Here is a 56,556-nt window from a genome sequence, read left to right as displayed (position 1 = left end):
ACACGCCGACCTATGCAGGTGTCTCGGCCACGCTGGCGCGCTCGCTGTCCGAAGCCCAGGGCGGCGGCAACGTGGGTGCGCGCATCGGCTACGCCAACGGCCCGCTGGCCACCTCGCTGGTCTGGCAGAACGTGAAGAAAGACCCGCAGACCTTTGCCGACGGCACGACCGCCAACGACACCACGGCCTGGCAGCTGGCGGCCTCGTACGACTTCGACGCCGTGAAGCTGTTTGCCCACGTCGGCCACATCCAGAACAAGGGCACCAACATCGCGCCGCAGAACGTCGGCTACCGCGTCTGGGACCTGAGCGCCAGCCTGCCGGTGGGTGCCGGGCGGGTCCTGGCCGGCTACGCCGTACGCAAGACCAGCGACACCGCTGCGCCCGTGCCCGCCACTGTGGCCGGCGGCAATGTGGAGCGCAGGATCTTCAGCCTGGGCTACGACCACAACCTGTCCAAGCGCACCGATGTCTACACCATGCTGATGCATGACAGCACCCAAACCCGCACCCTGCCTGTGCCGCTGCGCGTCATCGAAGCCAGTGGCAACAGCTACGGCATCGGCATCCGCCACCGGTTTTGAGGACCTACCACCATGCTCAACGAAACCCATGACCCCTCGCTGCACAGCTGGGTGGCCTCGGCCCAGGTGCCGGGCTGCGACTTCCCGCTGCAAAACCTGCCGCACGGCGTGTTCCGCCGCCAGGGCAGCAGCGAGCCCTGGCGCGGCGGCGTGGCAATTGGCGACGCCATCCTGGACCTGGCGGCGGCCCATGCGCAAGGTGTGTTCAGCGCTGCTGCCGACAGCGCGGCCCAGGCGGCCAGCGCCGCCAGCCTGAACCGCCTGATGGCGCTGGGCCCGGCTGCCTGGTCGGCCTTGCGGCTGGATCTGTCGCGCCTGCTGCGCGAGGGTGCGCCCCAGGCCCTGCAGCTGCGCGCCTGCCTGTTTCCGCAGGCCCAGGCCGAATACGCGGTGCCGGCGCGCATCGGCGACTACACCGACTTCTTCACCTCGCAGTACCACGCGCTGAATGCCGGCCGCATCTTCCAGCCGCAGAATGCGCTGCTGCCCAACTTCAAATGGCTACCCATCGGCTACCACGGTCGGGCCTCCAGCGTAGCCATCAGCGGCAGCGCGGTACGGCGGCCGCAGGGCCAGACCCGTGCGCCAGACGCGGCCACACCCCAGTTTGGTCCCACGCAGAAGCTGGACTACGAGCTGGAGCTCGGCGTCTTCGTCGGCCCCGGCAACCCGCGCGGCACGGCCATTGACATCGACGCTGCGGAGCAGCACGCGTTCGGCCTGTGCCTGCTGAACGACTGGTCGGCGCGCGATGTGCAGGCCTGGGAATCCATGCCGCTGGGCCCGTTCATGGCCAAGAACTTCACCACCAGCATCTCGCCCTGGATCATCACGCTGGAGGCGCTGGCGCCGTTCCGTGTGCCGCTGCCGCGCGAGGCCGGCGACCCTGCAGCCCTGCCCTACCTGCAGTCGACCCAGGTGCAGGCACTGGACATCCAGCTCGAAGCCTGGCTAACCCCGCCCGGCGCCGGCCAGGCCACGCGTTTGTCGCGCACCAGCTACCGCCACGCCCACTGGACGGTGGCCCATATGCTGGCCCACCACGCCAGCAATGGCTGCAATCTGCAGCCCGGCGACCTGCTGGGCACCGGCACCCAGTCGGGCCCGACGAACGGCGAGCAAGGCTGTTTGTTGGAGCTGAGCCAGGACGGCAGGACGCCAATCATCCTGGCCGACGGCAGCCAGCGCAGCTATCTGCAGGACGGCGACACGCTGACCCTGCACGGCTGGTGCGAGCGGCCCGGCCAGGCGCGCATCGGCTTTGGCAGTTGCGTGGGCAGCGTGCTGGCCGCGGCGTAAATTTATGAAAGAAGTGGCTCTGGCGCTGATCTAACCTGCGCCAGCAGCTATTGAACTTATAGCAATCAGGCAGCCGGCTTGGCGGGCGCCTCGCGCAAGGTGTTCTCGGCCGCCCAGGTCCAGGCCTGGCCCGACAGCTCCTGCACCCGCGCCGCGCTGCCAAAGCCGTCGGCCTCGGCGCTGGCGTCGCTGGCGGTCTGGCTTTCAACCTGCTGGGCGGTGCGCAGGTACAGGTACCAAGGGCCGGTCTGCTCCAGCAAGGCCTGGCTGGCCTCGGGCGGCAGGCTCAGGGTGGCGGCCACTTCGGCCGGCTCCATCTTCAGGATCAGGCCCAGCATTGAGGCCAGGCCCAGGGTGAAAAAGCGGCCGGGCTCCTTTTCGCCGCGTTCTATGGCCAGCAGCTCCAGCAGGCGCGAACGCCACAGGGCGACCTCCTGCAGCGCCGACGACAGCTTGCGGCTGCCGGCGAACTGGGTCAGCATCAGCGACAGCCAACGCTGCAAGTCGTTGCGGCCCAGCATCAGCACTGCCTGGTCGATGCTGGCCACGCCGCCCAGGTGGGCAAAACTGGCGCTGTTCATGCGCTGCAGCAGCCGCACCGAGACGCTGATGTCGCCCTTGATGGCACTGACGATCAGGGCGGTATCGGCCCCGGCCGACAGCTGGCCGAGCAGTTGGGAGAGCCGCCCCACCTCGGGCAGCAGCGGCGCCACCCGCTTCACCGGCGTCGCCAGCACCGGCGTCGCCAGGCTGCCACTGGCCAGGCGCACGCCGCCTTGCAAGGCTTGCTCCAGGTCTTCCACGCTGGCCAGGTCGGTGGCGATCACCGGAATGTCTTTGTCCGCGTCGGGCCGGGCGCTGAGTACCTCCATCAGCCCGGCCACGGTCTGCTGGGCCGCAGGCCGCACCAGCGCGTAGTCGGGCTTGGCGCCCAGGTCGTAGGCCGGGTCCCAGGCCAGCTTGGCCCCCACCGCCCGGAACTGCGCGGCCACCGCGGCCACGGCATCCAGGGCTTCGGGGGACAGCGGCTGGGCCGGGTCGAAGTCCAGGCCGATCAGCGTGCCGGTTTCGTTCTTCGGCACCGCGGCATGCGCCAACCAGGCGGCTGGCACGCGGGCAAAACCTATGCGTCCACCCAGCGCCACCAGCCGGGCCGAGACCAGCACCGCCGCCACGTGGGCGGCCTGGCCCGCGCTGTCGCCGCTGCGCGCCAGACTGGCCAGCGCCTTGTCGCCGATACGGAACTCGAAGCCCGCCACTTCGCCGCTGGACGCCATCAGCGGGCGCCGCGCCCCCAGCACCGTGGGCGCGGGCCGGATCGCCGGCATCACGACGGCGGGCTTCTCTTTCTCTATTTCTGCAGCCGGCGGCGCGGCATCCGGTGCCGGAGCCGATCCCAGGACTTTGGAAAGCGCGCGTTTGAAGAGGGAAGTCATGGCGTAGTAGGTGCAAATGGCATGAGGCCCACTTTATCGCTTCTACCCGCGCTTGTTGAAAATTGTTACTTTCCCTGTGCCATGACCGCCGTCCGCTGTGCCACGGCAATGGCCGCACCGTCGTCGCCTAGGTCCCAGAACAGGCCGGCCATCAGCTGCAGCGACTCGCGGGCCACGCTGCCCAGCAGGTGTTCGTTGGGCGCGTGCTGGGCGCATGCCGGGTAGGAATGCGGCACCCACAGCGTGGGCTGGCCCAACACGTCGGCAAACACGTCGTTGGGCAGAGTGCCGCCCAGGTTCGGCAGCAGGGCCGGCGGCTTGCCGGTGCTGCGGGCGATGGAGGCCAGCGCCCAGTGCACCCAGGGGTTGTCCGGATCCAGCCGCGTGGCCTCCATCAGTTCACCGCTCTGCATGACCTCCACATCGCCGAAGCCCTGCGCGTCCAGGTGCGTGCGCAAATGCTGCAGAAAGCGGCTGCTGTCGCTGCCCACCACGTAGCGGATCTGGCAGTGGGCAAAAGCCTGGCCGGGGATGGCGTTGACCGGGGCATCGGGGTTGCCGGTCTTGAAGGCCAGCACCTCCAGGCAGTTCCAGCCGAAGACGCGCTCAGTGGGCGTCAGGCCGGGCTCGCCCCAGCCGGCATCCACCGCCGGGTCGCCCGGACCGCCGCCGACGGCGATGGACTGCAAGGCCTGGCGCACGTTGTCGGGCAGGCTGTCGGGCAGCAGCGCCGGCACCAGGATGCGGCCCTGGGCGTCGACCAGCGAGGCAATCGCATGGGCCAGGCGGATGCCGGGGTTGCACAGCAGCCCGCCCCAGTTGCCCGAATGGTGGCCTGCGGGGCGCAGCGCGATGCGCAGGTCGAAATTGAAGCCGCCGCGCGAACCCAGGAACAGCGTGGGCCGCTGGGCCGCCACGCGCGGGCCGTCGGAGGCCAGGAACAGATCGGCCGCCAAGGCCTCGCGGTGCAGCTCGCAGACCTGGCGCAGGCCGGGCGAGCCGGTTTCCTCGCCCATCTCCAGCAACAGCTTCAGGCTGTAGCCCAGGCGGCCCTGGCGCGCGGCCAGCACCTGGGCCAGGGCGGCGATGTTCACCGTGTGCTGGCCCTTGTTGTCGGCCGTGCCGCGGCCATACCAGTGGTCGCCCTCCACCGTCAGCTGCCAGGGGTCCAGGCCGGCGCGCCACTGGCTGGCGTGGCCGCGCACCACGTCGCCGTGGCCGTAGCTGAGCACGCTGCAGCCGGCATCCGGCTCGGCCCGCTCGGCAAACAAGAACGGGTTGCCGCCAGCCACCGGGTTCGGCCAGACCACGCAGACAAAGCCCAGGGCCTGCAGGTCGGGCACGATCTGCTCTTGCAGATAGGCGTTCAGCTCGGGCGCGCGCGCGGCTTCCTGGCTTTCGGTGGCGTAGGCGACGCGGCGCGCCAGCACTTCGCGGAAGCGGCCATCGTCAAAAAAATCGGCGGCCAGCGCCAGGGCGCGTTCTCGGGTCATGCGGGGTCTTTCACGGATGGGGATTAAGTCTGAGCGTAGGCGCCGTCACCACATCGCACAATTATTTTATTTTCAACATACCATTGCCAATTTGGCAAATCACACGCATAAGGAACCGCCATGCACGCCCACCAATTGCAGGACACCGCGCTGCGCTACTTTCTGGAAGTGGTGCGCGGCGGCTCGCTGACCGAGGCCTCGGCGCGGCTGCATGTGGCGGCCTCGGCCATCAGCCGGCAGATTGCCGGACTGGAGCAGTCGCTGGGCACGGTGCTGTTCGAGCGCCAGCCGCGCGGCATGGTGCCGACTGCGGCCGGCGAGATCCTGGCCGCCCACGCGCGGCGCAGCAGCCTGGATGCCGAGCACGCGCTGGAAGAAATCCAGGCGCTGCAAGGCCTGCGCTCGGGCAAGGTGCGGATGGCGATCACCGAGGGCTTTGCCAGCGCGTTCCTGCCGCCGCTGATCATCGAATTCCGCCAGCGCTATGCGCGCATCCAGTTCCAGGTGGACGTGACCGCGCCCGCCGAGGTGCCGGTGCGGGTGCGCGACGGCGATGCCGATATCGGCCTGACCTTCAGCCGCGCGCCCGAGCGCGACATCAAGGTCGAGCACCGCCAGTCGGCGCCCATCCTGGCGCTGATGCACCCCGACCATCCGCTGGCCGGCAGCAAGGCCCTGACCCTGCGCAGCCTCAGCGCCTACCCGCTGGCCCTGCCCATGGCCGACACCACCTTGCGGCAGATGATAGACATCGCCTGCAGCCGCCAGCAGCTGCTGCTGGAGCCGGTGCTCAACACCAACTACCTGGCCACCTTGCTGGGCTTTGTGCTGCAGGGCGGCGGCATATCCGTGGCGGGCGAGGTGTCGGTGCGGCAGCTGGTGGCCGCGGGCCAGCTGGTGGCGGTGCCGATCCGCGACCATGGCATGGAGCTGCGCGACATCGAGCTGCAAACCCTGGCCGGCCGCACCCTGCCGCATGCGGCGCAGAGCTTTCTGGACCACATCAAGCTGCACCTGCCCTCTGACACCAGCGCCTGATTTGCCGATACAGCAAAGATAGCTTTCAAATTCTCTTATTGTTGCAAAGCTTGCTTATTCCTACGATGGCAGCACTCCCCACTTTGCACGCCCCACCATGTCCTACCCCGCCCGCATCCTGAGCACCGTTTTACTGGCGGCGGCTGCGCTCACGCCTTTTGCCGCCCAGGCCCAGGCCTACCCGAGCCGGCCGATCAAGCTGGTCGTGCCCTTCGGCCCCGGCGGCGCCACCGACATCGTGGCCCGCACTATCGGCGAGCGCTTGCAGGCACGCCTGGGCCAGCCGGTGATCGTGGACAACAAGCCCGGCGGCAGCTCATTGATCGGTGCCGACCTGGTGGCCAAGGCCGCGCCCGACGGCTACACCTTGCTGGTGTCGGGCTCGTCCACCTACAGCGTGGCGCCGGCGCTGAAGGACCACATGCCGTATGACGTGAAGAAGGGCTTGACGCTGCTGGCCCTGGTGGCCAAAACCTCGCTGGTGCTGGTGGCCGGCCCGGCCAACCACGCCAAGAACCTGGCGGAGCTGATCGCCCAGGCCAAGGCCAAGCCCGACAGCGTGACCTACGCCACCTTTGGCGCGGGCTCGGCGCCGCACCTGGCGGGCGAGATGTTCGCCCACGAAGCCGGCATACAGCTGCTGGCCGTGCCCTACAAGGGCAGCAGCCAGGCCGCCATGGCCTTGCTGGGCGGTGAAATCAGCGTGGCGTTTGACACCATTGCCTCGGTGGGCCCGCACATCAAGTCGGGCAAGCTGCGCGCCCTGGCGGTGACCGATTCGCCGCGCTCCAGCGCCCTGCCCGATGTGCCGACTCTGGCCGAACTGCAGCTGCCCAAGGCCAGCTTCGGCGGCTGGTACGGCGTGGCCGCGCCCGGCGGCACACCGGCGCCCATACTGCAGGTACTGGCGCGCGAACTGGCCGCCGTGATGGCCTCGCCCGAAGTCATAGAGAAGTTCAAAGCCAACAGCCTGGAGCCGGTCTACCTGGACGCAGCGGCCTTCAACGCCAAGGTACAGTCGGAGATCGCCACCTACACCGCCGTCGGCAAGCGGGCGAACATCACGCTCGACTGACCCCGGCCTTTGTCCATGCCGCGGCTGGCGTGCCGGTCATGTGCAAATGGCCGGTGGACGTGTGCATCCTGGTCGCCGCGCTGGTGATGGCCGACCCGGCGCGGGTGGCCTATTCGGTGCTGGGCGCGCTGGTGCTGAATGCGGTGCTGGCGGTCAACCACCGGCCTGGCCGCTACATGGGAAATTGAATGCCAAATCAGCCTCTGGCGCATATGAAATAAGCGGCAGCCGCTACTTAATCAATAGCAAACCCATCATCCAAGCAACTGGTGCAAGGCCAAGGTATCCGGGCTCGGCCCGGGCAGCACCGAGAAGCCTGCCTTCCGGGCCAGGCCGGCCATGGCCAGGTTCTGCACCAGGCACTGGCCCACCACCTCGCGCGTGCCGCGGGCCCGCAGGTAGCCGAGCATCTTGTCCAGCAACAGGCGGCCCAGGCCTTTGCATTGCCAGGCGGAGGCCACTTGCAGCGCGAACTCGGCCCTCTGGTTGTCGGGGTCGCAGACCACACGGACCTCGGCCACCATGGCCTGGTTGGCGGGGTCGCCCGGACTGAGCGCGATGAAGGTCATCTCCCGGTCGTAGTCGATCTGGCTGTAGCGCGCCAGCTCGGAATGCGGCACCTCGCGGCGGGTCAGAAAGAAGCGCAAACGCATGTCCGCCGAGCTGGCCTGGGCGTAGAAAGCCTGCAGCCGCTCGCCATCTTCGGGCTGGATCGGCCGCAGCAGCAGCGTGCTGCCGGCCAGCGCCACGGTCTGCTCCAGCTCTTGCGGGTACGGGCGGATGGCCGGCGCCACCGGCTGGCCGCGCCCCGGGCCATGCAGGCGGATGCGCACGTCCAGGGCCAGCACGCCCTGGGCATCGGCCAGCAGCGGATTGATGTCCAGCTCGGCCAGCTGCGGCAGGTCGCAAGCCAGCTGCGCCACCTGGCGCAGGGTCTCCAGCAAGGCCGCCTCGGGCACAGCCGGACGCTCACGGTAGCCGGCCAGCAGCCGGGCCAGGCCGCTGCGCTGGACCAGATCGCGGGCCAAGGCGGTATTCAGCGGCGGCAGCGCCACCGCGTGGTTCTGGCTGAGCTCCACCGCGGTGCCGCCCTGGCCGAACAGCAGCACCGGGCCGAACACCGGGTCGGTGCTGATGCCGACGATCAGCTCATGCGCCTGGGGCCGGGCCACCATGGTTTGCACCGTAAAGCCCGTCACCTCGGCCTGCGGCCGCAGCCGGGCCACGCGCTCCAGCATGGCCTGCACGGCCTGGCGCAGATCGTCCGCCGAGGCCAGGCCCAGCGCCACGCCGCCGATATCCGACTTGTGGACGATTTGCGGCGAGACGATTTTCAGCGCCACCGGATAACCGATGTCGGCGGCGCAGGCCAGCGCCTCGTCCACGCTATGGACCAGTGCGCTGCGCTGGGTGGGGATGCCGTACATCTGCAGCAGGCTATGCACCTGGGTCGGGTCCAGCCATTCCTGCCCGGCCTGGGCGGCCTGCGCCACCACGGCCTGGGCTTGCGCGCGCAGCGGCAAAAAGGCCGGCGCCGTGCTGGCCGGCAGCTCGCGCAGTGCGGCCTGGTTGCGCGCATGCAGCACCAGCTGCAGCCAGGCGGCCACCGCGCGCTCGGGCGTGTCGTAGCACGGCAGGCCAGCTTGGGTGGTAGCGCTGCGCGCTGCAGCGACGGCAGCGCCGCCCAGCCAGCAGGTCAGCACCGGCTTGCTGGCCTGGGCCAGCAGGGGCAGGCAGCCGGCCGCGATATCGGCTGCCGGCACCAGGGCGGTAGGCGCATGCATGAACAGCACCGCATCCACCTCGGGCGCCGCCAGCAGCACACGCAGCCCGTCCAGGTAGCGCTGCAGCGGCGCGTCGCCCACGATGTCCACCGGGTTGCCGTGCGACCAGGTGCTGGGCAGGCAGGCGTTCAGGGCGGCCAGGGTGGCCGGGCTCAGCGCGGCCAGTTGGCCACCCTGCAGGTCCAGCGCGTCGGCGGCCAGCACGCCCAGGCCGCCGCCGTTGGTGAGTATGGCCAGGCGCTCGCCTACCAAGGGCCGCGCATGGGCCAGGGTTTCGGCGGCGTCGAACAAGGCCTCCAGCGTGTCTACCCGCAGCATGCCGGCGCGCCGGAAGGCGGCGTCGAACACCACGTCGGCACCGGCCAGTGCTCCGGTGTGCGAGGCCGCAGCCCGCGCGCCATCGGCGCCGCGCCCGGCCTTGACCACGATCACCGGCTTGTTGCGGGATGCGGCCCGCGCCGCCGACATGAACTTGCGCGCGGCCTTGACCGACTCCATGTAGACCAGGATGGCCCGGGTGGCGCCGTCGCTGGCCAGGTAGTCGAGCACATCGCCGAAATCCACGTCGGCGCTGTCACCCAGCGAGATGAAGTGCGAGAAGCCGATGCCACGGGCTTGCGCCCAGTCCAGCATGGCGGTGGCCAGCGCGCCCGACTGGGTGACGAACGCCAACTGACCGGGCATGGCGTTGCCGGGTGCGAAGCTGGCGTTCAGGCCGACGTCGGGCACCAGCGCGCCGATGCAGTTGGGCCCCAGGACGCGCAGCAGCGTGGGCCGGGCCGCGTCCAGCATGGCCTGCTCCAGCGTGCCGGGGCCGTCGGGGTTGGCTTGCTTCAGGCCGGCAGTCATCACAATCGCCGCGCGCGTACCCTTGCGTCCTAGCTCGGCGATCAGGCCCGGCACGGTATGCGCGGGCGTGCAGATCACCGCCAGATCCGGCACCTGCGGCAGTGCCGCCACGTCGCGCCAGGCCGGCTGGCCCGCTACCTGGCTGTGGCGCCGATTCACCAGCCACAGCGGCCCCTGGAAGCCGCCTTGCTGCAGGTTGTGCAGCACCACGGAGCCCAGGCTGCCGGGGCTCTCCGAGGCGCCTATCAAGGCCACCGAAGTGGGTTGGAACAGGGCTTCCAGGTGGCGTACGCTCATGGTGTCCTTATGGCGGTTCAAGCGCCGATAGCACCAAGCTTAAAGACAAACACCTCGCCCGCATTTGCGCCAGATCAAGGAGATTGTTGCGGGTGTTTTACACAATGGGGTATCAGGCTGGGCGCAATTGCACTAGGCTGACGTATGCGCCGCAGCATCCGCTGCAGCCCTGTTGAACCGAAAGGAATGCCATGACAGTCAAGACCCGCTCTTCCGCTACCGCCCCGGCTACGCCGCTCAGCGCGGCGCCATGGAACTACTGGACCGAAGTCAGCCGATGGCAAATGGCCATGGCCACCAAAAACGCGTGTGCGCTGTTTCGCGGCATGGAAGCTGTGCGCACGGTGCAGCAGCAGATGGCCCATCAGACGCTGACCCAGCACGAAGCCGCGGCGGAGCAGCTGCAAGCCAGCTGTGCGCCCGCCGACCTGCTGTCCATCCAGTCGGCCCTGCTGCGCTCGGACTTGCAAGGCGCCCTGCACTACTGGCAACAGCTGGGCGGCGCGGTACTGCAGGCCCAGCTGGCGATGCTGGACGGCAGCAAGAACGTCCTGGGCCCCACGGTCGAGGACCCGTTCAAGCCCATCCTGCAAGCCTGGCAGAACGCCATCCCGCATCCATTCGACGACCCGGCGCATCCGACCAGCATCCATTGAGGCTGTGGCCGGATTGGTCTAAAAATTCAAGCCAAATCGGCCGCTGGCGCAATCAGATATTGCGCCAGCAGCTATCAAAAGCAGAGCAAACTAGATGGCTACCAGATTGCGCACACCGTTGACTTCCATGTCCTTGCCCAGGCCGCGGGCGATGAACTCGCCGCGCTCCATCACCAGGTAGTCGTCGGCCAGTTCCTGCGCGAAGTCGTAGTACTGCTCGACCAGCAGGATCGCCATGTCGCCGCGGTCGGCCAGCATGCGGATGACGCGGCCTATGTCCTTGATGATCGAAGGTTGTATGCCTTCGGTGGGCTCGTCCAGGATCAAGAGCTTGGGGCCGGCCGCCAGCGCGCGGGCAATCGCCAGCTGCTGCTGCTGCCCGCCCGACAGGTCGCCGCCGCGGCGGTTGATCATCTGCTTGAGCACCGGGAACAGCGTGAACAGCTCGGCCGGAATCGGCGTGCTGGCACTCTTGTAGGCCAAGCCCATGCGCAGGTTTTCTTCCACCGTGAGCCGGGCAAAAATCTCGCGGCCCTGCGGCACAAAGCCGACGCCGGCGCGCGCGCGCTCATACGGTGTGTAGCCCTGGATGGCCTTGCCATCCAGCTCGATGCTGCCGGTCTTGATGGGCACCAGGCCCATCAGCGATTTCAGCAAGGTAGTCTTGCCCACGCCGTTGCGGCCCAGCAGCACGGTGACCTTGCCCTTGGTGCATTGCAGACTGACGTCGCGCAGGATGTGCGAGCCGCCGTAGTACTGGTTGATGTTTTTGACATTGAGCATGTTGGTCACTTTCCGCTTTTGACGTAAGCCTTGACTGAACGAAGTAGGTCGTCAACTGGCATGCCGGGCTCGCGCCCTAGGCGCGATGTGGCGCACAGCGCCACCGCTCCCGATCCCCGGGGTCCCCCTCTGTATGCGCCGAGGAGCGCAGCTTCAAGTGGATCAGGGCCCGCGACTGTCTGAGCGCAGCGAGTTCGAGCGGGACCCCACTTGGAGCGAGCACCGCAGGTTTCCCAGTGCGATAGCGCTGGGACGCAGGCAGTGGGGGTGGCCTTTCTTTTGGTTACTTTTCTTTGGCCACGCAAAGAAAAGTAACTCGCCCGCCGGGGCGACATCCCGGCCGACAGCGCCAATAAACCAGAGCGATCAGCGACCAAGATAAACCTCAATCACGCGTTCATCGGATTGAACCTGGTCCAGCGTCCCCTGCGCCAAAACCGAGCCATCGCACAGCACCGTGACGATCTCCGAGATGGTCTTGATGAAGCTCATGTCGTGCTCCACCACCATCAGCGAATGCTTGCCTTTCAGCGTCAAAAACAGCTCGGCGGTGCGTGCGGTTTCCTCGTCGGTCATACCGGCCACCGGCTCGTCGAGCAACAGCAGCTTCGGGTCTTGCATTAGCAGCATGCCGATCTCCAGCCACTGCTTCTGGCCGTGGCTCAGGTTGCCGGCCTGGCGCGTCACGCTGTCGGCCAGGTGGATGGTGGTCAGCATCTCGGCCAGCTTGTCGCTCTGGGCGGAATCCAGCTTGAACAGCATCGACGACTTGACGCTCTTGTTCATCTTCAGCGCCAGCTCCAGGTTCTCGAACACGCTGAGCTTTTCAAACACCGTGGGCTTCTGGAACTTGCGGCCTATGCCCAGCTGGGCGATCTCGGGCTCGTTGTGGCGCAACAGGTCGATGGTGCTACCGAAGAACACCTTGCCGGTATTGGGACGGGTCTTGCCGGTGATGATGTCCATCATCGTGGTCTTGCCGGCACCGTTCGGGCCGATGATGCAGCGCAGCTCGCCAGGAGCGATGTCCAGCGACAAGCCGTTGATGGCCTTGAAGCCGTCGAAGCTGACGTGCACATCTTCCAGGTACAGGATGCGGCCGTGGGTGACGTCCACCTCGCCCGGCGTATGGATGCGCGAGAAGCCGGCTTGGCGGCCACCGGACTCGGTATTGCCAGTCTTGGGTGCAGCCGCTTTGGCCGCCAAGCGCCGCGCGCCCTCTTCCATCAATTCGGGCGTCATGCCTTGGCTCCCTTCAACTTCTTCACCAAGCCGACCACGCCATCGGGCAAGAACAGCGTGACCGCAATAAACAAGGCACCGAGAAAATACAGCCAGAACTCGGGATAGGCCACCGTCAGCCAGCTCTTGGCGCCGTTGACGATAAAGGCGCCAAGGATGGGGCCGATCAAGGTGGCACGGCCACCGACCGCCGCCCAGACCGCGATCTCGATCGAGTTCGCCGGGCTCATTTCGCTCGGGTTGATGATGCCGACCTGCGTGACATACAAGGCCCCCGCGACACCGCACATCACGGCCGAGATCACCCAGATGCTGAGCTTGTAGCCGAGCGGCGAATAGCCGGAAAACATGACCCGGGTTTCCGCATCACGGATGGCCTGCAACACCCGGCCGTACTTGCTGCCGACCAGCCATTTGGCGAACAGGAAGAAGCCCAGCAGCACCAAGCCGGTGATGACAAACAGCGTCATGCGCATCGAGGTGGTGGCCATGGGCATTCCCAGAATCCGCTTGAAGTCGGTAAAGCCGTTGTTGCCGCCAAAGCCGGTTTCATTGCGGAAGAACAACAGCATGGTGGCGAAGGTCATGGCCTGGGTGATGATGGAAAAGTACACCCCCTTGATGCGCGAACGGAAGGCGAAGAAGCCGAAGATACCGGCCACCAGCGCCGGCGCAAACAGCACCAAAAACAAGGTGGCGCCGAAGCTGCCGCTCAACGCCCAGTGCCAGGGCATTTCCTTCCAGTCGAGGAACACCATGAAGTCCGGCAGATCGCTTTTGTAGTTGCCATCGCGGCCGATCTGGCGCATCAAATACATGCCCATGGCATAGCCACCGAGTGCGAAGAACAGGCCGTGGCCCAGGCTCAGGATGCCGGTATAACCCCAGATCAAATCCATGGCCAGCGCGCAGATGGCATAGCACATGATCTTGCCGACCAGCGCAATCGCGTAGTCGCTCATATGCCAGATGCTGCCCTGCGGAATCACCAGGTTCAGCAACGGTGCCACGGCGCAGACCAGGATCAGCGCAACGATGAAGCTGCTCCAGCCGGAGCGGGTCAGCAGCGGGCCTTTAGTGGGTAGAACAACGTTACTCATGCTTCTGCACTCCGGCCCTTCATGGCGAAGATGCCCTGTGGTCGTTTTTGGATGAAGATGATGATCAGCACCAGCACCGCGATCTTGGCCAGCACGGCGCCGGTCCAGCCCTCCAGAAACTTGTTCAAGATGCCCAGGCCCATGGCCGCGTAGACGGTGCCCGCCAGCTGGCCCACGCCGCCCAGCACCACCACCATGAACGCGTCGACGATGTAGCCCTGGCCCAGGTCGGGGCCGACATTGCCCACCTGGCTCAGCGCGCAACCGGCCAGGCCAGCGATGCCGGAACCGAGGGCGAAAGCGTAGGTGTCGATGCGCGCAGTATTCACGCCCATGCAGGAGGCAATGGGCCGGTTCTGCGTGACGCCGCGCACGAACAAGCCGAGCCGGGTCTTGCCGATCAGCCAGCCCACGCCCAGCAGCACGGCGACGGCAAACGCGATGATGACCAGGCGGTTATAGGGCAGCGACAGATTGGCCAGCACCTGCACGCCACCGCTCATCCACACCGGATTTTCCACGCCGACATTTTGCGCGCCGAAGATGCTGCGCACACCCTGCTGCAGCATCAGGCTGATACCCCAGGTGGCGAGCAAGGTCTCCAGCGGCCGGCCGTACAGAAAGCGCAGCACGCTGCGCTCCAGCGCCGCGCCCACCAGCGCGGCGGCCAGAAAGGACACCGGCACGGCAGCCAGCAGATACCAGTCGAAGGCGCCGGGCAGGTATTTCTGGAACAGGGTCTGCACCACATAGGTGGCGTAGGCGCCGATCATCATCAGCTCGCCATGTGCCATGTTGATCACGCCCATCAGCCCGTAGGTGATGGCCAGGCCGAGTGCTACCAGCAGCAGGATGGAGCCTAGGCTGATGCCGCTGAAGATCGCGCCCAGCTTGTCGCCCCAAGCCAGCGCGGCGTCGACCTTGGCCAGCGCGGCCGCCAGGGCGATCTTCACGTCGCTGTCGGTCTCGGTCTTCAGGCGTGCAAGCAGCACGGTCTTGGTGGCGGGGTTGCTGCTGTCGGCCAGGGTTTTGACGGCATCCAGCCTTGATGCCTTGTCATCGCTGTTCAGCAGCAAGGCGCCGCGCAGCAAGCCCAGCTGGGATTTGATGGTGGCGTTGCTCTCGGCCGCAAAGGCTTTTTCGACCAGGGCCAGCTTGCTTTCGTCGGGCTCGGCCAGCAGGGTCTTGACGGACTCGGCGCGCACCTTGTCGTCTTTGGAAAACAGCTTCAGGGCGGCCAGCGCATTGTCCAGCTCGCCGCGCATCTGGTTGTTGTTGATCACGTCTTCGGCGTCTTCCGGAAGCGCCACATCGGCTCCGGTCGCCGGGTCCACGGTCTTCTCGCCCTGGACCCAAAATACTTTATCGCCCAGGGTCTTGATCTGGTCGTCCGACAGCGCCTGGATAAAGGCCACCGTCTTCTCGTCGGCATCCACAACGGCTTTGTTCAGCGCTTCAATGCGCGTCTCGGCTTCGCCGGTTGCCAAGGCTTTTACCTCGTCTGCGCTTAATGCATAAGCGTGACCAGCTATCAAAAAAGTAGCAGCAAAGAGTATTTGTCGAATCAACATGGAGGAACCTGTTGGTTGGGCATGGTGGCAATGAAGTCCCATCCGCTGGGCTCAAAGAAAGATGGAGAGGGCAAGCACGCCCCTCTCCCGCGAAAGCGTGCCTCCCCTTCCAGAGATACCGCGGAACCGGCTATGCCGGGCCGCTGGTATCGCCCCCTGCGTGTCGTATCGGTTTTTCAAACCGATACGAGGGGGGTTGGCGAAGACACGCAGTGCGTAGCCTGGGGGTGTTACTTCTTGACGGGCTCGTCAGGCTTGCCCGCGTTGCCTTCGATGTACGGGCTCCATGGCACGGCCTTGACCGGGCCAGGTGTCTTCCACACCACATTGAACTGGCCGTCGGCCTTGATTTCGCCGATAAACACCGACTTGTGCAGGTGGTGGTTCTTCTCGTCCATCTTGGACACGATGCCCGACGGTGCCTTGAAGGTCTGGCCGGCCATGGCGGCAATCACCTTGTCGGTATCGGTGGACTTGGCCTTCTCTACGGCCTGCTTCCACATGTTGATGCCGATGTAGGTGGCTTCCATCGGGTCATTGGTCAAAGGCTTGTCGGAACCGGGCAGGTTCTTGGCCTTGGCGTAGGCCGACCACTTCTTGATGAACTCGGCATTGGCAGGGCCCTTGATCGACTGGAAGTAGTTCCAGGCGGCCAGGTGGCCCACCAGCGGCTTGGTGTCCACGCCGCGCAGCTCTTCTTCACCCACGGAGAAAGCGACGACCGGTACGTCCTTGGCCTTCAGGCCGGCGTTGCCCAGTTCCTTGTAGAAGGGCACGTTGGAGTCGCCATTGATGGTGGACACCACAGCGGTCTTGCCTCCGGCGGAGAACTTCTTGATGTCGGCCACGATGGTCTGGTAATCGCTGTGGCCAAACGGGGTGTACTTCTCGTCGATATCGGTATCGGCCACGCCCTTGCTCTTCAGGTAGGCGCGCAGGATCTTGTTGGTGGTGCGGGGGTACACATAGTCGGTGCCCAGCAGCACCCAACGCTTGGCGCCGCCGCCGGCCTTGCTCATCAGGTAGTCGACAGCAGGAATGGCTTGCTGATTAGGCGCAGCACCGGTGTAGAACACGTTCTTAGACAGCTCTTCGCCTTCGTACTGCACGGGGTAGAACAGCAGGCCGTTCATTTCTTCGACCACGGGCAACACCGACTTGCGCGATACCGAGGTCCAGCAGCCGAAGATCACCGAAACCTTGTCCTGGCCCAGCAGCTGCTTGGTCTTTTCAGCGAACAGCGGCCAGTTGGAAGCGGGGTCGACGATCACGGGTTCGAGCTTCTTGCCGAGCACGCCGCCCTTGGCGTTGATCTCGTCGATGGCCATCAGCACGGTGTCTTTCAACACGGTCTCAGAAATCGCCATGGTGCCCGACAGGCTGTGCAGCACACCGACCTTGATGGTGTCGGCCGCGTGCGCGGGGATGATGGACAAGGATGACAGGGCGACAGCGGCGGTGAGCGCCTTGAGAGTGAATCGACGTTGCATGTGTGCTTCTCCAGTAAGTAAATGAACCCGTTTCGCCACGCTGGGCCAGTAGACAACAGGGCTTTACGCGGCGATGGGTGGACTTTAGGGAAGCACAGGACATGCGGGAATACGCCGGGTGGCGTATGCCCATGGGGCAGATGGAGGACTCAGGACGCCAACGCGGCCACCAGCTGCTCGGCCGCCTGTACGGCTTCGGCGCGGCTGGGCCAGTTGCGGCCGGTATCGTGCAAAGGCGCCAGGCCTTCGACATGGACCAGGTCAATCGTCCAGGGCCCGTCGCCCAGGCGGCACAGCTTGGCCATGAAGTTGCGGCCGTTCGCCACGCCGGGCACGTACTCTTCAATCGGTTTGGCTTGTTCTTGTTCCATCGGATTCTCGGCAAATCTGGATTATCTCAGCCGCCTTGGCGCGGCTGGCGGGCGCAGCGCACAGGCCGTCAACGTAACAAGTTGCTACAGTTTCCTGCTGGCAAAACTGTGCGTGACACAGTACCGTCATCCCCCGCGACAAGAATGGAATTTGTCTGCACCTCTGGCTACCTGCAGCCGCATCTCTCCACAGCCAAGACTGAACGCAGTGACCCTGCGGCCCTTTTACAACCGAGACAGGACACCCATGCTCTTCACCCGCACTGCCCTCTGTATCGCCGTCCTGGGCACCATGGTGCTGGCCGCCAGCGCCCAGGCGGCCGACACGCCGATCTACACCATCCAGGGCACCGGCAGCGCCAGCCCGCTGGTGGGCCAGACCGTCACCACCACCGGTGTGGTCACGCGTGTCAACAACAACGGGTTTTATCTGCAGGACCTGGTGGGCGACGCCAACCCGACCACGTCGGACGGCATTCTGGTGTTCACCGGCAGCGCGCCCACCGTGGTGGCCGGCAACCTGGTGCGGCTGACGGGCAAGGTGGTGGAATTCAACACCGGCGCGGCCAGCAATGCCGACACCGCGGCCTATACCGTCACCGAGCTGACCACCATCGCCGACCTCAGCGTGATCGGCACCGGCCAGAGCGTGGCCCCGGTGGTACTGACGCTGCCGTTGCCGCAGGGTGAAGACTTCGAGCGTTATGAAGGCATGCTGGTCACCGTCAACGGGCCACTGACCGCATCGCAAAACTACTTCCAGGGCCGCTACGGCCAGCTCACCCTATCGGCCCAGGGCCGGCTGGAAACACCCACCAACCGCTTCCGTCCCGGTGCCCAGGCGCTGGCCCTGAACGAGGCCAACGCGCGCCGCAGTTTCATTCTGGACGACGGCAGCAGCCTGCAAAACCCCAACCCCATGCCCTATGTGGGTGCCGATAACACCTTGCGCGCGGGCGATACCGTGGGCGCGGTAACCGGCGTTTTGGACTACGGCCTGGCCACGGCCAGCAATGCCGACTATGGCTCCTACAAGCTGCAGCCCACGGTGGCCCCGGTATTCAGCCGACAGAACGCCCGCACCGCAGCCCCTGAGGCGATGGGCGGCAACATCCGCCTGGCCAGCTTCAATGTGCTGAACTACTTCACCACCTTCACCAATGGCGCCACGGCCTCGGGGCAGACCGGGCAAGGCTGCACGCTGGGCGGCGCCACCGCACCAGGCAACTGCCGCGGTGCCAACAACCTGGCCGAGTTCGAACGCCAGCGCGCCAAAATTGTCGCAGCCCTGGTTGCCATCAACGCCGATGCGGTCGGCCTGATGGAGATACAAAACAATGGCAGCACCGCCGTGCAAAACCTGGTGGACGCGCTGAACACACGCCTGGGTGCAGCCACCTATGCCGTAGTGCCCGATCCCAGCACCGGCACAGGCACCGATGCCATCAAGGTCGCCATGATCTACAAGCCGGCCCGCCTGGGCCGCTCCGGCGCCTCCACCAGCGACGCCAGCGCCATCCACAACCGCCCTCCTCTGGCCCAAAGCTTTGCAGCCGCCAATGGCGAGAAGTTCACCCTGGTGGTCAACCACTTCAAATCCAAAGGCTGCGATGGCGCCACCGGCACCGATCTGGACCAGGGCGACCTGCAAGGCTGCTGGAACAGCCAGCGCGTGCAGCAGGCCCAGGCCTTGAAGACATTTATCGGCAGCCTGCAAACCACCAGCGGCAGCAACGACGTATTGCTGGTCGGCGACTTCAACGCCTATGCGCAAGAAGACCCGATTGCGCAGCTGACCGGCAGCGGCTATGTGGACCAGATTGGCCGCTTCAACAGCTTTGGCTACTCCTACGTATTCAACGGCGCCGCCGGCCGGCTGGACCATGCGATCACCACCGCCAGCATGTCGCCCAAGGTAGCCCGCGCCACCGAATGGCACATCAATGCCGACGAGCCCTCGGTGCTGGACTACAACCTCGAATTCAAACAGCCGGCCTGCGCTGCCTGCGCGCCCGACCTGTACAGCGCCACCCCCTACCGCTCGTCCGACCACGACCCCGTGGTGCTGGGCCTAAACCTGTACAAGACCATCACCGGCACCGCCGGCCGCGACACCCTGGCCGGTACGCCGGGCGACGACTACTTTGTCGGCGGCCCAGGTGCCGACACCCTGGGCGGCGGCGCGGGCAACAACGTCTACGCCTTCACCAACCTGCGCGACGCCGGCGACACCATCACCGACTTTGTGCCCGGCAAAGACCAGATCGACCTGCGCCTGCTGCTGGCCAGCCTGGGCTACGCCCCCGAGGCTCCCGGAGCCGAAGGTCTGGTGCAGGCCGTGGCCAACGGCAACAACAGCGTGCTGCAGTTCAATGCCGGCGGCGCCTGGCGCAGCCTGGCAACCCTGCAAGGCGTGGCCCCCGCCGACATCCGCATCAGCCGCGATGTCGTGCTGCGCTGAACATCCCACCTTACCGAACCACCACCATGCACTTCCTCCAAAAAACCAGCCTCGCCATCACGCTGCTGGCCGCACTGTGCGGCACCGCGCAAGCCAACATCGTGAACGGCAATTTCGATACCGGCCTGACCGGGTGGAACACCCTGGGCGATGCCAGCAACCAGAACGGCCAGCTGCTGCTGACCAACACCACGGTGGCGGCCGACGACGTGGATGCGTCGAACAATCCGATAGCCAGCCTCAACCGCTCGGGCACCGATGCGGTGGACGCCAGCCTGCTGTCGGCCGCGGCCAGCCTGGCCGCGGGCGCGCTCGACCCCTCGGCGTTTGACTTCGCCGCCGAAGGCGCACTGGCCTGGCAAAGCTTTACCGGCAACGCGGGCCAGACCCTGAGCTTTCTGTGGAACTTTGGCACCCGCGACAGCTTTGCCGACTACGCCTTTGTGGTGCTGGACGGTGTGCTGCTGCGGCTGGCCAGCGCCGCCGATGCCGCCTTGCCCGGCACTGGCGACAACCTGTTCGAGACCGGCTACAACCCCTTCAGCGTGACACTGGGCAGCAGCGGCAACCACAGCATTGCGTTTGGCGTGGTGGACGTGAACGACACGGCCGTCATGTCCTCGCTGGCGATTGACCAGGTGCAGCTTAGCGCGGACAACACCGTGCCAGAGCCCGGTTCCCTGGCTTTGGTGGCCCTGGGCCTGGGTCTGATGGCCTGGCGCAAGCGGCGCGCTGGCTGACCCAACGGCCGCAGTGCCCGGGCCGAGTCGTTTACTACTAAATTTATAGCTGCTAGCGCAGTTAACACCTGCGCCAGAGGCCTAAAAAGCTTGTAATTTCAAAGTACCCTCTGCGCCGCGGCGTGGCGGGTGTAGGCCAGGTAGGCGCAAGCCACATCGGCCAGCCCCACCCCCACCGACTTGGCAACAATGATGTCGCCGCTGCTGCCGCGCCAGGGCTGGCCATGGCGGTACAGTTCGGGCAGGTCCACCACCTTGGCGCGCTCGAAGTCGTTTTGCGGGCGCCACAGCACCAGCTCGCCGGCCTCGGCCAGGCTTTGCGGCTTCCATTCCACGATGATGCGGCTGGCGCGGGACAAAGTGGCGTCGTCCAGCTCGCGCCCCTTGGGCGCGCTGGTGCCGATGGCGCAGACAAAGGCACCGGGCTCCAGCCAACGACCGTCGAACACCGGCACCTGCGAACGTGTGGCGGTCACCACCAGGTCGGCGCCGCGCACCGCGGCTTCCGCACTGCACAGCTGCACCCGGCTGCCGGTTTGCAGCGCCAGGCGGCTGCACCAGCTGTCGTCACCCAGTGGGTCGACCACGGCGATCTCCTCAAAAGAAAAGACTCCGCACAAGGCCTGCGCCTGGGCCCGCCCCTGCAGGCCGGCACCAAACAGCGCCAGCTTCTTCGGCGCCGGGTTGGCCGTTTTGGAGGCGATCAGCGCCGTCAATGCGGCAGTGCGAAAACGGGTCAGCTCGGCGCCATCCAGCACGGCGATCGGCACATTCTTTTCCAGGTCAAACAGCGTGACCAGAAACGCAAACTGGCCTTGCACTGTGGGGTAGACCTTGATGCCGCCGACCTGGCGCGCACTCCACAGCGCGCCCATGCTGCTCAGCCGAATGTTGCCGCTGCCGCTGCGCTGGCGCGGGTGAATTTCAGCCTGCTCTGCAGCCAGGTCGGCAAATGCGGCGTCCAGAATGGCGGCCACGCCGGCAAAGTCGAGCAGTTGGGAAATGGCGGCATCGTCGAGATAAAGGGGGTTCATATTTTCAGGTCGTCAAAAAAGGAATCGGGTGCCCACTGGCCGGGCTGGGCTATGCCAGCCGCAAGGCCCCCAGGCGAAAGGTGCCGACCACCTGGGCCAGCTTGTCGGCCTGGCCTTTCAGGCTGTCTGCGGCGGCGGCGCTCTGCTCCACCAGGGCGGCGTTTTGTTGGGTCATTTCATCGAGCTCACCCACGGCGGTGTTCACCCGCTCTATGCCCACGCTCTGCTCGGCCGCGGCGGCGGTGATCTCGGTAATGATGTCGGTCACGCGTTGCACCGAATCGACGATGTCGCGCATGGTGCTGCCGGCCGACGACACCAGCCGCGAGCCGGCCTCGACGCGGTTGAAGCTGGCGTCGATCAGCTGTTTGATCTCGCGTGCGGCCTGGGCCGAACGGGTCGCCAGATTCCGCACCTCGGCGGCCACCACCGCAAAGCCCCGGCCCTGCTCGCCGGCGCTGGCAGCTTCCACCGCGGCGTTCAGGGCCAGAATGTTGGTCTGGAAGGCAATGCTGTCAATCACTGAAATGATGTCGGCGATCTTGCGCGAGCTGTGGTTGATCTCGTCCATGGTGGCCACCACCTGGGCCACCACCGCGCCGCCGCGCGCTGCCACTTCTGCGGCGGAAGACGCCAGCTGGTTGGCCTGCCGGGCCGACCGGGCCGACTGCCCCACCGTGCCGGTCAGGTCCGACAGCGACGATGCCGTGCCTTGCAAATTGCTGGCCGCCTGCTCGGTGCGTTGGCTCAGGTCCTGGTTGCCGCTGGCGACCTCGGCACTGGCGGCCTTGATCGACTCGGCAGAATCGCGCACCTCACCAACCACGGTACGCAGAGATGCCTGCATCGCATCCAGCGCCCGCAGCAACTGCGCCGTCTCGTCCCGCCCCTGCACCACGATGGTCTGGCCCAGATCGCCGATGGCGATGCGCCGGGCCAGCGCCACGGCATGGTCCAGCGGCCGGCAAATCGACTGCAGCGTCAGCCACATCAGCGGCACGAACAGCAGCAGGGTCAGGCCTACCAGGCCCAGGCGCAGCAAGGATGCGGCGGTGGACTGTGCCTGCATCTGCTGGTGCGCCCGCACCGCTGCCTCTTGCTGCGCGGCGATCAGGCGTAACGTGTTATCGCCCAGCGCCTGGAAGCTCTTGTCCACCTTGGTCGAGAACACCAGCGCCGACAGGCTGTCGATCACCGCCGACTCCAGCTGTTCCAAGGCCGGCCCCATGGTCGCGGCGTAGTCCTGCATCAGCCTATCCTGGTTGGCCACCAGCTTGGCGATCTCGGCGTCGGCCGGGTTCGTCTGGCGGATTTTTGCGCCGACCTGCTGCACTTTCTGCACCTCGGCTTTCCACCGGCCGATCAGCGCATGCACCTGGTCGGCGTTCGAGGTGCCGATGGCAATCGCCGAGCTTTCCCAGCGCCGCACCAAGCCCAGCGATTCACGCAGCACGGCCACGTCGGCGGCAGCCGCATTGGCGCGGGTAAACAGATCGGCAGTGCTCTGGTTGGCCTGCACACCCGAGACCCAGCCCCAGCCGCCGAGCACCAGCAAGGACAGGGAGACGCAGGCCAGCACCAGATAAAAGCGCAACCGGATACTGAAATTGTGGAGGGACAACATGGCGTTTCAGTCTTTCAATGGCGATCAGGGGACGCCGTATTTGCTGGGGAAGCGCAGGTTCTCCTGCATGTAGACATTCATCGGCACGCGCAATGCGACGGTGTCAAACCATTTCTTGTAGAGGCCGAGCAGCTCGCCAGACGACATCAAACCCAGCAAGGTCTTGTCGACAATTTCGCGCAGCGGTACATCGCCCTTGGGCAACATGAAGGCGTACGGTTCGACCGACATGAAACGGCCGCTCACCATCAGCTGGTCTTTGCGCGGCGAGGCGCTGAGCAGGCCGTAGAGCAGGATGTCGTCCTGCGCAAATGCATCTGCCTGGCCTCGCTCCACCAGCGCAACACCTTCCGGGTCGGTGCCTACGCTGATCACCTGCAGGTTCTGTTCAGTTTGCAGCTGGCGCACCAGGCTCTCGGCCGTCGTGCCCTTGCTGACGGCCACACGCTTTTGCCACAGGTCGTTGTTGCCCTGCACCGGGAATGATTTCAGCGTCAGCAGCCGGGCACCGGTGGTGAAGAAGGTGTAGGAGAAATCCACGTCCTTTTGCCGCGCAACCGTATTCGTGTTGCCACCGCACTCGATGTCGATCTCGCCGGCCTTCAACATCGGGATGCGCTGGGCGCCTGTGAGCTGGGTGTAGCGCACCCGCAGGTCCGGGCGCTTCAGGCTCTTGCGGATGTTGTCGATCACACGTAGGCACAGGTCGATGGAGTAGCCCACGGTATTACCCTGTGCATCCTCGAAGGCAAACGTGCCGGGCGTAGCGATATAGCCAACACTGACCACGCCCTTGGCGGCGATGCGGTCCAGCGTCACGCTTTGCGCAATGGCAGCCCCGACCCACCATAATCCGGCGAATACCAGCAGCGACAACGCAGGCTTGCGCAGCAGCACGGGGCACATGGCAAGCAGCCTCAGGCCAGGCCGGGCGGCACAGCCTGGCCCCACGGCGTGGCTTGCTCGAAAGCAAACGCGGCGCACAGAATCGTCGGCTCGGCAAACGGCCGGCCGATGAACTGCACCGAGATCGGCATGCCGGCCGACGACAAGCCCGCCGGCACGGCCACCGAGCACAGGTCCAGCAGGTTCACAAACCGACCGAAGCGCGACAGCGGCGTGGCCAACTCGTCCACTTCAGTCAGCGGTATCGCGCTGATGGCATTCGTCGGGAACACGCACACGTCCACCCCGTCCATGGCCTCCAGCATCGCGGCCTTGGCCTGTTCGCGCTGGCGTAACAAATGGATGTACTGCGCCGCGCCGATGTCGCGGCCCAGCAGGATGCGGCGCTGGATATTCGGGTCGAACTGCAGCTCGCGGCGCTCGAACAGCGGGCCCAGATGCGCATAGCCCTCGGCACTCATCAGGCTGCCGGCGATGCGCATGGAATGCTCCAGGCTGTGCGGCAGTGGCCGCTCCACCAGCAGCATGCCCAAGCCCGCCAGCGCGTCCAGCGCCCGGTCGTAGGCGCGCAATACCTCGGCGTCCACATCCTCTCGCTCGGCCCATGGCAGCGTCCACACCCGCAGGCCCTTCATGTCTTTCCCCAGACCCTGCGCCACCGAGCGCGTAGGCGCCAGGCGCGACACCGGGTCCAACGGGTCCGGCCCGGCCAGCACGTCCAGCATCGTCGCGCAATCTCGGACGCTGCGGGTCAGCGGGCCGACGGTATCGTGCGTCGGGCACAGCTCCAGCAGGCCGTGGCGGCTCACCAGGCCGTGGGTGGTCTTCAGCCCGACCAGGCCACACAGGCCGGCGGGGATGCGCACCGAGCCTCCCGTATCGGTGCCTATCGCCGCGCAGGCCATGCCGGCCGCCACGGCCACGGCCGAGCCGCTGCTGGAGCCGCCGGGCACGCGGTGTGTCTGCAGGTCCCAGGGGTTCCAGGGCGTGCCCATGGTCGTATTCGTGCCCCAGCCGCCAAAGGCGAATTCCACCGTGTGCGTCTTGCCCAGCACGACGGCGCCGGCGCTGCGCAAGCGCTGCACCGCACTGGCCGTCAGCGTGGAGGTGCGCGGTGGCAGCGCGGCCGAACCGCCGGTGATGGGCTTGCCCTGGATGTCGAACAAATCCTTCACCGCCACCGTCACGCCGTGCAGCGGCCCCAGCAGCGTGCCGGCCTGGCGCAGCCGGTCCAAACCCTCGGCAGCAGCCAGCGCCTCGTCGGCATACACATCGATGAAGGCGTGCAGTTGCGGGTCCCAGCGGGTGATGCGGTCCAGATGCTCCTGCACCAGCGCCACGCTGGTCAGCGCGCCGGAGGCCAGCGCCCGCTGGGTCTGCTCTATCGAGCCGAAAGCCACGTTCGCCACGCTCATACGGCCCCCATCACACGCCGGCCGCGTGCCAGCCGCCGCTCGAACAGGCGCGACAGCATGGAGAGCGGAAAGGCGATGCCGAAGTAGAACAAGCCGACCAGCAAAAAGATGTGCAGCGGCAGAAAGAATTCGCTGGCCATGGCCCGGGCCGTCAGCATCAGCTCGTCGGTGGCGATAAGCGCGCAGAGAGAACTGTCTTTCAGCAGCGCCACATAGGTGTTCAGCAACGGCGGCAGCATCAGGCGCAGCGCCTGCGGCAACACCACGCGGATGAACACCTGGCGCGGCGCCAGGCCGACGGCCAAAGCCGCTTCGCGCTGGCCTTTGTGGATGGCATTCAGCCCGCCGCGAAAGATTTCGGCCACATAGGCGGCACCATGCAGGCCCAGGCCCAGCGCGCCGGCCCAGTAGCCCGACAAGGTAATGCCCAACGGCGGCAACGCAAAGTACAGCGCCAGCAGCAAAGCCAGTAGCGGCACGGTACGCAGCGCCTGGATGAACAGATTGGCGGCATGGCGCAGCAGGCCGTTGCCGCTGCGCAGCATCGCCACCAGCGCCGCGCCACCCAACAGCGCAGCGATGAAGCCGACCGCCGACAGCTGCGCCGTCACCACCGCGGCACGGGCCAGGCGCGGCAACCACTCGGGCAAATATTCCAGATAGGCCATGAAAAATACGGTCATCGCTGTGTCTCCAGGCGGCGTTCGGTGCGGGCGAAGGCCCAGCTGATCGGCAAAATCATGGCGGCGTACAGCAGCATGGCCGCCAGGTAGATCAGCGTGGTCTCGAAGGTGGAAGTCACCAGATTGCGGGCGAAGAACATGATCTCCGGCGCGGCGATGGCCGAAGCGATGGATGTGTCTTTCAGCAACTGGCTGACGTAGTTACCCAGCGACGGCAGGGTCACGCGCAGCATCTGCGGTAGCAGCACATGGCGCAGTGTCTTGACAGGTGTCAGGCCCACAGACAAAGCCGCTTCGCGCTGGCCCACATGCAGGGATTTCAGGCCCGACGCGAACACATCGCACAGGATCGCTGCGCCCACCAGGCCCAAGCCGATGACCGCTGCTGTCAGCGGCGACAGCCGCAGTCCGACTGCCGCCAGTCCGAAGTACAGCAGAAACAGATGCGCCAGCGCCGGCACATTGCGCATCCATTCGATGTAGCCGGCAATCGCCCATTGCAACAGCCGGCTGTGGGTGAAGGTGCGGCAGATCGCCAGCAGCAAACCCAGCAGCGCAGCGATGGCGAATGCGCCCACGGCCACCTGCACAGCGGTGACCGCACCCAGCGCCAGAGTGGCCAGGATGCGCGCAAAAATATCGAACGCGGCCATCACGACACCGCTTCCGCCGCGGCGCCGACCTGGCCGAGAAAGCTGCGCGTGCGCTCCATCTGCGGCCGGTTGATCACATCGGCGGCGGCGCCCTGCTCGACGATGTGGCCACCGTCCATGAAGATCACGCGGTCTGCCACATCGCGGGCAAAGCGGATCTCGTGGGTCACCAGGATCATCGAGCGGCCCTCCTCCGCCAGTTCGCGGATCACGCCCAGTACCTCGCCGACCAGCTCCGGGTCCAGCGCCGAGGTCGGCTCGTCAAACAGCATCAGCTTGGGCCGCTGCGCCAGCGCCCGGGCGATGGCTACGCGCTGCTGCTGGCCGCCAGACAGGCGCTCCGGGTATTCGGTCGCTTTGTGGCGAAGATGCACCTTGTCCAGCATCTCGTCGGCCAGCTCGTAGGCCTCGGCCTTGGACATGCCGCCAGCGCGGATAGGCCCCAGGGCGACGTTGTCGCGCACGTTCAAGTGCGGCCACAGGTAGAACAGCTGGAACACCATGCCAATCTCGGTGCGCTGCGGCGCCAGCTCTTTGTCGCTCATGAAGCGGAATCCACCGCGCTTGTCCGGCAGCTGGCCGATGCGCTCGGACTCCAGCAGGATGGACCCTTCGGTGGGCCGCTCCAGGTAGTTCAGGCAGCGCAGGCAGGTGGATTTGCCCGACCCGCTAGGCCCGATCAGCGACAGGGTTTCGCCTTTGGCCAGATCAAAGGAAATGCCTTTCAGCACCTCGGTCTGGCCGTAACTTTTCTTCAGGCCGTGGACCTGCAACAGTGGGTTGTTCATGGCAGCGTGGGTGGGCAAATGGTCAGTGGATTACTTGCAGGAAGGCAATTTCCAATCGGCCGGGCGGTCGACACCGGCGCGGAAGTTCTGGCCGGCGGGCACGTACCACACGTCTTGCACCAGGCCGTACTTGCTGCCGATCTTCTTCAGCTCGCAGCCCTGCCAGAGCTTGGCGATTTCAGTATTCACCGCCTGGGCCAGTTCCGGGTTGTCCTTGTTCAAACCAAACACCACCTGGCCCAGACCGGTCAGCAGCGGGAAATCGGGGTTCGCATCGACGAAGGCGTTGAAGCGCACGTTCCACTGCGGATTGCGCGAGATGGCGTACTGCATGACCGGTGGGTCGCCAATCACCGCGTCGATGCGGCCGGCCAGCAGATCGCGCACGGCAGCGTCCGAGGTGTCGTACATGGTCAATTGCAGACCGGCAATCTTGCGCAGCTCGGGGATGAAGGAGAAGCCGGTGATCGTGCCGACCTTCTTGCCTTCCAGGTCCTTCAGGTGCGACCAGTTGGTCTTGTTCGACTGGGTGATGCCGTTCTTGAAGTAATGGATCGGGTCGCTCAGCGTCATGATTTTTGAGCGCTGCTCTGTCCAGCCCATGGTGCCGGCCATCACGTCCACGCGCTTGGCCTGCACCGAGGCGATGGTGCCCGACCACTCCATCAGTGCCGGCTTCACCTTGAGCTTTACCGCATCGGCGATGCGCTGCAGGATCTCGCCGTCGTAGCCGACCATCAGCCCGTCCTGGTAGCCGGTGCCAGGCATGTCGCCGGTGAAGGCGATGGTCAAATTGCCTTTGTCTATGGTGGAAGGGGTTTGCGCCTGCACGGCGGGCAGCAGCGCGAAAGCGCCGAGCAAGGTGCACAACAGCCGGGTAATAAAGAGTGGTTTCATGGTGATTCCTGCAAAGGATGAAAGGGGTTGGGGCTTGCGCATTTGCCTGGCATTTGCGTGAAGCCATTGTTCAAAATCACCCCCCACTTGGCATAGGAAGCGCTTGCCTGTAAATTGAACGTATGCGACATACGGTAAAAACCCCTAAGCCCCTGGCCAAGCAAGGCGCGAACGAACTGGTCGGCCTGCTGGACGCCTCGAAGGAACGTCCGCCGCTGAACCCATCGGGCGTGGAGCTGCGCATCGGCATCCTGCTCTGGCCGCGCTTTCCTCTGCTGTCGCTGGCCGGCCTGTGCGATGCGCTGCGGCACGCAGCCGACATAGGCGACCAGAGCCGGCAGGTACGCTGCACCTGGACGGTGCTGGGCGTGCCCGACCAGCCTATCCAGGCCAGCTGCGGCGTGGAAATTCCTGTGCAGCAGTCGCTATCGAGCCAGCACCAGTTCGACTACGTGGCGGTGATCGGCGGGCTGCTGCCCTTTATGGACAAAGTCGACCGGCGCTACACCAGCTTTCTGCAAGAAGTGGCTGCAGCCGGCACGCCGCTGGTTGGCATCTGCACCGGCAGCTTCGCGCTGGCCCAGGCCGGGCTGCTGCAGGGCAAGGTGGCCTGCGTGCACCCCTTCCATGTGAACGACTGGAAAAAGATGTTCCCGACCCAGGCGTTTGCGACGAATGCCGACTACCTGTTCGACGGCGACCGCATTACCTGCGCCGGCGGCATCTCCATCATCGAGCTGGCCACCGAGCTGATCCGCCGCCACTGCGGCCCGGACCGCGCGGCCAAGGTAGTGCACCAGATGACGGTGTCGCAGCGCTCGTCCACGCATGTCACTCGCCGGCATGCGCTGGGCTATGCGTCAACGGAGAACGACAAGCTGCGCCAGGCCATCATGCTGATGGAAAAGAACATCACCACGCCGCTGGAGATCGCGGTGATCGCCCGCCTGGTGGAGACCAGCAGCCGCCAGTTGGAGCGGGTTTTCATGGCCGAGACCGGTGCGTCGCCGTCCGAGTTCTACCGCAACTCACGCCTCAAATACGGCCGCTGGCTGCTGACCACATCCGACTCGCCCGTCAGTGCGATTGCCTATGAATGCGGCTTTGCCGACGCCTCGCATTTCATCCGGCATTTCCAGCAGCTGTACGGCGTGGCACCGGGGCGGCTGCGCCGCGCGGTACTGGCGGCTTGAAGCCAGGCAGTTTTATAGAAAAAGTGGCTCTGGCGCTTATTTCACCTGCGGCACAAGCTACCAAATAGATAGCAAAAACCTTTAGCGTGCCGACACCCGTATCTGCACCAGCCGCCGGCTGTCTACCGCGGCCTCGCTGCTATAGCTGCCTGCCGCCGGCTGGCTGCCGCTGGCCGCCACCGTGACCCACTGGCCCAGCGGTGCACTGACGGTGGTGCTGAACTGGCTGCGCTCCTGGCTGGGCAGCTCGGCATTGCCCGTGGGGGCGGCGACGCTGGCAGCCTGCAGATCGATCTGCACCGCCACCGCCTGTTTGCCGCCGGGCCAGCGTGGCTGCACGCGCAGGCTCTGGCCGGACTGCATCCAGACCATGCCGTAGCCGACACCGCCACCACTGCTGGATGCCGAGCCCGTACCCGAGCTGCGCTGGCGGCTCTGCCCGCCCACCGATTGGACCCAGCGGATCGGCATGTTCTGGCCCATGCTGAGAGTGGCAGCCTCGCCATTGCGCACCTGCACCTGCTGCGGCGCCACGGGGGCGGTGCTGGGCTGGGTACTGGCGGTATATCCGCCGCCATCGTCGATCTGCCGCAGCTCAACCGTCAGGTCGCGCGCGGGCAACTGGGCCTGCGCCGGTGGGGTCAGCCACAGTCCAAAGACGGCAACAACGGGCAGCAGGTAGGCGGTATGGCTCATGGTAGTGTGGATTGTTCCACGGAAGCACGGATCGCAGGGGTATCGCAGCAAAACCACAGGTGGCGGGCGCGCCGACGAATACAATTGCTTACGCGTTCCGCTGGATGACTGCACATCGCAGAATGCTTGTTCTTTCACTTCTTCCCCCGTATTGATGGATGCTGGCCTTAGCCTATCCATCCCACTGGAAAGCCGCCGTTGAGTGACGATTTTGACGACCTGTTTGATGCGCCGGCCAGTGCTGCGACTGCTGCGCCAGCACCGGCACCGGCAACTGCCGCGGCTCCGACTCCGGTCGCAGCATCGGTGCCAGCAACAGTGCCTGCACCCCAGTCCGACACCGAGCCGCCGGTGCGTTGCATCTGGATGGCCATCTACAAACGAGGTGCTACCGTGCAGTACAAGGGCAATAACCACACGGTCACCCATGTGCAGATCAGCAAAGGCAATCTCTTCGTCGGCATGCAGAATGTAGACGGGGTGATTCCCCACGAGAAAGTCAGCGTGCCACTGACCGAATTCCGTCTGCAGCTGCGCAACTAATAGCTGCTTAACCCGCCCCGCGCTGGGCCGCCAGGCGCAACGCCAAACCACTCAAGACTTCGTAGGCCGCACCCGCTTGTGCGTCCCAGGCCTTCACCGCCTGGGCCTGGCGGGCGATGGCCGCGGTATCGCCGCGCGCCGCCGGGCCCGTCAGCGCCGCTACCGGCCCCAGCCGGGTGATATTGGCCGCCGCATTGGCCAGCAGCGTGGCGCGCAGGCCGGGGATCAGCGCAGCTGGCACGCCGCTGCTGCGCCAGGCATCTTCGGCCACGCTTTGCAGCACCGGCAGAAAGTTGGTGGCGAACACCGCGGCGGCGTGGTACAGCAGCTTGTGCTCGCTGGCCACGCCAAAGCACTGCCCACCGATGGCACTGAGCGCGCTGTGCAGCTGCGCGCAGGCGCCGGGCTCGCCCTCTAGCGCGCAAGCCGTGCCGGGGAACTGGGCCACGGCTGCGTCCACCGTGGCAAAACTCAGAATGCAGTGCGCGCTGGCGGTGCGCCAACCCAGATCGGCCAAGGGAGCCAGCGTGGCGCTGCCCAAGGCGCCACTGCAATGGAAAGCCACAGACGCCGGTGGCACGACCTGGGCCAGGGCCTGCGCTACCTGCGGCAGCTGCGCGTCCGGCACCGCCAGCATCCACACATCGGCCGGGCGCATGGTCTGCAAAGAGGCTACGGCCTGGCCCGCAGTTATGGACGCACACGCCGCCTGGGCGCTGGCCAGCGAGGTGGTCAGCACGTCTTGCACGGCAAAGCTGCCGGCCTGCTGCCACAGGCGCGCCAGGGTTTGGGCCACGCGGCCAGCGCCGACCAGGTTCAGGGTGAGCAAACGGGTAGTCATGCCGCCATGCTACACAGCAGCCGGCATGGAGCATGCAGGCTCAGGCGGTAAATTTCAGCGCATTGGTCATATCGCCCATGGGTTGCTGGCCGCGGGCCTGCATCGCGTCGTCGCGCTGCTTCAGGCCGTCGAGCTTTTCCAGGCCGAACACACGGGTGATCAGGCGCAGGATGGAGCCGGTGTCGTAAATCGTGTGGTCTACCGTACCCTTGCGCGCAAACGGTGAAATCACCAGCGCCGGCAAGCGCGTGCCCGGTCCCCAGCGGTCGCCCTTGGGCGGCGCCACGTGGTCCCACCAACCGCCGTTTTCATCGACGGTGACGACCACCACCATGTTCTCCCACTGCGGACTGGCGCCCAGCAGCTTGATGGCGTGGGCGATATGCCGGTCGCCACTGGTCACATCGGCATAGCCGGCGTGCATGTTCAGATTGCCCTGGGGTTTGTAGAAAGTCACGGGCGGCAGCTTGCCGGCTTCGATGTCGGCAAAGAAGCGGTTGGTGCGCGTCTCGTCGCCCAGGCCGCCGTCGCGCAGGCGCTTGCTGCGCGCCGTGGGATTTTCCGGGCCCAGATTCTTGAAGTAATTCAACGGCTGGTGGTGGTACTGGAAGTTCGGGATCTTGGGGATGCCGTTCGAGTCCTTGAACTGGTCCAGCGTGGCCTGCCAGGCGCCGCCGTACCAGGCCCAGTCCACGCCCTTCTGGTCCAACTTGTCGCCGATATGGTGGTGCACCTGCGGCACCAGCACCTGCGGCTGGTTCGGCGCGGCATAGTCGGGATTGGCCGGGTCGCGCGACCAAGTGGGCCAGTACGGCGGCGCCATGGTGTTGACGGCATAGCCATCGGGCGTCAGCGCATTCGGGCTGAACTTGGGCGGGCCGTCCATGGCACTGGCCGGGCTGCCTTCGGCCGGCGCAAGTCGGTAGTCGGTGGGGTCGCTGCTCTGCAGCTTGGCCACCTGGGTACGGGCCGGCGAGTTCATCACATCGGGATAGAACGGCACGGTGCCGGTGACCAGATACTGGTGGTTCAGGAAGGAGCCGCCGAACGCGCCCTGGAAGAAGTTGTCGCACAGCACGAACTCGCGCGCGATGTCCCATAGGCGCAGGTTGTAGCGGGTGTCGGCGTAATAGCCCATGGTGATGCCGCCGGCATCGCCCCAGGCCACAAAGCCGTCGTTCTTGCCGCCGTTGATCTGCATCTGGTTGTGGAAGAAGGCATGCACCAGGTCGCGCGTCACCAGGCCCAGCGGCAGGGCTTCACCTTGCGGGCCTTTCATGGCGTAGGGTGCATTCGACAAATCGGTCTGGTACTGCTTACCGGGCTCGTAGGCCACGCCTTCCACCACCTGGGCAGCCGTCTGGACCACGCCACCCCAGGTCTGCGGCAGCTTGCCCAGCAGCTTGCCGTCGCGGTCGCGCTGGGCGAAGTCGCCGGGCTTGAGTGCAGACAACGGCTTTTCCAGACCGGGGAAGTCGGCGAACAGGTTGTTGAAACTGCGGTTCTCGCCGTAGATCACCACCACGGTCTTGACGTTCCTGCGCAAGGCCTGGTCCAGTGCACTGCCAGCTGCAGCGCCGGCCATGGGTCCGTCGGTTGCGCAGGCCGCCAGCGACGCGCTGACACCGGCGGTGGCCATGCCGCCGAGAAAATGACGGCGGCTGACTTCGGGCAGCGGGCTGGGGGTATGGGATGCTTCGGGCGAAGACTTGTCTAACGCGGGGTCCGTCATGGCGTTCCTTTGGTGCTTTGCGGGGCGAAATCGCAGCCAAGCATCGTAGCGGGAGGGCCGAGACAAAAACATACCCTGCTGTGTAAAGCAACGCAGCCAGATGGCGCCCGGAGGCGCTCTCAGAAGGTCAGAAACGCGCGAAGTATTCCTGCAGCCGGTCCTGGAAAACCCGCTTCTGGCTGGCCTCGATAAAGCTGCCCTCGAAGCTGTTGTACGCCAGTTGGTAGGCGTGCTGGGCCGTCAGGCCGGTGGCGGCAAAGGTCTGGGTAAAGTTCTCGTTGATGTAGCCACCAAAGTAGGCGGGGTCGTCGGAATTGACGGTGGCCACCAGGCCGGCGTCCAGCAGCGCACCCAGGTTATGGTCGGCCAGATCGGGGAACACGCGCAGCTTCTGGTTGGACAGCGGGCAGACCGTCAACGGAATGCGGTCCTGGGCCAGGCGCTGCATCAGCAAGGCGTCGTGGACGGACTGCACGCCGTGGTCGATGCGCTCGACCTTGAGCACATCCAGCGCGCTCCAGATATAGGCGGGCGGCCCCTCCTCGCCCGCATGCGCCACCAGGCGCAGGCCCAGGCTGCGGCATTTGGCGAAGACCTTGGCGAACTTCTCCGGCGGGTGGCCAAGCTCGCTGGAGTCCAGGCCCACACCGATGAATTTGTCGCGCAGCGGCAGCGCCTGCTCCAAGGTGGCAAACGCGTCTTCCTCGCTCAGATGGCGCAGAAAGCACAGGATCAGCACCGCGCTCAGCCCCCACTGCTTTTGCGCATCGACGCAGGCGCGGTGCAGGCCGTTGATGACCGTGTCGATGGCCACGCCGCGCGCGGTGTGCGTCTGCGGGTCGAAGAAGATTTCTGTATGCGCTACGTTATCTGTAGCAGCCCGCGCAAGATAGGCGTGCGCCATATCGTAAAAGTCTTGCTCGGTCAGCAGCACGCTGGCACCCGCGTAGTAGATGTCCAGAAAGCTTTGCAGATTGCTGAAGGCATAGGCGCTGCGCAGCTCTTCGACGCTGGCGTAGGGAATCGCCACGCGGTTGCGTTGGGCCAGCGCGAAGATCAGCTCGGGCTCCAGCGAGCCTTCGATGTGGATATGCAGCTCGGCCTTGGGCATGCCGCGCAGCAGCTCGGGCAGGCGCTCGGCAGCGATGGCGGGTACGGTAAAGGATGTGGTCATCAGCAGACTCCAAAAGTGATACCCAGGTGTTTCAGATAGCGCCGGTAGGCGGCAGAGGCCTTGTCGGCCGCGGTATGCAGCTCGGCCCGCGGGTCCAGCGGCAGGCGCTTGGGGCTTTGCGATTCCAGCACCGGCTGGTCCTGCGCGAAGATGGTCTGCTGGAAGGCCCGCAGCTTGTCGTCAGACGCCGGCCCATCGGGTCCAGCCAGTCTAAACCAGACCCGGCTCTGCTCCGGGCCGACCGGGCAGATGAACATGCCAATCGCCTCGCGGTAGTCGGCCAGCGCGACGCTGGACGCCTCGGGTACCTTGGTCAGCACCGCGGCGTACGGCGCCTCCACCGTGTAGCTGTATTCCACCTGCGCCGGCGCGGTGGCGTGCGCGCTGGACTGCGGCTGCCAGGCCTTGCACTGCGTGGCGACAAAGCCATTGGGCGTGCTGTCGACCCGGTAGTCGTCGATCGACGCAGCGCCGCGGCTGCCCAGCCAGCCCTCGTGCACAAAGGCGAAATGCGCCATGTCCAGAAAATTCTCCACCAGCCGCGGCGCGCTGGTCGCCACGTCGAACGGGCCGCAAATGATCTTGCGCAAGCGGCTATCGGCCTCGGCAGCAAACGGCACCAGGTCGTGCGGATCGGCACTGCCCTGCAGCCGCACCCAGACCAGGCCATAGCGCTCGCAGGCCGCAAAGCGGCGCACCACATGGGTCGCGGGCGGGCTGAAGTCCGGCAAGGCCGGCACATGCACGCACTGGCCCGAGGCCGCAAACTGCCAGCCGTGGTACGGGCACTCCAGCCGGTCGCCACAGACCCGGCCCAGCGACAAGCGCGCGCCGCGGTGCGGACACTGGTCGGCCCAGGCGTGGGCGGTGCCGGCGGCGTCGCGCCACAGCACCACCGGCTGCTCCAGCAAGGTGGCGGCCAGCGGCTGCTGCGCCAGATCAGCGCTCGCAGCCACCGGATGCCAAAGGGTTTTTTCCATCATGTTCACAGCACTCAGCAAAGACTATGCCGAGACCAAATAAAAAAGCCACCCCGAAGAGCAGCTTTCAAAGATAAGACTCCCCTCCCATGGCCAGCACAGCGAAGCCCCTTCCAGAACAGCGCGGAACTGGCTTTGCCAGTCCGCTGCTGTTGCCCCCTGCAAGGGGGTTGGCGGAAAGCGCTTGCGCTGTAGCCTGGGGGTGAGTGTTACTTCCCGCCTGGGATCTTGCCTTCCACGCCCTTGACGTAGAAGTTCACACCGCCCAGGAAGGCGTCATCGGCCACCGCATCCTTGGCCACCACCACCTTGCCGGCCTGGTCCACGATCGGGCCCTTCCAGATGGCGAAGCTGCCATCGGCCAGGCCCTTCTTGATCTCGTCGATCTTGGCCTTGGTTTCAGCCGGCACGTCTTCGGCAATGGACACGATGTCGATCGCGCCTTCCTTCACGCCCCACCAGCTCTTGCCGCTGGCCCACTTGCCATCCAAGGCGTCCTTGGTGGTCTTGATGTAGTACGGACCCCAGTTGATGATGCTGGATGCCAGATGGGCCTTGGGGCCGTAGGCTGTCATGTCCGAATCCCAGCCGAAGGCGCGCTTGCCCTTGCTCTCGGCGGTCTTCAGCACGGCGGGCGAGTCGGTGTTCTGGAACAGGATGTCGGCGCCGCCGTTGATCAGCGCGGTGGCGGCTTCGGTTTCCTTGGGTGGGCTGAACCATTCATTGACCCAGACCACCTTGGTCTTGATCTTGGGGTTCACGCTTTGCGCGCCCAGCGTAAAGCTGTTGATGTTGCGGATGACTTCAGGAATTGGCACCGAGCCGACCACGCCCAAAGTGTTGGACTTGGTCATCTTGCCGGCGATCACACCGGCCATGTACGCGCCTTCGTAGGTACGGCTGTCGTAGGTGGCCATGTTGTCGGCGGTCTTGTAGCCGGTGGCGTGTTCGAACTTCACGTCCTTGAAGTCGGCCGCCACTTTGAGCATGGACTCCATGTAGCCAAAGGTGGTGCCGAAGACCAGCTTGTTACCGTTGCTGGCCATGTCGCGCAGCACGCGCTCGGCGTCGGCGGATTCGGGCACGCTTTCCACAAAGCTGGTGCTGATCTTGTCGCCGAATTCTTTTTCCAGCGCCTTGCGGCCGTTGTCGTGGGCAAAGCTCCAGCCGCCGTCGCCGACCGGGCCGACGTAGGCAAACGCAATCTTCAAAGGCTCGGGCTTGGGAGGGGGTGCCTCGGCAACCGGGGCCGAAGCCGCAGGCGCGGCAGCGGGTGCTGGCGCGGGTTCTTCCTTCTTGCCGCAGCCGGCCAGGGCCGCCGCCACCGCCGACGCGGCAGCGATTTGAATCAAGGTGCGTTTCTTCAGGTCAGTCATGTGATTTCACTTTCTGGGGTTCTGGGGGGATTGCGAGGAAAAATTCGAACGTAACAAAATGATTATGAACCGGGATAAAACGGTTTCCCGAGCGAGGCCGGCATGTTGATGCGAATCCACGCCGGGTTGCGCGAGATCAGCGCCAGCACCACGATGGTCGCCAGGTAGGGCAGCATGCTCAGCAATTGGCTGGGCACGTCTACCCCTACGCTTTGCAAATGGAACTGCAGCATGGTGACGCCGCCAAACAGGTAGGCGCCCAGCAGCACCCGGGTCGGCCGCCAGGTGGCAAAGGTGGTCAGAGCCAGCGCGATCCAGCCCTTGCCGGCCACCATGCCCTCGACCCACAGCGGCGTGTAGACCAGCGAGATATAGGCGCCAGCCAGTCCGCAGAGCGCGCCGCCCACCACCACCGCCAGGAAGCGGATGCGCCGCACCGGGTAGCCCAGCGCATGGGCCGACTCGGGCGACTCGCCCACCGAGCGCAGCACCAGGCCGCTGCGGGTGCGGTACAGAAACCAGATCAAGCCCGCAACCAGCGCCATCGCAAAATACACCAGCGGATGCTGGCGGAACAGCGCCGGCCCGACCAGCGGGATGTCGCCCAGCACCGGAATGGAAAACTGCATGCGCTCGGGCAGCTTGGCCTGCACATAGCTGATGCCGCCAAACGCCGAGAAGCCGGCGCCGAACAGGCTCAAGGCCAGACCGGTGGCGTACTGGTTGGTGTTGAGCCAGATCACCAGTACCCCGAACACCGCCGCCAGCAGCGCGCCCGCACCGATGCCGGCCGCAAAGCCCAGCCAGTCGCTGCCGGTATTCACCACGGTGGCATAGCCGGCGATGGCCGCGCAGAGCATCATGCCCTCAGCGCCCAGATTGACCACACCCGCTTTTTCGTTGACCAACAGGCCCAGCGCCGCCAGCGCCAGCACGGTACCGGCGCTCAGCGTGGCCGCAAATAACAAGGCATACGAATCCATCATGCGGCCTTTCTGAAACGTACGCGGTAAGCGATCAAGGTGTCGCAGGCCAGCAAGGTGAACAGCAGCAGGCCCTGAAACACGCCGGTCAGGGATTTGGGCAGGCCCAGGCGCGACTGCGCGAGCTCACCGCCGATGTAGAACATGCTCATCAGCACGGCCGAGAACACCATGCCCACCGGGTGCAGCCGCCCGACAAAGGCCACGATGATGGCCGCAAAGCCGTAGCCCGCCGGCACATAGGGCGTGAGCTGGCCGATCGGCCCGGCGACTTCCAGCGCGCCGGCCAGGCCGGCCGCGCCGCCGGAGGTCAGCAGCGCAATCCACAGCGCCTTGCGCGACGAAAACCCTGCATAGCGCGCCGCCGCCGGCGCCAGCCCGCCCACCTGCTGGGCAAAGCCGGCCCTGGTGCGGAACAAGAACACCCACAGCACCGCCACCCCGGCCAGCGCGATCAGCAAGCCGATGCTGACCCGCGAGCCCTTCCACAGGCGCGGGATCTGGGTCACGGCGTCGAAGTTCTTGGTCTGCGGAAAGTTGTAGCCCAGCGGGTCTTTCCAGGGGCCGTAGACCAGGTAGCTGAGCACCATGGTGGCCACGTAGACCAGCATCAGGCTGACCAGAATCTCGCTGGCGTTGAACTTGTCGCGCAGCAGCGCGGTGATACCGCCCCAGACCATGCCGCCCAGCACCCCGGCCAGCAGAATGGGAATGACGATCCAGCCGCCGGTGCTCTTGTCGGCCAGCAGCGCCACGCCGGAGGCGAACACCGCGCCTATCAGGTACTGGCCCTCGGCGCCGATGTTCCACACATTCGAGCGGAAGCACACCGCCAGCCCCAGCGCGATGATCAGCAGCGGCGTGGCCTTGACCATCAGCTCGCCCAGCGCATACGGGGTTTTGATCGGTTCCCAGAAGAACACCATCAAGCCCTTGACCGGGTCCTTGCCCAGGGCCACGAACAGGATGACGCCGATCAGCACCGTCACCAGCAGCGCCAGGATCGGCGAGCCATAGCCCCAGAACTTGGATGGCTGGGGGCGCGGTTCAAGCTTGAGCATGCGCCACCTCTGCTGCATTCGGGGTGTTCGGGGTATTCCAAAGGCCGCTCATCCATTCTCCAATCTGGGCCACGGTGGCCGCTGCACGCGGGATCGAGGGCGACAGCCGCCCCTTGGCCACCACGTGCAGGCGGTCACAGATTTCAAACAATTCGTCCAGCTCTTCGCTGACCACCAGCACCGCACAGCCGGCATCGCGCAAGGCCAGAATCTCGCCGCGGATCTGCGCGGCCGCGCCCACGTCCACGCCCCAGGTGGGCTGCGAAACGATCAGCAGCTTGGGGTTGGCGTCGATCTCGCGGCCGACGATGAACTTCTGCAAGTTGCCACCCGACAGCGACTTGGCCGCCGCGTTCGGCCCGCCGGTCTTGACCTTGAAGCGCTCGATCACGCCCAGCGCCTGGGTTTGCAGCGCCCGCACCTTGATCCAGCCGCTGGGGCTGATAGCGTTGGTGCGCGTCAGCATCAGGTTGTGCGCCAGGCCGATGGTGGGCACGGCGCCGCGGCCCAGCCGCTCTTCGGGCACGAAGTGCACACCCAGCGCGCGCCGCTGGTTGGGCCCGAGCTGGCCCACCGGCTTACCGAATACCGTCACCATGCTGGCGCCGGCCCGGGTGTCTTCGCCCGACAAGGCATACATCAGCTCGCGTTGGCCGTTGCCCGAAACGCCGGCGATGCCCACCACCTCGCCGGCCCGCACCTCCAGGTCGATGCCATCCAGGTCTACGCCAAACTGGTCTTCGCGCGGCAGGCGCAGGCCCTGCACCTTCAATACGGTGGCGCCGGTCTTGACCTCGCGGTGCTGCAGCGCCGGCGGCTCGGCGCCGATCATCAGCCGGCTCAGCGAGGCATTGGTTTCCTCGGCCGGGTTGCACACACCTGTGACCTTGCCGCCACGCAGCACGGTGCAGGCGGTGCAGAGTTCGCGGATCTCGTGCAGCTTGTGGCTGATGTAAAGGATGCTGCAGCCTTCGCTGACAAGCTGTTTCAGCACCACAAACAGCTTTTCCACCGCCTGCGGCGTCAGCACCGAGGTCGGCTCGTCCAGGATCAGCAGCTTGGGGTTGGTCAGCAGCGCGCGGATGATTTCGACCCGCTGCATCTCGCCCACGCTCAGGGTGTGCACCGGGCGGCTCGGGTCGATGTCCAGGCCGTAGGCGCTGGCCTTGGCGACGATGCGCTGGGTGACCTCGGCCAGGCTCAGGCTTTTGTCCAGCCCCAGCCAGACGTTCTCGGCCACGGTCAGGGTGTCGAACAGGCTGAAATGCTGGAACACCATGCTGATGCCCAGCGCCCTCGCCTCCTGCGGGTTGCGGATGTGGACGGGCTGGCCGTTGAACAGCACCGTGCCTTCGTCGGGCTTGACCGAGCCGTAGATGATCTTCATCAGCGTGGACTTGCCCGCGCCGTTCTCGCCCAGCACCGCATGGGCTTCGCCGGGCTGCACCGTCAATGACACACCGCTATTGGCCACCACCGCGGGGTAGCGCTTGGTGATGCTGGTCAGTTGCAACCTGGGCGGAGCTGGGGTTGGGGCCATGGCTTGGGGATCTTCGATTTATAAAAATAATGCTTCTAGCGCAGGCGTATATTACACGAGCAGCTATGCTTTTCGTAGCGAAGCCGCCACCGACTTGGTGAGTGCGCGCAGCCACTTGCCCGAGGCCGAAGTGTGGGTGCGCGCATGCCAGAGCTGGTAATACATCATGCGGGGAAACGGCAGCGGACACGGCAGTATCTTCACCGGCAGCTGCGCCGCATAGCGCTCGCAGTACTGCCGCCCCGTGGTCAGCACCAGCAAGCTCGATGCCACCATGGCCGGGATCAGGCCGAAATGCGCGCAGCGGGCCACGATGTTGCGGCGCAGGCCCAGGGTTTCCAGGTGCTCGTCGATCACGCCCTTGGCACCCGGATGGGTGGGCGTGGGCGCGATGTGCTCGGCCGACAGCCAGGTGTCCTGGTCCCAGCCGCGGCGCGCCGCCGGGTGCTCCAGGCTAACCAGACTCACCACCTCGTCGCCAAACAAGCGCCCCATGTGCAGGTCTTCGGGCGGACGGCTCCAGTTGCCGATCACCACGTCTAGCTCGCCCTGGGCCAGGTGCGCGGGGTAGTCCAGGTGGCCGGACAAGGGGTGGATTTCGATCGCGCACAGCGGCGCCTCGGACTTGATGCGCGCCACCAGCTGGGGTAGAAACAAGGGATCGAGGTAGTCGCTGGCGGCGACGCGGAAGGTGCTTTGCGCGGTCTGCGGCTCGAAGCTGCGCACATCGCTGAACAGCACCTCGGCGGCACGAAGAATGCTGGCGCTAGGCGTCAGCATGCGCAAACCCGCATCGGTGGGCACCATGCCAGAGCCAGAACGCACCAAAATAGGGTCATCGGCCAAGTCGCGCAGCCGCTTCAGGGCCGCGCTCACCGCCGGTTGGGTCATGCCCAGGCGGATGGCGGCACGGGAGACGCTGCGTTCAGTAAGCACGGTATGCAAGACCCTGATGAGATGGAGGTCGATCTTGTCGAAAAGCGTCTGGTCTCTCATATAGGTGTATGGATGCGTGTCATATGCTGCTGCGTATGTGGAGTGCCTGTTACAAACTTACCCTGTGCTCCGCCCCTGCCTCACTAGGAATTTTTAAGCCATGACGACCCAAACCATTCGCTTCATACGGCGCGGCCAGACCGTGGCGCTGGGCAATGTACCACCCGACCGCACGCTATTGCAGGTGCTGCGCGAGGACTTAGGCGCCTGCGGGACCAAGGAAGGCTGCGGCGAAGGCGACTGCGGCGCCTGCACCGTGGTGCTGGCCGAGCCCGAGAACGGCCATCTGCGCTTTCGCGCCATCAACAGCTGCATCCGCCTGGCCCATTCGGTCAACGGCATGGCGCTGTGGACGGTGGAAGACCTGGCCCAGGCCGACGGCAGCCTGCACCCCGCGCAAGAGGCCATGGTGCAGTGCCACGGCTCGCAATGCGGCTTTTGTACCCCCGGCTTCGTGATGAGCCTGTTCGGCATGTACCAGAACAGCGTCTGCCAGGGCCAGTCCATCCGCCGTAGCGACGCGCAGGAGGCGCTGTCGGGCAACCTGTGCCGCTGCACCGGCTACCGGCCGATTCTGGACGCGGCGCAGCAGATGGAGCAGCTGCCCGCAGTGCGCATCGACGAAGCCGCTTTGCTACAACATCTAGAGCAGCTGGCGCTTATCCGCTCTGCGGCGGAGCCCGATTTTGCTTATAAATCTCCGCGCAGCCTGGACGAGCTGACCTCCGCCCGCGCCGCCGACCCCGGCGCGCAAATCGTCGCCGGCTGCACCGATGTCGGACTCTGGGTCACCAAGATGCACCAGCATTTCGACCGCGTGCTCGACGTCACCCAGGTGGCCGAGCTGCGCCAGATCGAACCGCATGCCAACTATCTGCAGATCGGCGCCGCCGTCACTTTGCACGACGCCTATACCGCCCTGGTAGCCGACCGGCCCCAGCTGCACAACTTCGCCAGCCGCTTCGCCGGCCTGCCGGTGCGCAACTCGGGCACGCTGGGCGGCAATGTGGCGAATGGCTCGCCGATTGGCGACTCGATGCCGCTGCTGATCGCACTCGGGGCCAGCGTGGTGTTGGCAAATACCCATGGCACGCGCGAGCTGCCGCTGGAAGACCTGTACACCGGCTACCGTACCAATGTGATGGCCGCCGACGAGGTGCTGGCCTGGATCAAAGTGCCGCGGCCGAACGGCGACTTCATGCGGGTCTACAAGATCTCCAAACGCTTCGACGACGACATTTCGGCGGTCTGCCTGGCGATCAACCTGACCATCACGGACGGCAGCGTCACCCGCGCCTCCATCGGCGCCGGCGGCGTGGCTGCCACCCCGGTGCGCGCAGTCCAGACCGAGGCCGCGCTGACCGGCCAGCCCTGGACCCTGGCAACCGCCCACGCCGCCGCAGCCGCGCTGCGCGCCGAGTTCCAGCCCATCTCCGACATGCGCGCCTCCGCCGCCTACCGCAGCGAGGTGCTGGGCAATCTGCTGCAGCGCTTCTGGCTGGAAAGCCAAGGCCAGACGCAGATCAATCTGGCCCATTTTGACGTGGAGGCCTGTGTATGAACGCCCCTGAAAAACTCAAGCTCGCCAGCAGCGCCGCCGGCCGCTCGGTGCCGCACGAGAGTGCGCGCGCCCAGGTCAGCGGCAACGCGCATTACGTGGACGACCTGCCCGAGGTGCGCGGCACCTTGTACGCCGCGCCCATTCTGTCCACCGTGGCCCACGGCAGGCTCTTGGGCGTGGACAGCCACGCCGCGCTGGCCATGCCCGGCGTGCAGGCCGTGGTGCTGGCCAGCGACATCCCGGGTGACACCGTGCTGGCCGCCTTCGCCCACGACGAACCGATCTTCGCCAGCGACACGGTGCAGCACATCGGCCAGGTGGTCGGCCTGGTGGTGGCCAGCACGGTGATGCAGGCCCGCGCCGCCGCCCGTGCCGTCAAGCTGGACATCGAAGCCCTGCCCGCCTTGCTGGATGTGCGCGCCGCCTATGCCGCGCAAAGCTATGTGCTGCCGCCAGTGTTCGTGCGCCGTGGCGATGCGGCCCAGGCCATCGCAGCGGCCCCGCACACACTGAGCGGCCAGCTCGAAGTCGGCGGGCAGGAGCACTTCTACCTCGAAGGCCAGATCGCCTACGTGCTGCCGCAGGAGCAAGGCCAGTGGCTGGTCCATTCCAGCACCCAGCATCCGGGCGAGGTGCAGCACTGGGTGGCGCACGCGCTGGGCCTGGCCAACCATGCGGTGCGGGTCGAATGCCGGCGCATGGGCGGCGGCTTTGGCGGCAAGGAAACCCAGGCCGGGCATCTGGCCGTCTGGGCCGCCATCGCCGCCCACAAGCTGGGCCGCCCGATCAAGCTGCGGCTGGACCGCGACGACGACTTCAGCATCACCGGCAAGCGCCACCCGTTCGCCTACGACTACACCGTGGGCTTTGACGGCGCGGGCCGCATCTGCGGCTTTCAGCTGCTGATGCTGGCCAACTGCGGCTTCAGCGCCGACCTCAGCGGTCCGGTGGCCGACCGCGCGGTGTTCCATGCCGACAACGCCTACTTTCTGGCCGATGTGGACATCAGTTCGTACCGGCTGAAGACCCACACCCAGAGCCACACCGCCTTCCGCGGCTTCGGTGGGCCGCAGGGCGTGATCGTCATTGAAACCATACTCAGCGAGATCGCGCGCCAGCTCGGCCTGGACCCACTGGAGGTGCGCCGGCACAACCTGTACGACGCGGCCGACACGCCGAATCCGCAGCGCAACACCACCCACTACCAGATGGCGGTGGAAGACAACATCCTGCACCCCATACTCTCAAAAATAGAGCAGTCTGCGCACTACCAGGAACGGCGCAAGGCCATTTCGGCCTGGAACGCGGCGAACCCGGTGATCCAGCGCGGCATCAGCATCACGCCGGTGAAGTTCGGCATCTCCTTCACCGCCACCCTGTTCAACCAGGCCGGCGCGCTGGTGCATGTCTACACCGACGGCAGCGTGCAGGTGAACCACGGCGGCACCGAGATGGGCCAGGGCCTGAACACCAAGGTGGCGCAGATCGTGGCCGATGAGCTGGGCATCCCGTTCGAGAGCGTGCTGGCCACCGCCGCCGACACCAGCAAGGTGCCCAACGCCTCGGCCACCGCCGCCTCCAGCGGCACCGACCTGAACGGCCGCGCCGCCCAGTATGCGGCCCGCAATGTGCGCGACAACCTGGCCCAGTTTGCCGCCGGCCTGGACGGCTGCGGCGCCGGCGCGGTGCGCTTCCAGAATGGCCAGGTGATCACCCCCACGGCCAGCCGGCCGTTTACCAGCCTGGTGCAGCAGGCCTATGCGAACCGCATCCAGCTGTGGAGCGACGGCTTCTACCGCACGCCCAAGATCCATTACGACAAGACCACGCTGACCGGCCGGCCGTTCTACTACTTCGCCTACGGCGCTGCCTGCAGCGAGGTCGCCATCGACACCCTGACCGGCGAAAGCCGGGTGCTGAAGATCGACATCCTGTACGACGCTGGCACCAGCATCAACCCGGCCATCGACATCGGCCAGGTGGAAGGTGGCTTCATCCAGGGCGTGGGCTGGCTGACCACCGAGCAACTGGTGTGGAACGCCAAGGGCGCGCTGTCCACCCACGCGCCCAGCACCTACAAGATACCGGCCACCGGCGACATCCCCGCGCACTTCAAGGTGGACCTGTGGGACCAGCCGAACCGCGAGGACAACGTGTTCGGCAGCAAGGCCGTGGGCGAGCCGCCATTCATGCTGGCGATCAGCGTGTTCGAAGCGATGAAAGAGGCGATTGCCGCCGCACGGGGCGACGGCGCGGTGGTGCAGCTGGCGGCACCGGCCACCGCGGAGAACGTGCTGCGGGCGCTGACGGCCAGCGCTGCTTAGGTAGTGGACTGGCTCTCGGGGGTGTGGGCAAAAAAAGCCACACCAGACTGCGCTTTCTTGGCCACATACATCGCCAGATCGGCGTGGTGCACCAGTTCATCCGGCAAGGCCCCGTCGTCCGGATAAATGGATATGCCGATGCTGGCAAGGATGGCGAGCTGCTGGCCATCCACCTCCATCGGCTTGCCGATGGCGCTGCGCACCGCCTGGGCGATGCGCCCTATGTTTTCCCTGCCTTGGGGATGGATCAACAAGTAGAGGAATTCATCGCCGCCGTTCCGGCATACCGTGTCTTCGGCACGGCAATGCGCCAGCAAGCGGTCGGCAACCTGCTGCAAAACGCTGTCGCCAGCCGCATGGCCATAGCCATCATTGATGGCTTTGAACTTGTCCAGATCGAAGAACATCACGGCCAGGGTCAGGCCATGGCGCTGCGCTTGCGCAATCGCATGGACGAGCCGCGAATTGAAATGCTCGCGGTTGGGAAGGCCCGTCGCCGCGTCGTGCATAGCCTCCCGTTTGGCCTGTTGCTCCGCATCCTGGGCTACCAGCAAAGCGGCTTCGGATGCCGCCAGCGCCTGCTGGGAAGCTGCCAGCGCCGCCTCCATGCGCGCCAGTTCGGCAACGCCTTGCGCCAGGGTATCGTTTACGTCGTGCAGATCGTCGGCGCAATCCTGCACCTCGCCCTCCACCTGCTCCATGTTGGTCAACGCCAGGCCCACCGCCTTATCGGCAGCCCCCTTGACCAGGTTTTGCATCACGTCGCTTTTCGCGGAACCCAGAATGTCCGCGCACGCCTCCACCCGTTCCCTGACACTTTGGCTTTGCTCGAGCGCACCCACCAAGGAGGTCAGATCGCCGCTTGGCGTTTTAGGGGAAGTTTTGGGCTGGTCCATGGAGCATTGTCCCACCAAGACCCGGCCAGCGTGCAGCATTTGCCGACGGAACTGCCGCGCACAAACGGCAAGCCAGCGATGGGCTACGGCCTAGGCCCGCAGCACCACAGGCGGCGGCGCGCCATAGGTCACGACCTGGTTGCGGCCGCTGCGCTTGGCCTCGTAACACGCGCTGTCGGCGGCTTCCAGCACCGCGGCTACATCGGGCAGGTCCGCACTCAGTTGCACCACGCCGATGCTGGCGCTGAGGCTGAACGTATGGGTGCGCCACAGCATGCGCCAGGTTTCGACACCGATGCGTACCTGCTCGGCAATCGTCTGGGCCCGCTCCAGCGAGCAGCCGGGCAGCAGGATGGCGAATTCGTCGCCGCCCATGCGGGCCACGGTGTCGCTCTGGCGCACGCGCGACTCGAGCAGCCGGGCAATCTGGCGCAGTACCTCGTCGCCGGCCGCGTGGCCTGCGGTGTCGTTGATGGGTTTGAAGCGGTCCAAGTCGATAAACATCGCACACACCTCGCCGCGCTCCTGCGGGTGGATGGCATGGGCGATGGCGCTGGCCAGGCGGGATTCAAAATCCAGCCGGTTCGCCAGCTGGGTCAGGCTGTCGTGGCTGGCCGTCCATGACAGCTGGTCCTGCACGGCACGGGCGGCGGTAACGTCGGTCAGTATCCAGATCACGCCGGCCGTCGGGTCGCTGTCGTTCACCCCGCGGCCGCGCATATGCACCAGCAGCTGGCTGCCGTCCTTGCGGCGCAGCACCACCTCGCCGTCAAAATAGCCCAGCATCTTCAGCGAGACGCGAAAGCGCTCGCCGGTCTCCGCATAGGCCTGGGGCGACACATACAGCACCGAGGTGTCCAGGCCCTGCAGTTCGCCATCGGCATAGCCGAACAGCTGGTTGGCCTGGCTGCCGACCAGCTCGAAATGCCGGTCGCGGGTGATGACGATGCCCACCGAGGCGTTCTTGAGTATGGCCTTGAGCTGCTCCACCATGGCGTTCTGGGCGGCCTGCGCCCTGCCCCGCTCCATCGTCACATGGCGGAACACCTGCACCAGTTCGCCGATCTCGCCACGGGCACGGGGCCAGCCGGCGGATGGGTCGTGCTCGGCCCCCAGCAGCCGCTGCGCCCGGTCGCGTAGCTGGGTGATGGGCCGGGTGATGTTGGAAATCAGCAGCGTGGACAGTAGCGCGCACAAGGCCATGATGCCGACCACCACCAACCAGGACTCGGTATGCACCTGGCGCAGCGGCTGCAAGGCGTAGTCGGTGCTGGTGACGCGGGCCACATACCAGTCGGCGGCCGACACATAGGCCGTGGCCACCAGGTAGCGCGGCAGGTCATGCGCGCCGCTGGCGTCTATGGCATTGGCGCCGCGGGCCCGCCACGCGGCCACCACCGGGCCCAGACCGGGCTCGTCGACCACTTGCTGCAGGCGGCGCTGCGCATCCGGGTGCGCCAGCACCACACCGCTGCGGGTGTAGACGATCAGCGCCGCAGAAAACGGTCCCAGCGTCGATGCCGCCGTGGGCAGCAAATCGGACGACTGCAGCGGCAGCGCCCCGACCATCACCGCAAAGATGCGGCCACCCAGGTCGCGGATCGGCACGCTCATCACCACCATGGGCTCGGACACCCCGTTGCTGACGCTGGGGTCGGACACGCCGTTGACCCCCATGGTGACCGTGCGCTGGAAATAGCCCTCGCGGGTGAAGTCCACCCCCTCCAGCAGCTGCACGCTGCGCGCCGCCCGGGCCCGCACCGTGCCATCGATCTTCACCACCTGCACCGCCGAAAACATCTGCAGCATGAACGGATGGCTGTGCAGCTGGCGCTCCAGGGCCGCGGGGCGCTCCAGCAGGTCGGGGCTGATGCTGCTGGCCATCAGGCCCAGGCTGGCCTGCACCCGGGCAATCTTGCTGCCGAGCATTTCGGCCGCCAGCTCCACCTCGTCGCGCTGCTGCAAACTGAAGCTGCGCAAGATGACGCGTTCACTCTCGTAAGCCATGAAGTAGCTGGACGCCACACCCGACAGCAAGGCCGACATGACCGCCACCAGCAGCACCCGGAACTTGAAGGTCCCGGCCAGCTGCAGGCACCAACGCCAGGCAGACCGCCGGGACGAGCGGAGCTTGGGGGTGGTATCGGCAGCAACAGGAGACATGGTGGTTGTGGTGGGTCAGGCCCGAACCCTTGACGAGAGAACGGAACGCCCGCAAGCGCTGCCCGCAGCATAGGCCCCGCCAGATGGCTAAGCACCGTGTCTTGTCCAGATTCGTAACAAATTGATTCTTACCGCCAGCCCCCTGGCTGTCCAGCGGAGAAACACGCAGATGTCGCACGGACGCACGCGGCACCCTGCAGCGCTTGGTTTTATAGTGCGGCCCATGGCCACTCCCCTGCAAGCCCGCTGCGACATCCGCCGTTACAGCGGTGAACACCAGTCGCACGCGCACGAGCATGCCCAGATCATGTTCGCGTTGCACGGCCGGATGGAGCTGGAGATCGGGGGCCGCGCCAGCTTTGCCGATACCGCCTGCGGCGTGATCGTGCCGGCCGGCGTGGCCCATGGATTCCAGGCCGCCAGCGGCACCGCGATGTGGGTGATAGACGCGCCGGCCCAGGCCGGGGTCGACCGGGTCAAGCGCTTTGCCGTGCCACCGGCTTGCAGCCAAGCGCTACCGGACGCCAATGCCGCCGCCCAGTTGGCTGCCATCCTGCAAGCGCCCCAGTTGCTGCAGCGCCGCAGCCTGGCGCTGCAGCAACTAGACGATGCACTCGATGCCGAGCTGCACACGCCCTGGAACACGGCGCGCATGGCCGCCCTGTTCCACCTGAGCCCACAGCGCTTCCACGCCCGGCTGCTGGAGCTGAGCCGCAGCACGCCGCAGGCCTATCTGCGCGCACGCCGGCTGCAGCGGGCGATGCAGTGGATACAGGCCGGCACGCCGCTGGAAACCGCCGCGCTGCAGGTGGGCTACCGCAGTGCCAGTGCCCTGGCCTATGCGCTCAAGCGCGACCATGGCGTAGGTACGAAACAGCTGCGCAGCTAACCCAAGTACAAGAGTCTCTCGACATTCGGCCGCCTGCCGGGCCCCAGCATGGCGGCATGAAAAACCATCCACTCAGCGGTAGCCTGATGGTGCTGGGCGCAGCCCTGCTATGGGGCACGACCGGCACTGCGCAAAGCCTGGCACCACCGCATTTATCGGCCTATTGGATCGGCGCGCTGCGCCTGGCCGTGGCCGCTGCATTTTTTGCGCTGTACACCGCCTGCACCCAGCCGCGCCGCCAGTGGTGGCAAGACCTAGGCCGGCTGCGCTGGCCCGAAGTCTGGCTGGCAGGTGCCTGCATCGCCGGCTACAACCTGGCGTTTTTTGCCGGGGTGAAGGCCAGTGGCGTTGCCGTAGGTACTGCCATCGCCCTGGGCAGCGGCCCGGTATGGGCCGGGCTGCTGCAGTGGATGGTGCTGCGCCACACGCCACGCCCGGCCTGGTGGCTGGGCACGCTGCTGGCCGTTGGTGGCGGCAGTTGGATGGTGCTGGGCGGCGGCACGCAGCAGGCATTCAGCCTGCACGGCACACTGCTGTGCCTGGCCGCTGGCCTGGGTTACGCCGGCTATGCGCTGCTGAACCAAAGGCTGGTGCACGCCGCCTCGCCAGCGACGGCCACGCTGGGTGTCTTTGGCACGGCGGCGCTGCTGGCGGTGCCGGTGGCACTGGGCTTGTCGGGCGGCATCCGCATGGCGGCGACTGACATGCTGCTGGTGGGCTACCTCGGCGTGGTGACGACCGGCATCAGCTACCTGCTGTTCAGCCACGCGCTGCGCCGGATTGCCAGCGCCACCGCAGTCACGCTGGCCCTGGCCGAGCCCCTGGTGGCATTTGTGCTGGCGGTGTGGGTGCTGCATGAGCCCGCACCCTGGGCCGCCTATGCAGGCCTGACCCTGGTGCTGGCAGGCCTGGCCTGCGTCATCGTGGCCGAAGTGGGGGCTCAAACAAGCACAAAGATGTAGCAGTAGACGCCCGACAGGCTTGGCATTTGGCAAAAACACTACGCAACGGACACCGCGCTGCCGATAAGCTCAATGGCATTCATCAGCATGGATTAACATGCAATGATTAACCAATTGTTACGATTTAGCCCGGAAGTCCACCATGACCAACACCCCCGCAAGCCACCAGTCGGTTGCCCGCAAACTCGCCTTGATGTCGATCGCCGGGCTGGCGCTGGTGCTGCTGGCCGTCAGCATGGCCATCGGCTACCTGGAAAAACGCAGTACCCACGCACTGATGGTGTCGTCGGTGGCCGAGCGGGTGCAAAGCATGGTCGCCGTGGCCGATGCCACCGACCAGATCAGCCGCGAGGTGGTGCAGCGCTCGTACCTGGCCTTCCGCCAGGAGTTCGACCCCGCACCCCGGCTGGAAGAAGGCACGGACGAACTGAAAAGCTTTGGCACGCCCATCAACGGCGACTTCACCGCCGTCGACAAATTCAGCAAGGACACCGGCGGCGTCGCCACGGTGTTCATGAAGAAAGGCGATGACTTCATTCGCATCACCACCTCGCTGAAGAAGCAGGACGGCGAACGCGCCATGGGCACCCTGCTGGACCGCGCCCACCCGGCCTACAAGCTGATTTTGGCCGGCCAGTCCTATACCGGGCTGGCCATGCTGTTCGGCAAGCAGTACATGACGCATTACGAGCCGCTGCGCGACTCTGGCGGCGCCATCGTCGGCATATTGTTTGTGGGTAGCGATACCTCCTTGCAACAGGTGTCGCTGGAAAAGCAAATCAACGACGTGCGCTTCTTCAGCTCGGGCGGGATCTACTACATCGACGCACGCGGCGCACCCGCCGACTACCGCTTCACCCTGCACCCCACGGCCAAGGGCAAGAAAGTGCTGGAAGCCTATCCGCAGGCAGAAAGCTTCTTGGCCGCCTTGGCGGCTGCGCCAGACGGCTATGTGCGCGATGCCGCCACCCTGTTTGGCGCGCAGCCCACCGATGCCTGGGCCGTGCTGCGCAAAACCAAGTCGGGTACCGGCTGGCTGATTGCCGAAGTGTCCGAAAGCGAGTCCATGGCCGAGTACTGGCGCAATATGACCACCATCTGGTCCCTGCTGGCCGCTACCGCCGTGCTGCTGGGCGTAGGCCTGTATCTGCTAGTGCGCCGCAATGTGAGCCAGCCGCTGGGCGAGCTGACCCAGGCCATCACCACCGTCACCCAGGGCGATCTGACCCAGGCTTTCCAGACACAGCGGCAGGACGAAATCGGCATGCTGGTACGCGAGGTCGAGAGCCTGCGGCAGCGCTATATGCAGGCCTTGTCGCAGGTCCGCGCATCGGTGGAAAGCATAGGCACGGCCAGCTCCGAAATTGCCACCGGCAACCAGGACCTGAGCGCGCGCACCGAGCAGACTGCCAGCAATCTGCAGCGCACCGCCAGCAGCATGGACCAGCTGACCAACACGGTACAGCATTCGGCCGATGCCGCACGCCAGGCCAACCAGCTGGCAGCGTCGGCGGCCGAAGTCGCCGCCCGCGGCGGCGCGGTGGTGGGCCAGGTGGTGACCACCATGGTCGACATCAACCACAGCTCCAAAAAGATCGCCGACATCATCGGCGTGATCGACGGCATCGCCTTCCAAACGAATATTCTGGCGCTGAATGCCGCCGTGGAAGCGGCACGCGCCGGCGAACAAGGCCGCGGCTTTGCGGTGGTGGCCAGCGAGGTGCGTAGCCTGGCGCAGCGTAGCGCCGAAGCCGCCAAGGAGATCAAGACCCTGATCAGCGCCTCGGTGGACAAGGTCGAGTCGGGTTCGCGGCTGGTGCAGAACGCCGGCAGCACCATGGACGAGATCGTCAGCTCGGTGAAGCAGGTCAGCGACATCATCAGCGAGATCACCGCCGCGGCCTCCGAGCAGTCGGATGGCATTCGCGAGGTCAACACCGCCGTCGGCCAGCTGGACCAGATGACGCAGCAAAATGCCGCCCTGGTCGAGCAGTCGGCCGCGGCCGCCGAGAGCCTGCGCGAACAGGCCGAACGCCTGGCGCAAGCGGTAGCGGTGTTCAAGCTGGGCTGAAAACCGCTGCTCTTGCTCTCTGTCTAGTAGCGCTTGCCCGTCACCAGCAGGGCCAGCCGCATCACCAGCATGGCCAGGTACTCCAGGCCGCGCTGGCGCAGGGAGCGGCTGGCGTACTGCGCCGGGTCCATCTGCGTGCCGTCCTCGGCCATGGCCAACAGCAGGCGTTCGCGCAAGGTGGCCGCAAACGCCTTGTCGTCCACCACCACATTGGCCTCGCGCGCCAGCAGCAGGCTCAAGGGGTCGAGGTTGGACGAGCCCACCGTGGCCCAGTGGCCGTCGACCACCGCCACCTTGGCGTGCAGAAAGCTGGGCGCGTACTCAAAGATGTCCACCCCCGCCCCCAGCAGCACGCCGTAAACCGGCCGGGCCGCGTAGTACTGCATGAAGTATTCGTAACGCCCCTGCAACAGCAGCTGCACCCGCACGCCACGCTCGGAAGCCCGCACCAGGGCCTGGCGCAGGCGAAAGCCGGGCACGAAGTAGGCATTGGCAATGATGATCTCGTGCCGGGCTGCGGCAATCGCCCGCAGGTAGGCACGCTCGATCCGCGCTCGGCTGCGTAAGTTATCACGCAATACGAGTGCAGCGCTGGTGGTATCTGCGCCAGAAGCTATGGATTCAGTAGCACCTGCGCTGCGGCTTCGGCGCGCCAGCAGGGTATGCATGGCTCTTTGCAGCTCATGCTGGCGCAGATCGCGCACGGCCTGCAGGCGCCGCCAGAGCACCGCCATGGTGGTGCTGGTCTGGGCCACCAAGGGGCCCGTCACACGCACTGCGAAGTCGAAGCGCGGCGCCTGCAAAGCGCCAAAGTTCGGGTCGTGGAAGTCGTCCAGGATGTTGATGCCGCCGCAAAATGCCACGGCGCTGTCCACCACGCATAGCTTGCGGTGCAGCCGCCGCCAGCGGGTGGGCAGCAGCAGCACCAGCATATTGACCGGCGAGTAGACCCGCCAGCGCACCCCGGCACGCTGGAAGCGGTCGCGCCAGATTGGGGTCATGGCACCGGTGCCCAGGCCATCGACCACCACGCTGGTGAGCACGCCGCGCTGCGCGGCCCGTATCAAAGCTTCGGCCACCTCGGCGCCCGCGCCGGTGCAATCAAAAATATAGGTTTCCAGCCATATTTCATGCTGGGCAGCGTCCATGGCCGCCACCAGCGCCGGAAACAGCGCTTGGCTGCCTTCCAGTAACTGCAAGCTGTGGCCACCACGCAAAGGGGGGTAGGCGCGCGCCATCGGGCTCAGATTTCGAACTCGGCCAGCAGCGGCAAATGGTCCGACATGCGCCACCAGATGCGGCCGCGCGGTACTTCCAGGCCCAGCGGCCGCATGCCGCGCGCATACACATAGTCGAGTTGCGCCAGCGGCAAACGGGAGGGATAGGTGCGCGCGTCGTTAGACACAAAGGCCTGCAGGTGGATGCGGTTCAGCGCATGGCGCATCTGGCTGCCCCAGTCGTTGAAATCGCCGGCCACGATCAGAGGCGCATCGCCCGGCACCTCGCGCGCGATATAGGCCGATAGCTGCTGCACCTGGCGTATCCGGCTGGCCGGTATCAGGCCCAGATGCACCACGATCACATGGATGGGCAGGCCGTGGGCTTCGACATGCACGTGCAGCAAGCCGCGTTGCTCAAAGCGGTGGTCCGACATGTCCTCGTGCTTGTGCCACACCACCGGCCAGCGCGACAGCAAGGCGTTGCCGTGCTCGCCGTGGCGGGTGATGGCATTGGTCTGGTAGACCGACTCATAGCCCTCGGGCGCCAGATAGTCGGCCTGGGGCAGATCCGGCCAATGGGTGAAGTACTTTTGCTCGCTGCGGTTCAGCTTGCGCACCTCTTGCAGACAGACGATATCCGCATCCAGCTGCTCTACCGCATGGCCGAGGTTGTGGATTTCCAGGCGCCGCGTCGGCCCCATACCCTGCACACCCTTGTGGATGTTGTAGGTGGCTACACGCAAAACAGTCATAGAAGAAAGCGAGGGAGCATCAAAATCGCCTCGGCGTTAGAAGGTGAAAAGCAGGTCTGCGCAGCCACATGGTACGGCAACCATTGGTAGGCCGTGTGTTCGCGCGGGCTCAGCTGCACCGGCGTGCCCGCAGGCACCTGCAGGCCAAACACCCGCTCGCGGTTGCGCACTACGCCGGGTGCATAGCGGTGGCGCCATTGGGGGTAGATCTCATACACGTTTTCCAGCTGCCAGTCGTGCAGCATGGGGGCCAAGAAGGAGCCTTCGGCGCACAGAATGCCGGTTTCTTCCTGCACTTCGCGCGCCGCCGTCTGGCGAAAATCCTCGTCCCAGCTGTCCTTGCTGCCGGTAACCGACTGCCAGTGCTCCGAAGCATCGGCACGGCGGATCAACAGCACATCCAAGTCGGCGGTGTGCAGCACCACCAGCACCGACTCCGGAATTTTGTGCAGCGCGGCCACGGCCTCAGCTCTGCGTAGCCAGAAACTGGTCGAGCTCGGCGCGGTCGGGCCCGTTCACCACGCCGCCGTTGCGCTGGCATTTCAGCGCCGCCGCAGCCGCCGCAAAACGGATGGCAGAGCGGTCGCCCTGGCCCTGCGCCAACGCCAACGCCAGCGCGGCATGGAATACATCGCCCGCGCCATTGGTGTCCAGCGCCTTGACCGGAAAGGACGGAATCGTGTGCAGCACGCCTTCGCTACCGCGCTTCCAGCGCACACCGCGCGGCCCCAGAGTGACCACCGCCACCTGGGTGCCCGCATCCAGTGCGGACTGCAGCGCTGCATCTACCGACAAGGCCGGCGCAAACGCGGCCAGGCCGGACTCGGAAAACACCGACCAATCGGCCAGCGGACTGAGGGTTTGCAAATCCTCCTGCGGAGAGAGATCGCCGTCCAGCATGCTCAGCACACCCGCGGTCCGTGACCAGCGCAAGGCCGTGATGGCCCCGGCCATCCAGCGCGGGTCGACCATCACCACGTCCGAGCCCCGCAGAAAGGACACGTCCAAAGCCTCGGCATTGCGCAGCGCATCGCCACGGCAATTGAAGATCTGGCGCTCGCCCTGGGCATCGATCACCACGGCCGAGATCGACGAGGTCGCCCCCGGCACCCGCTGCAGGCCCTGGCAGTCCACGCCGTAGCTGTGCACCCGCTGCGCCAGAAATCGCCCGGCCTCATCATCCCCTACTGCGCCAAACAAGCCCACCCGCGCACCCAGACGGGCCGCCGCAATGGCGGCATTGGCAGCCATGCCACCCGACACCATGCGGTAGGCCTGTGCGGGGGTCTTGGTCGGTTGTGAAGGGAATTCAGCAATGTCAAAACAATGGTCCAGGGCCGCATGCCCTACCGTGCTGATACGCGGACCGGCTGCTCGGTCCTGGATACCCGGAATCTCATCCATACTCATACCGTCCCTCTGTAATGCCACGGCATTCCGATGTGCCAAGCTGGGCACACTTCAAAAGAGCATTGTGTCGCAAGCTGCAGCGGATCTTTGTACCGGCCTAGGCGGATTCAACCAAAAGAGCTTTTACGGCATATAAAGACTGCGCCAATAGCTACAAAATATATAGCAATAGCACAGCACAAACTGGCCCGGCCAACCCGACGAATGCAAGATGCTTCAGAGTCCCGCAAAAATTACTGAAAGTTAGTGCATAATAGCGGGCTTGCCACAAGCGAACTTCTTACTTGTGGCACCCAGTTTTAAAGTGGGTTCTTAGCTCAGTTGGTAGAGCAGCGGACTCTTAATCCGTAGGTCGACAGTTCGAATCTGTCAGGACCCACCACTTTATAAAAAAGCCCTTGTGAGCAATCACAAGGGCTTTTTTTATTCCGCATCCAGAGCAACATCCATCTACCGATGGATGTTGCATCTCGCCGCCTACTTCAATCCCGGACTTCCATGGCACGATTCAGCCGCAGTGCAGCCAGCGTGCAAATCGCCCCTGAGAGTAAGTAGATGCTGACATACGCCAACCCGAAGTGGGCCGACAGGCCCAGGGCCACCAAGGGCGCAAACGCGGCCCCAATCAGCCAGGCCACGTCAGCCGTCAGCGCAGCGCCGGTGTAGCGGAACTTGGCAGCGAAATTAGCAGTCACTGCCCCCGCAGCCTGGCCGTATGACAAACCCAGCAAAGCGAAGCCGATCAAAATGAAGGCATCCTGCATCGCGGGCGTACCGCCAAGCAACATGGGTGCGAACCCGCTGAACACGGCAATCAGGCATGCCAGCAAACCCAGCGTATTGCGACGGCCGATACGGTCGGCCAGCCAGCCCGAAGTCACGATGCCCACAATCCCGATGGCCCCGCCAACGATCTGTACGACC

49 protein-coding genes and 1 tRNA gene (2 of these 50 only partly in view) are annotated in these 56,556 nt (G+C 65.6%); 16 read left to right on the top strand and 34 right to left on the bottom strand.

Translation table 11 applies throughout. The features are described from left to right. On the top strand, positions 1-584 hold the 3' portion of the coding sequence (locus J2X19_RS10865) for a porin (RefSeq protein WP_310373154.1). 562 nt of this gene lie to the left of the window's left edge; 584 of the gene's 1,146 nt are visible here — the last part of the coding sequence; its start codon lies beyond the left edge, outside the window; the stop codon is at positions 582-584. Between the two features lie 12 nt (positions 585-596). After that, positions 597-1,883: a fumarylacetoacetase gene (fahA, locus tag J2X19_RS10860; protein ID WP_310373153.1), complete on the top strand. Its 1,287-nt coding sequence runs from the start codon at positions 597-599 to the stop codon at positions 1,881-1,883. A 65-nt stretch (positions 1,884-1,948) separates the two neighbouring features. Here the strand turns inward: fahA and J2X19_RS10855 are convergent, their stop codons facing one another. Both J2X19_RS10855 and J2X19_RS10850 read right to left on the bottom strand, forming a co-directional pair. Beyond that, positions 1,949-3,319: an HDOD domain-containing protein gene (locus J2X19_RS10855; RefSeq protein WP_310373152.1), complete on the bottom strand. Its 1,371-nt coding sequence runs from the start codon at positions 3,317-3,319 to the stop codon at positions 1,949-1,951. Positions 3,320-3,384: 65 nt separating this feature from the next. Next, positions 3,385-4,812: a M20 family metallopeptidase gene (locus J2X19_RS10850; protein ID WP_310373151.1), complete on the bottom strand. Its 1,428-nt coding sequence runs from the start codon at positions 4,810-4,812 to the stop codon at positions 3,385-3,387. A gap of 120 nt (positions 4,813-4,932) precedes the next feature. Between J2X19_RS10850 and J2X19_RS10845 the strand changes: the two genes are divergently transcribed. From J2X19_RS10845 to J2X19_RS10835, 3 genes are all read left to right on the top strand, one after another. Next, positions 4,933-5,850 carry a LysR family transcriptional regulator gene (locus J2X19_RS10845; RefSeq protein ID WP_310373150.1) on the top strand — a complete coding sequence of 306 codons (918 nt, stop codon included), beginning with the start codon at positions 4,933-4,935 and terminating at the stop codon, positions 5,848-5,850. Positions 5,851-5,947: 97 nt separating this feature from the next. Then, entirely contained in the window at positions 5,948-6,925 is a 978-nt protein-coding gene (locus J2X19_RS10840) for a Bug family tripartite tricarboxylate transporter substrate binding protein (protein WP_310373149.1), read from the top strand. Between the two features lie 38 nt (positions 6,926-6,963). Beyond that, on the top strand, positions 6,964-7,113 hold the full coding sequence (locus tag J2X19_RS10835; protein ID WP_405048638.1) for a hypothetical protein: 150 nt from the start codon (positions 6,964-6,966) through the stop codon (positions 7,111-7,113). A 66-nt stretch (positions 7,114-7,179) separates the two neighbouring features. Here J2X19_RS10835 and J2X19_RS10830 read toward each other — a convergent pair whose 3' ends face one another. Then, positions 7,180-9,855 carry a bifunctional acetate--CoA ligase family protein/GNAT family N-acetyltransferase gene (locus J2X19_RS10830; protein WP_310373148.1) on the bottom strand — a complete coding sequence of 892 codons (2,676 nt, stop codon included), beginning with the start codon at positions 9,853-9,855 and terminating at the stop codon, positions 7,180-7,182. A 191-nt stretch (positions 9,856-10,046) separates the two neighbouring features. On the opposite strand from J2X19_RS10830, the gene J2X19_RS10825 reads away from it, so the two are divergent. Next, positions 10,047-10,511 carry a phasin family protein gene (locus J2X19_RS10825; protein WP_116603826.1) on the top strand — a complete coding sequence of 155 codons (465 nt, stop codon included), beginning with the start codon at positions 10,047-10,049 and terminating at the stop codon, positions 10,509-10,511. A 90-nt stretch (positions 10,512-10,601) separates the two neighbouring features. Here J2X19_RS10825 and urtE read toward each other — a convergent pair whose 3' ends face one another. From urtE to J2X19_RS10795, 6 genes are all read right to left on the bottom strand, one after another. Beyond that, the gene (urtE, locus tag J2X19_RS10820) at positions 10,602-11,294 is read right to left on the bottom strand and encodes an urea ABC transporter ATP-binding subunit UrtE (protein ID WP_310373147.1); all 693 of its coding nucleotides are present in this window, start codon (positions 11,292-11,294) and stop codon (positions 10,602-10,604) included. Positions 11,295-11,660: 366 nt separating this feature from the next. Beyond that, positions 11,661-12,536 (bottom strand): urea ABC transporter ATP-binding protein UrtD, encoded by an 876-nt coding sequence (gene urtD / locus J2X19_RS10815; protein WP_310373146.1) that lies wholly within the window; start codon positions 12,534-12,536, stop codon positions 11,661-11,663. Beyond that, positions 12,533-13,636, bottom strand: coding sequence for an urea ABC transporter permease subunit UrtC (gene urtC, locus J2X19_RS10810; protein WP_092756424.1), 1,104 nt, complete (start codon positions 13,634-13,636; stop codon positions 12,533-12,535). The genes urtD and urtC overlap by 4 nt, the downstream gene beginning before the upstream one ends. Next, the gene (gene urtB, locus J2X19_RS10805; RefSeq protein ID WP_310373145.1) at positions 13,633-15,207 is read right to left on the bottom strand and encodes an urea ABC transporter permease subunit UrtB; all 1,575 of its coding nucleotides are present in this window, start codon (positions 15,205-15,207) and stop codon (positions 13,633-13,635) included. The genes urtC and urtB overlap by 4 nt, the downstream gene beginning before the upstream one ends. 230 nt (positions 15,208-15,437) lie before the next feature. Then, the gene (gene urtA / locus J2X19_RS10800) at positions 15,438-16,697 is read right to left on the bottom strand and encodes an urea ABC transporter substrate-binding protein (RefSeq protein WP_092756428.1); all 1,260 of its coding nucleotides are present in this window, start codon (positions 16,695-16,697) and stop codon (positions 15,438-15,440) included. A 149-nt stretch (positions 16,698-16,846) separates the two neighbouring features. Next, on the bottom strand, positions 16,847-17,068 hold the full coding sequence (locus tag J2X19_RS10795; protein WP_310373144.1) for a hypothetical protein: 222 nt from the start codon (positions 17,066-17,068) through the stop codon (positions 16,847-16,849). A 247-nt stretch (positions 17,069-17,315) separates the two neighbouring features. Between J2X19_RS10795 and J2X19_RS10790 the strand changes: the two genes are divergently transcribed. Both J2X19_RS10790 and J2X19_RS10785 read left to right on the top strand, forming a co-directional pair. Then, the gene (locus J2X19_RS10790) at positions 17,316-19,529 is read left to right on the top strand and encodes an ExeM/NucH family extracellular endonuclease (RefSeq protein ID WP_310373143.1); all 2,214 of its coding nucleotides are present in this window, start codon (positions 17,316-17,318) and stop codon (positions 19,527-19,529) included. A 26-nt stretch (positions 19,530-19,555) separates the two neighbouring features. Continuing rightward, positions 19,556-20,269 carry a PEP-CTERM sorting domain-containing protein gene (locus J2X19_RS10785; protein WP_310373142.1) on the top strand — a complete coding sequence of 238 codons (714 nt, stop codon included), beginning with the start codon at positions 19,556-19,558 and terminating at the stop codon, positions 20,267-20,269. 98 nt (positions 20,270-20,367) lie between these two features. Here the strand turns inward: J2X19_RS10785 and J2X19_RS10780 are convergent, their stop codons facing one another. The 8 genes from J2X19_RS10780 to J2X19_RS10745 are packed head-to-tail and all read right to left on the bottom strand — an operon-like array spanning position 20,368 to position 28,269. Then, on the bottom strand, positions 20,368-21,303 hold the full coding sequence (locus J2X19_RS10780) for an ornithine cyclodeaminase family protein (protein WP_310373141.1): 936 nt from the start codon (positions 21,301-21,303) through the stop codon (positions 20,368-20,370). A gap of 49 nt (positions 21,304-21,352) precedes the next feature. Next, entirely contained in the window at positions 21,353-22,927 is a 1,575-nt protein-coding gene (locus J2X19_RS10775; protein WP_310373140.1) for a methyl-accepting chemotaxis protein, read from the bottom strand. A gap of 24 nt (positions 22,928-22,951) precedes the next feature. Beyond that, a complete protein-coding gene (locus tag J2X19_RS10770; protein WP_116603835.1) occupies positions 22,952-23,833 on the bottom strand; it encodes an amino acid ABC transporter substrate-binding protein in 882 nt (293 codons plus the stop codon). A gap of 11 nt (positions 23,834-23,844) precedes the next feature. Further along, the gene (locus tag J2X19_RS10765) at positions 23,845-25,248 is read right to left on the bottom strand and encodes an amidase (protein ID WP_310373139.1); all 1,404 of its coding nucleotides are present in this window, start codon (positions 25,246-25,248) and stop codon (positions 23,845-23,847) included. Beyond that, positions 25,245-25,931 carry an amino acid ABC transporter permease gene (locus J2X19_RS10760; protein WP_310373138.1) on the bottom strand — a complete coding sequence of 229 codons (687 nt, stop codon included), beginning with the start codon at positions 25,929-25,931 and terminating at the stop codon, positions 25,245-25,247. The genes J2X19_RS10765 and J2X19_RS10760 overlap by 4 nt, the downstream gene beginning before the upstream one ends. Next, positions 25,928-26,584: an amino acid ABC transporter permease gene (locus J2X19_RS10755; protein WP_116603838.1), complete on the bottom strand. Its 657-nt coding sequence runs from the start codon at positions 26,582-26,584 to the stop codon at positions 25,928-25,930. The genes J2X19_RS10760 and J2X19_RS10755 overlap by 4 nt, the downstream gene beginning before the upstream one ends. Beyond that, entirely contained in the window at positions 26,584-27,372 is a 789-nt protein-coding gene (locus tag J2X19_RS10750; protein WP_310373137.1) for an amino acid ABC transporter ATP-binding protein, read from the bottom strand. The genes J2X19_RS10755 and J2X19_RS10750 overlap by 1 nt, the downstream gene beginning before the upstream one ends. 30 nt (positions 27,373-27,402) lie before the next feature. Beyond that, positions 27,403-28,269, bottom strand: a complete 867-nt coding sequence (locus J2X19_RS10745; protein ID WP_310373136.1) for an ABC transporter substrate-binding protein — start codon at positions 28,267-28,269, stop codon at positions 27,403-27,405. A 122-nt stretch (positions 28,270-28,391) separates the two neighbouring features. Between J2X19_RS10745 and J2X19_RS10740 the strand changes: the two genes are divergently transcribed. Beyond that, positions 28,392-29,462 carry a GlxA family transcriptional regulator gene (locus tag J2X19_RS10740; protein ID WP_310373135.1) on the top strand — a complete coding sequence of 357 codons (1,071 nt, stop codon included), beginning with the start codon at positions 28,392-28,394 and terminating at the stop codon, positions 29,460-29,462. 81 nt (positions 29,463-29,543) lie between these two features. Here J2X19_RS10740 and J2X19_RS10735 read toward each other — a convergent pair whose 3' ends face one another. After that, positions 29,544-30,158, bottom strand: coding sequence for a hypothetical protein (locus J2X19_RS10735; RefSeq protein ID WP_310373134.1), 615 nt, complete (start codon positions 30,156-30,158; stop codon positions 29,544-29,546). A gap of 198 nt (positions 30,159-30,356) precedes the next feature. On the opposite strand from J2X19_RS10735, the gene J2X19_RS10730 reads away from it, so the two are divergent. Next, positions 30,357-30,701, top strand: a complete 345-nt coding sequence (locus tag J2X19_RS10730) for a hypothetical protein (protein WP_310373133.1) — start codon at positions 30,357-30,359, stop codon at positions 30,699-30,701. Positions 30,702-30,708: 7 nt separating this feature from the next. Here the strand turns inward: J2X19_RS10730 and J2X19_RS10725 are convergent, their stop codons facing one another. From J2X19_RS10725 to J2X19_RS10685, 9 genes are all read right to left on the bottom strand, one after another. Further along, a complete protein-coding gene (locus J2X19_RS10725; protein WP_310373132.1) occupies positions 30,709-31,542 on the bottom strand; it encodes a Rossmann-like and DUF2520 domain-containing protein in 834 nt (277 codons plus the stop codon). A gap of 40 nt (positions 31,543-31,582) precedes the next feature. Beyond that, positions 31,583-33,274 (bottom strand): acid phosphatase, encoded by a 1,692-nt coding sequence (gene acpA / locus J2X19_RS10720; protein WP_405048637.1) that lies wholly within the window; start codon positions 33,272-33,274, stop codon positions 31,583-31,585. 127 nt (positions 33,275-33,401) lie between these two features. Then, a complete protein-coding gene (locus J2X19_RS10715) occupies positions 33,402-34,448 on the bottom strand; it encodes an adenosine deaminase (RefSeq protein ID WP_310373131.1) in 1,047 nt (348 codons plus the stop codon). After that, positions 34,448-35,431 carry an aromatic ring-hydroxylating dioxygenase subunit alpha gene (locus J2X19_RS10710; RefSeq protein WP_310373130.1) on the bottom strand — a complete coding sequence of 328 codons (984 nt, stop codon included), beginning with the start codon at positions 35,429-35,431 and terminating at the stop codon, positions 34,448-34,450. The genes J2X19_RS10715 and J2X19_RS10710 overlap by 1 nt, the downstream gene beginning before the upstream one ends. A 206-nt stretch (positions 35,432-35,637) precedes the next feature. Beyond that, on the bottom strand, positions 35,638-36,804 hold the full coding sequence (locus tag J2X19_RS10705; protein WP_116603846.1) for a BMP family ABC transporter substrate-binding protein: 1,167 nt from the start codon (positions 36,802-36,804) through the stop codon (positions 35,638-35,640). A gap of 62 nt (positions 36,805-36,866) precedes the next feature. Beyond that, complete coding sequence (locus J2X19_RS10700; RefSeq protein WP_310374512.1) at positions 36,867-37,787, bottom strand: ABC transporter permease; 921 nt, start codon at positions 37,785-37,787, stop codon at positions 36,867-36,869. Continuing rightward, positions 37,787-38,848 (bottom strand): ABC transporter permease, encoded by a 1,062-nt coding sequence (locus J2X19_RS10695; protein ID WP_310373129.1) that lies wholly within the window; start codon positions 38,846-38,848, stop codon positions 37,787-37,789. The genes J2X19_RS10700 and J2X19_RS10695 overlap by 1 nt, the downstream gene beginning before the upstream one ends. Further along, a complete protein-coding gene (locus J2X19_RS10690) occupies positions 38,835-40,388 on the bottom strand; it encodes an ABC transporter ATP-binding protein (protein WP_310373127.1) in 1,554 nt (517 codons plus the stop codon). The genes J2X19_RS10695 and J2X19_RS10690 overlap by 14 nt, the downstream gene beginning before the upstream one ends. Positions 40,389-40,451: 63 nt before the next feature. Beyond that, positions 40,452-41,384 carry a LysR family transcriptional regulator gene (locus J2X19_RS10685; RefSeq protein ID WP_092756462.1) on the bottom strand — a complete coding sequence of 311 codons (933 nt, stop codon included), beginning with the start codon at positions 41,382-41,384 and terminating at the stop codon, positions 40,452-40,454. A gap of 100 nt (positions 41,385-41,484) precedes the next feature. Here J2X19_RS10685 and xdhA point away from each other — a divergent pair, with 100 nt between their 5' ends. After that, positions 41,485-42,945: a xanthine dehydrogenase small subunit gene (gene xdhA, locus J2X19_RS10680; RefSeq protein ID WP_310373124.1), complete on the top strand. Its 1,461-nt coding sequence runs from the start codon at positions 41,485-41,487 to the stop codon at positions 42,943-42,945. Next, entirely contained in the window at positions 42,942-45,269 is a 2,328-nt protein-coding gene (gene xdhB / locus J2X19_RS10675) for a xanthine dehydrogenase molybdopterin binding subunit (protein WP_310373123.1), read from the top strand. Before xdhA ends, xdhB begins: the two co-directional genes overlap by 4 nt. On the opposite strand, the gene J2X19_RS10670 is transcribed toward xdhB, so the two are convergent. Both J2X19_RS10670 and J2X19_RS10665 read right to left on the bottom strand, forming a co-directional pair. Then, on the bottom strand, positions 45,266-46,165 hold the full coding sequence (locus J2X19_RS10670; RefSeq protein WP_310373122.1) for a diguanylate cyclase domain-containing protein: 900 nt from the start codon (positions 46,163-46,165) through the stop codon (positions 45,266-45,268). The genes xdhB and J2X19_RS10670 overlap by 4 nt on opposite strands. 90 nt (positions 46,166-46,255) lie before the next feature. Further along, positions 46,256-48,328 (bottom strand): sensor domain-containing diguanylate cyclase, encoded by a 2,073-nt coding sequence (locus tag J2X19_RS10665; RefSeq protein ID WP_310373119.1) that lies wholly within the window; start codon positions 48,326-48,328, stop codon positions 46,256-46,258. Between the two features lie 223 nt (positions 48,329-48,551). Here J2X19_RS10665 and J2X19_RS10660 point away from each other — a divergent pair, with 223 nt between their 5' ends. The 3 genes from J2X19_RS10660 (at position 48,552) to J2X19_RS10650 (ending at position 52,250) form a co-directional block, all read left to right on the top strand. Continuing rightward, the gene (locus tag J2X19_RS10660; protein ID WP_310373117.1) at positions 48,552-49,217 is read left to right on the top strand and encodes a helix-turn-helix domain-containing protein; all 666 of its coding nucleotides are present in this window, start codon (positions 48,552-48,554) and stop codon (positions 49,215-49,217) included. 56 nt (positions 49,218-49,273) lie between these two features. After that, on the top strand, positions 49,274-50,179 hold the full coding sequence (locus J2X19_RS10655) for a DMT family transporter (RefSeq protein WP_310373115.1): 906 nt from the start codon (positions 49,274-49,276) through the stop codon (positions 50,177-50,179). A 142-nt stretch (positions 50,180-50,321) separates the two neighbouring features. Further along, on the top strand, positions 50,322-52,250 hold the full coding sequence (locus tag J2X19_RS10650; protein WP_116603855.1) for a methyl-accepting chemotaxis protein: 1,929 nt from the start codon (positions 50,322-50,324) through the stop codon (positions 52,248-52,250). 23 nt (positions 52,251-52,273) lie between these two features. Here the strand turns inward: J2X19_RS10650 and clsB are convergent, their stop codons facing one another. The 4 genes from clsB to J2X19_RS10630 are packed head-to-tail and all read right to left on the bottom strand — an operon-like array spanning position 52,274 to position 55,632. Continuing rightward, the gene (clsB, locus tag J2X19_RS10645) at positions 52,274-53,488 is read right to left on the bottom strand and encodes a cardiolipin synthase ClsB (protein ID WP_310373114.1); all 1,215 of its coding nucleotides are present in this window, start codon (positions 53,486-53,488) and stop codon (positions 52,274-52,276) included. A gap of 5 nt (positions 53,489-53,493) precedes the next feature. Next, complete coding sequence (locus J2X19_RS10640) at positions 53,494-54,222, bottom strand: endonuclease/exonuclease/phosphatase family protein (protein WP_310373113.1); 729 nt, start codon at positions 54,220-54,222, stop codon at positions 53,494-53,496. Continuing rightward, entirely contained in the window at positions 54,219-54,674 is a 456-nt protein-coding gene (gene nudB / locus J2X19_RS10635; RefSeq protein WP_310374510.1) for a dihydroneopterin triphosphate diphosphatase, read from the bottom strand. The genes J2X19_RS10640 and nudB overlap by 4 nt, the downstream gene beginning before the upstream one ends. A gap of 13 nt (positions 54,675-54,687) precedes the next feature. Continuing rightward, positions 54,688-55,632: a PfkB family carbohydrate kinase gene (locus J2X19_RS10630; RefSeq protein ID WP_310373112.1), complete on the bottom strand. Its 945-nt coding sequence runs from the start codon at positions 55,630-55,632 to the stop codon at positions 54,688-54,690. Between the two features lie 306 nt (positions 55,633-55,938). Here J2X19_RS10630 and J2X19_RS10625 point away from each other — a divergent pair. Next, a tRNA-Lys gene (locus tag J2X19_RS10625) sits at positions 55,939-56,014 on the top strand. 100 nt (positions 56,015-56,114) lie between these two features. On the opposite strand, the gene J2X19_RS10620 is transcribed toward J2X19_RS10625, so the two are convergent. Continuing rightward, positions 56,115-56,556: the 3' end of an MFS transporter gene (locus J2X19_RS10620; protein WP_116604262.1), read on the bottom strand. The gene runs 851 nt beyond the window's last position; the window shows 442 of its 1,293 coding nt (coding positions 852-1,293); its start codon lies off the right edge, out of view; its stop codon occupies positions 56,115-56,117.

Origin of the sequence: Rhodoferax ferrireducens (genome assembly GCF_031458075.1) — a bacterium.
GTDB lineage: Bacteria > Pseudomonadota > Gammaproteobacteria > Burkholderiales > Burkholderiaceae_C > Rhodoferax_B > Rhodoferax_B ferrireducens_A.
The sequence above is the reverse complement of the archived record's forward strand: the minus strand, read 5'-3'. Positions and strand labels throughout refer to the sequence as shown.

What these genes read in the sequence shown, in the direction of transcription:
- J2X19_RS10640 (WP_310373113.1), bottom strand. Translation starts at nt 54,222, where the DNA reads ATGACTGTTTTGCGTGTAGCCACCTACAACATCCACAAGGGTGTGCAG.
- J2X19_RS10765 (WP_310373139.1), bottom strand. Translation starts at nt 25,248, where the DNA reads ATGAGCGTGGCGAACGTGGCTTTCGGCTCGATAGAGCAGACCCAGCGG.
- clsB (WP_310373114.1), bottom strand. Translation starts at nt 53,488, where the DNA reads ATGGCGCGCGCCTACCCCCCTTTGCGTGGTGGCCACAGCTTGCAGTTA.
- J2X19_RS10690 (WP_310373127.1), bottom strand. Translation starts at nt 40,388, where the DNA reads ATGGCCCCAACCCCAGCTCCGCCCAGGTTGCAACTGACCAGCATCACC.
- J2X19_RS10655 (WP_310373115.1), top strand. Translation starts at nt 49,274, where the DNA reads ATGAAAAACCATCCACTCAGCGGTAGCCTGATGGTGCTGGGCGCAGCC.
- J2X19_RS10845 (WP_310373150.1), top strand. Translation starts at nt 4,933, where the DNA reads ATGCACGCCCACCAATTGCAGGACACCGCGCTGCGCTACTTTCTGGAA.
- J2X19_RS10735 (WP_310373134.1), bottom strand. Translation starts at nt 30,158, where the DNA reads ATGAGCCATACCGCCTACCTGCTGCCCGTTGTTGCCGTCTTTGGACTG.
- J2X19_RS10745 (WP_310373136.1), bottom strand. Translation starts at nt 28,269, where the DNA reads ATGAAACCACTCTTTATTACCCGGCTGTTGTGCACCTTGCTCGGCGCT.
- J2X19_RS10840 (WP_310373149.1), top strand. Translation starts at nt 5,948, where the DNA reads ATGTCCTACCCCGCCCGCATCCTGAGCACCGTTTTACTGGCGGCGGCT.
- J2X19_RS10825 (WP_116603826.1), top strand. Translation starts at nt 10,047, where the DNA reads ATGACAGTCAAGACCCGCTCTTCCGCTACCGCCCCGGCTACGCCGCTC.
- J2X19_RS10795 (WP_310373144.1), bottom strand. Translation starts at nt 17,068, where the DNA reads ATGGAACAAGAACAAGCCAAACCGATTGAAGAGTACGTGCCCGGCGTG.
- J2X19_RS10705 (WP_116603846.1), bottom strand. Translation starts at nt 36,804, where the DNA reads ATGACTGACCTGAAGAAACGCACCTTGATTCAAATCGCTGCCGCGTCG.
- urtA (WP_092756428.1), bottom strand. Translation starts at nt 16,697, where the DNA reads ATGCAACGTCGATTCACTCTCAAGGCGCTCACCGCCGCTGTCGCCCTG.
- J2X19_RS10790 (WP_310373143.1), top strand. Translation starts at nt 17,316, where the DNA reads ATGCTCTTCACCCGCACTGCCCTCTGTATCGCCGTCCTGGGCACCATG.
- J2X19_RS10660 (WP_310373117.1), top strand. Translation starts at nt 48,552, where the DNA reads ATGGCCACTCCCCTGCAAGCCCGCTGCGACATCCGCCGTTACAGCGGT.
- J2X19_RS10665 (WP_310373119.1), bottom strand. Translation starts at nt 48,328, where the DNA reads ATGTCTCCTGTTGCTGCCGATACCACCCCCAAGCTCCGCTCGTCCCGG.
- J2X19_RS10835 (WP_405048638.1), top strand. Translation starts at nt 6,964, where the DNA reads ATGTGCAAATGGCCGGTGGACGTGTGCATCCTGGTCGCCGCGCTGGTG.
- J2X19_RS10710 (WP_310373130.1), bottom strand. Translation starts at nt 35,431, where the DNA reads ATGATGGAAAAAACCCTTTGGCATCCGGTGGCTGCGAGCGCTGATCTG.
- J2X19_RS10755 (WP_116603838.1), bottom strand. Translation starts at nt 26,584, where the DNA reads ATGGCCGCGTTCGATATTTTTGCGCGCATCCTGGCCACTCTGGCGCTG.
- J2X19_RS10715 (WP_310373131.1), bottom strand. Translation starts at nt 34,448, where the DNA reads ATGACCACATCCTTTACCGTACCCGCCATCGCTGCCGAGCGCCTGCCC.
- J2X19_RS10750 (WP_310373137.1), bottom strand. Translation starts at nt 27,372, where the DNA reads ATGAACAACCCACTGTTGCAGGTCCACGGCCTGAAGAAAAGTTACGGC.
- J2X19_RS10695 (WP_310373129.1), bottom strand. Translation starts at nt 38,848, where the DNA reads ATGCTCAAGCTTGAACCGCGCCCCCAGCCATCCAAGTTCTGGGGCTAT.
- urtE (WP_310373147.1), bottom strand. Translation starts at nt 11,294, where the DNA reads ATGCTCAATGTCAAAAACATCAACCAGTACTACGGCGGCTCGCACATC.
- J2X19_RS10830 (WP_310373148.1), bottom strand. Translation starts at nt 9,855, where the DNA reads ATGAGCGTACGCCACCTGGAAGCCCTGTTCCAACCCACTTCGGTGGCC.
- J2X19_RS10670 (WP_310373122.1), bottom strand. Translation starts at nt 46,165, where the DNA reads ATGGACCAGCCCAAAACTTCCCCTAAAACGCCAAGCGGCGATCTGACC.
- J2X19_RS10855 (WP_310373152.1), bottom strand. Translation starts at nt 3,319, where the DNA reads ATGACTTCCCTCTTCAAACGCGCGCTTTCCAAAGTCCTGGGATCGGCT.
- acpA (WP_405048637.1), bottom strand. Translation starts at nt 33,274, where the DNA reads ATGACGGACCCCGCGTTAGACAAGTCTTCGCCCGAAGCATCCCATACC.
- xdhA (WP_310373124.1), top strand. Translation starts at nt 41,485, where the DNA reads ATGACGACCCAAACCATTCGCTTCATACGGCGCGGCCAGACCGTGGCG.
- J2X19_RS10780 (WP_310373141.1), bottom strand. Translation starts at nt 21,303, where the DNA reads ATGAACCCCCTTTATCTCGACGATGCCGCCATTTCCCAACTGCTCGAC.
- J2X19_RS10630 (WP_310373112.1), bottom strand. Translation starts at nt 55,632, where the DNA reads ATGAGTATGGATGAGATTCCGGGTATCCAGGACCGAGCAGCCGGTCCG.
- urtD (WP_310373146.1), bottom strand. Translation starts at nt 12,536, where the DNA reads ATGACGCCCGAATTGATGGAAGAGGGCGCGCGGCGCTTGGCGGCCAAA.
- urtC (WP_092756424.1), bottom strand. Translation starts at nt 13,636, where the DNA reads ATGAGTAACGTTGTTCTACCCACTAAAGGCCCGCTGCTGACCCGCTCC.
- J2X19_RS10685 (WP_092756462.1), bottom strand. Translation starts at nt 41,384, where the DNA reads ATGAGAGACCAGACGCTTTTCGACAAGATCGACCTCCATCTCATCAGG.
- J2X19_RS10770 (WP_116603835.1), bottom strand. Translation starts at nt 23,833, where the DNA reads ATGTGCCCCGTGCTGCTGCGCAAGCCTGCGTTGTCGCTGCTGGTATTC.
- urtB (WP_310373145.1), bottom strand. Translation starts at nt 15,207, where the DNA reads ATGTTGATTCGACAAATACTCTTTGCTGCTACTTTTTTGATAGCTGGT.
- J2X19_RS10850 (WP_310373151.1), bottom strand. Translation starts at nt 4,812, where the DNA reads ATGACCCGAGAACGCGCCCTGGCGCTGGCCGCCGATTTTTTTGACGAT.
- J2X19_RS10725 (WP_310373132.1), bottom strand. Translation starts at nt 31,542, where the DNA reads ATGACTACCCGTTTGCTCACCCTGAACCTGGTCGGCGCTGGCCGCGTG.
- J2X19_RS10740 (WP_310373135.1), top strand. Translation starts at nt 28,392, where the DNA reads ATGCGACATACGGTAAAAACCCCTAAGCCCCTGGCCAAGCAAGGCGCG.
- fahA (WP_310373153.1), top strand. Translation starts at nt 597, where the DNA reads ATGCTCAACGAAACCCATGACCCCTCGCTGCACAGCTGGGTGGCCTCG.
- J2X19_RS10775 (WP_310373140.1), bottom strand. Translation starts at nt 22,927, where the DNA reads ATGTTGTCCCTCCACAATTTCAGTATCCGGTTGCGCTTTTATCTGGTG.
- xdhB (WP_310373123.1), top strand. Translation starts at nt 42,942, where the DNA reads ATGAACGCCCCTGAAAAACTCAAGCTCGCCAGCAGCGCCGCCGGCCGC.
- J2X19_RS10700 (WP_310374512.1), bottom strand. Translation starts at nt 37,787, where the DNA reads ATGGATTCGTATGCCTTGTTATTTGCGGCCACGCTGAGCGCCGGTACC.
- J2X19_RS10785 (WP_310373142.1), top strand. Translation starts at nt 19,556, where the DNA reads ATGCACTTCCTCCAAAAAACCAGCCTCGCCATCACGCTGCTGGCCGCA.
- J2X19_RS10650 (WP_116603855.1), top strand. Translation starts at nt 50,322, where the DNA reads ATGACCAACACCCCCGCAAGCCACCAGTCGGTTGCCCGCAAACTCGCC.
- J2X19_RS10760 (WP_310373138.1), bottom strand. Translation starts at nt 25,931, where the DNA reads ATGACCGTATTTTTCATGGCCTATCTGGAATATTTGCCCGAGTGGTTG.